Below are 57,671 nucleotides of genomic sequence, written 5' to 3' on the forward strand. Positions count from 1 at the left end.
TGGTGGCGCAACTAGTAAAGAAGGACGTGATCCCTGTGCTTTTAGGCGGTAGCCAGGATTTGGTTTATGCACAATACCGAGCTTACGATACTTTAGATCAAATGGTGAATCTTGTGAATATAGATAGCCGCTTTGATTTAGGTGATGCTGAAAACCCGATAAGCAACCGTTCTTATGTTGGTAAGATTGTTGTTAATCAGCCTTATAATTTGTTTAATTATTCCAATATTGGGTATCAAACCTATTTTAATTCGCAAGATGAAATAGAATTAATGGAGCGCCTGTTCTTTGATGCGTATCGTTTAGGAGAAGTAAGCAATAATATCAAATTGGTAGAACCGGTAATGCGGGATGCAAATATGGTAGCCATAGATTTGGCCTCTGTTAGTGCGCCTTCATCGGGTTCTCGAGATATAGCTTCTCCAAACGGATTTGACGGTAAAGAAATATGTGCACTTTCTAGATATGCCGGGATTAGCGATAAGGTAAGCTCCTTTGGAATCTATGAATATGATAATTTGAAATTCGGAAATTTGGGCGCAATGTTAATGGCTCAAATGTTGTGGTATTTTGCTGAAGGTGTGAATTACCGTACTAATGAAAATACTATTTCGGCAAAAAAAGAGTTTATAAAGTATCAGGTTCCTATAGACGATGAGGTGCTGGTGTTTTTTAAAAGTCCTGTAAGCGGGAGGTGGTGGATAGAAATTCCGTTTCTTGAACATGTAGATACTAAACTAAAAAGGAGTACGTTATTACCTTGCAGCGAGGAAGATTACCTGGAAGCATGTAACCAGGTAATTCCTGAAAGATGGTATAAAGCAAAAAGAAAAAACGAAGTTTAAAATAATTTCAGGCATTCTTGGTATTTACTGTATTTTTACCTAAAATATTGTTTTTTAAAAAATAATTAGATAGGTTTACTGCCGTAAATTGAGATGTCTTAACCTAAGAGAAACTATGAAGAAATTTATTTCGCTAATAGCTGTTCTGGCCTTGCTTTCAAGCTGTGGGCGGGGAGATCGTGGACAGCTGGTTGGTGCGAAAGGGGAGAAGTGGAATCCTGAGAAACCACTTGGGATGACATTAATTCCTGGAGGTTCATTTATAATGGGAAAGTCTGATGATGATATCGCAGGCCAACGTAATGCACCGCCTAAAACGGTGACAGTGCGTTCTTTCTATATGGATGAAACCGAAATTACCAATGCCGAATACCGTCAGTTTGTTAATGATGTTAAAGATTCTATTGTTAGAACCGAATTGGCAATTATGGCGGAGAATATGGGTGAAGCTGAAGGTTCTGGCGGGATTGGAGATTATGCTTTTATGGATGCCGATGAAGGTGATATGACGCCTTATGAAGAATATATGCTGAATACCTACGGCCAGGGTGGTCCATCTGATACCTACGAGAACCGCCGTTTAAATAAGGATATTGACATTATTTGGGATACAGAAGATTATCCAGATGTTTATTATGCTGAAGTTATGGATATGATGTATATCCCAATGGAAGAGGTGTATAACGGCCAGCGTACCATAGATGTAGAAAAATTAAAATTCACTTATACCTGGATGGATGTGCAGGGTGCTGCCAAAAAGCAGGGAAATAGAAGTGATTATATAAATAGAGAAGAGATTGAGGTTTATCCAGATACAACAGTTTGGATAAGGGACTTCAATTATTCATATAACGAGCCTATGCATAATGATTATTTCTGGCATAGTGCTTTTGACGATTATCCGGTGGTAGGAGTTACCTGGAAACAGGCAAGGGCTTTTACCCAATGGAGAACTTTATATCATAATTATTACCGAAGAGAAAAAGGAGAGCATAATGTGCCTTCTTACCGTTTGCCAACCGAGGGTGAATGGGAGTATGCCGCACGTGGTGGCTTAGAAGGAGCTACTTACCCATGGGGAGGACCTTACGCCAAAAACGATCGTGGTTGTTTTATGGCTAACTTTAAACCATTAAGAGGAGATTATGCGGCAGATCAGGCATTGTACACTGTTGAAGCTCAATCTTACGATCCAAATGATTACGGTTTGTATAATATGGCCGGGAACGTGGCAGAGTGGGTAGATTCGTCTTACGATCCTGCTTCTTACGATTATATGTCTTCAATGAACCCAACGGTAAATAATCCCGACGATATGCGGAAAGTAGTTCGGGGAGGTTCCTGGAAAGATGTAGCTTATTTCCTTCAGGTAAGTTCAAGAGATTATGAATATGCAGATTCTGCGAGAAGCTATATCGGCTTTAGAACAGTTCAGGATTATCTCGGAACAGATGTTACCCTAAATCAACCAACAAATAATTAACAACAACCTATTTAACCAGTAGAAAATCTAAATCTATTTTATTATTATGGCAAAATCGAATTCAACAAAGAGAATAACTAACATGGTGTACGGTTTAGGTGCATCAGTTGTAATATTAGGTGCACTTTTTAAAATTATGCACTGGCCATTTGCAAACCCAATGCTTATTGCAGGGCTTGTAGTAGAGGCTTTTGTATTTGCATATTCTGCATTTGAACCTACAGATGATGACCTTGACTGGTCTTTAGTTTACCCTGAATTAGCTGGTGGCCAGGGAACTCGTCGTACGGCAACCGTAATTGAGGAAGAAAAAGAAACTCAGGGACAACTATCTAAAAAGCTTGACGAAATGCTAAAAGAAGCCAAGATAGATGCTAGTTTAATGAGCAGTCTTGGAGACAGTATTCGTAATTTTGAAGGTGCGGCAAAAGGAATTGCCCCTACTGTAGATGCGATGGCATCACAGAAGAAATACAGCGAAGAGCTTACAACAGCTGCTACGCAAATGGAAACATTAAACAATATTTATAAGGCTCAGGTAGAATCAGCCTCACGTCAGGCAGAAATCAACCAGGAGGTTGCAGAGAATGCCGGTAAACTAAATCAGGAAATGGGATCTCTTGCAGCTAACCTTTCTTCTTTAAACGGAGTTTATGGTGGTATGCTTACTGCTATGAACGGTACCCGCAGTGGTGTGCCGACTAATTAGTGAATATATTGCCCCTGAAAAACCTAAATTATTAAAGAACAAAACTAATTAGCACATGGCGTCTGGAAAACAAACCCCAAGACAGAAGATGATTAACCTGATGTATCTGGTTTTCATCGCGATGATGGCACTAAATATGTCTAAGGAAGTATTGACAGCCTTTGGTCAAATGAATGAAGACCTTGAGGAATCTAATGCTACCACATCTCAACGTAACGATATGGCAATGGCCGGTTTAGCCGCTAAAGCCGAAGAACAACCTGCAAAATATGAAGAATTAAAAGCTAAAGCCGAACAAATTGGGACGCTTTCTGATAATCTTTATGCTACCGTAGGTAATCTTAAAGAAGAACTATTAGCCGATTTCGAGGCTGAAGATAGAGGTAATTATGAAGCGATGGATCGTTCTGATAAGTTAGATAACTTATTTTTTGCGAGTGGAAGAGTAACTCCAAGAGGAGAAGAATTTGTTGCAGCTATAGATAATTATAGAAATGAAGTACTTAGTATTCTGGGGGATGGTTTTCCGCAGATTAGAAGTGAAATAGCTAAAGATTTTTCTACTGAAGAGGTAACTAATAATGAAAATGTAACTAAACCCTGGTTAATGTATAACTATCAGGGATTTCCATTAATTGCTTCCCTTACAAAACTTACACAAATACAAACTGACGTTAGAAAAACTGAAAACGATATTTTGTCTTCAATGCTTGAAGGGCAATTGCAAAGTGACGTTTCTTTAACCAACTATCAGGCTATTGTAGTGCCAGATAAAACTGCCTTTTTTAGTGGTGAAAACTTTAAAGGTAAAGTTGTTTTAGGTCGAGTAGACCCTACTTTAAAGTTTGAAAATGTCACTATAAACGGGAATGAAGTAGAAAGCACCCAGGCGGGACAGGTTATGTTAGATTTCCCTGCCGGAAACGTTGGAGAAAAAGAAATTAACGGAGAGCTTCAGTTTAAAGAAGGAGACTCAATTGTAAGAATACCAATTAATAGTTCTTATGCAGTTATTCCAAAGCCTAACTCAGCTGTAATTTCAGCTGATAAAATGAATGTGCTTTACCGTGGGGTTCAAAACCCAATGACGATTTCTATTCCTGGTGTAGGGAGTATTAGTGCTCAGGCTCCGGGACTTTCGCAGGCCGGTGGTGCAGGTCAATACGTAATGAACGTTACTAGTTTACAGGCTAGAGAAGTAGCTATTAATGTTAGTGGTAAACTTCCTGGAGGAGAAACCGTTTCAGATAGTAAAACCTTTAGAATTAAAGATATTCCAAGACCAGCCGGAACGGTTAGGGGAGAAGATGGATCTGTACAAATGCAACGTAATAGTTTAGAGGTTTCTACTATTGGTGCTACCCTTCCGGACTTTGATTTCAATCTTGATTTAAACGTAACCGGATTTAGTTTTAAAGTACCGGGACAACCAACTATTCAGGTTAACGGTAGTAGATTAGATGATAGAGCAAAAGCTGCTCTAAGAAGAGCGGGACGAGGAGAATCTGTACAAATTTTTGATATTCAGGCGGGTATCTCTGGTAACTCTGGATATAAGCTGAAGAAAGTTTCTCCTGTTGTGATAGAGTTGACAAATTAATAAAATTTAGAAGATGAATTGGAGAGGATTTTTATTGAATGCTTTGGTGTTTTCTTTTACAATAGCATCTTTTGGGCAGGCGAATATTTTAAACGCTAAAGACCCTGAAGATATTGGTAAGAGAACCGAAGCCCAGATTCAAAGTGACATTAATGATAAACCACTTGAATATGGATACATTGAAGATCGTGATGTTTTATGGTCTAAAAATGTATGGGAGAAAATAGATCTTGATGAAAGAGTTAATTTTCCACTGTATTACCCAATAGACACTAATAATATTGGGAGTAACCGTAGGGCCTTATACGATGTTTTGGTTTCTGCTATCAAAAGTGGTGAAATTGAAAACATCTACGCCGATTCTTATTTTAATGAAAAGAGAACCCTTAGAGATATTGAAGCTACCTTATCTAAAGTAGATACTACAGATCTTGGTATTGAACAGTATAATGCCGGAGAACAAGTTGATGAGCAGTTTATAGATAGAAGGGATTTAAGTGCTGCTGATATTGCCCAATATCATATTCGTGGAATGTGGTATTTTGATAAACGCCAGGCCGAATTAAAATATAGAATACTCGGAATTGCTCCTGTAGCGCCCGATGTTAACTTTATAGATTCCGGCCAAACCGATCTTGTTGAATTGTTCTGGGTGTGGTTTCCAGATGCCAGGGAGGTTTTACATGAAAATAAAGCCTTTACCGGTAGTAGCTCAGCGCAAACCGTCACCTTTGATCATTTGCTGAATTCAAGAAGGTTTGATGCTATGATCTATAAAGAAGATAACGTGTATGGAGATCGGGAAGTTGATGAATACATTGTAGATAATGCTTTTATGGAGCTCTTAGAAGCCCAGCGTATAAAAGAACAAATAAGAAACTTTGAGCTGGATATGTGGAATTACTAATTCCATCTCATACTTCAAAATTTATCAGAAAAGCGTTCCTTATGGAGCGCTTTTTCATTTTTAATAAGGAGGTTAAACTATAAATTTTTAATTTTAGACTATGTTAGATTATATAATAGTTGGATTAGGATTAAGCGGGATCGCAATAAGCCAAAGACTTGAAGAAAGAAATAAAAAATTTGTAGTTTTTGAAGATAATTCACAAAAATCTTCCCTGGTGGCCGGGGGCCTTTTTAATCCTGTAATCCTTAAACGTTTTACACTTGCCTGGAACGCTAATAAACAAGTGGAGATTGCACTTCCATTTTATAGGGAAATGGAAACAAAATTACAGGCCAAGATCGTTTATCCCTTAGAAATTTACAGGAAATTCTTTTCGGCAGAAGAGCAAAACAACTGGTTTGAAGCAGCCGATAAACCTATACTTGCAGAATATTTAGATACAAAACTGGTTAAAGAGATTAATCCTAATATTTCTTCTGAATTTTCATTTGGCCGGGTTCGGCAAACCGGGGTAATTGATACCGATGTGCTCATAAAAGAATACCGAAATTATTTAAAAAATAAAGACGAAATTCAATTTAAAAGTTTTGGTTATAACGCACTTCAAATTAACAACGATTCAGTTAGTTATAATGGAATTTCAGCCAGGCAAATCATTTTTTGTGAAGGTTTTGGAATGCTGCATAATCCTTTCTTTAATTATCTTCCGCTACGCGGAAATAAAGGAGAATACATCACCATTTATTCCGAAGAATTAAGGCTTAAAGAGATCGTGAAATCTTCGGTTTTTATTATTCCGTTAGGAAATGATCTATATAAAGTTGGCGCCACTTATAATAGCCGTGAGTTAGATCCACAACCGAGTGAGACCGCTCGGGAAGACCTGGAAAATAAAATTAAAAAACTAGTTACCTGTAAATTTGAGATTGTAGACCAGTCGGCGGGAATCAGACCTGCCAGTAAAGACCGAAAACCAATGTTAGGTAGGCATCCCGAATATAAAAATCTTTATTGTTGTAATGGTTTTGGTAGTAGAGGTGTGCTTATTTCCCCAATGGTTTCAGAGCAATTAATCAACTTTATTGAAAATGATATTCAGCTTCCGCAGGAAATAGATTTACAAAGATTTAATAAGAAACATTACGAGGCTTAGCGTTTTCCCGCGCTGGGTTTATAATTAAGAAATAAATTAATCCAAATATTTCTGGAAAGTCTTATAATTATAGGCATAAATACCACAAGCGTTCCTATTATAGCCCAAAAAGAAGTCATTAATCCACCCCCAAAAAAGAAATAGGCAATCACAAAAGCAGCTACTGAAAATGCGATCCCTACCGCATAGCTTACATACATAGCTCCAAAAAAGAAAGAAGGTTCTATTTTATATTTTGTTCCGCAGTTTGAGCAGTGCTCGTGCATTTCAAAAATACGTCCTAATTTATAAGGATTGCTTTCCACATACATACTCTCTTCGTGGCACACGGGGCAGGTTCCCGTTAGTATACTGTAAAGCTTAGTTCCTTTCAAAAATTCCATAATTGATAATCAAGGGGTTATAAGTTTTGTTGAGGCTTTAGATTGGGAGTAAACATATTTTTTTCACGTTGTAAATTTAGGCATATTTGCAAAAATAAAATCAACAAATGCTTAATATTCATAATCTCTCTGTTTCCTTTGGCGGAGAATATCTTTTTGAAGAAATAACCTTTAGACTTGGAGCGGGAGATCGCGTGGGTTTAATAGGAAAGAATGGTGCCGGAAAATCTACAATGCTTAAAATTCTTGCTGGGGAGCAGGAATATGATGGGGGGCAGATTGCGCGTGATAAAGAACTGAATATTGGTTTTTTAAAACAGGATATAGATTTTGAACAGGGCCGCAGTGTTTTGGAAGAAGCACAACAGGCTTTTGTCGAAATAAAGAAACTTGAAAAACAAATTGATGAAATTAACCATCAGTTAGCCACCAGAACCGATTACGAAAGTGAATCTTATACCCAGCTTATCCAGGATTTAAGTGAGATTACACATACTTATGAAATAATTGGCGGATATAATTACGAAGGCGATACCGAAAAGGTTTTGCTGGGTCTTGGTTTTCAACGGGAGCAATTCGATAAATTAACCGAGACTTTTTCCGGAGGATGGAGAATGCGAATAGAACTCGCTAAACTCTTACTTCAAAATAACGATATTCTGCTACTGGATGAGCCTACCAACCACCTGGATATTGAAAGTATCATCTGGTTAGAGAATTTCCTTAATAACTATTCCGGTTGTGTGATAATTGTTTCGCACGATAAAATGTTCCTGGATAATGTAACCAATAGAACCATAGAAATTTCGCTTGGCCAGATTTACGATTTCAATAAGCCGTATTCAAAATATCTGGTGCTTAGGGAGGAATTAAGAGAGCAACAACTCGCTGCACAAAAGAATCAGCAACGAGAAATTGAACAGACCGAAAAGCTTATAGATAAATTTAGGGCCAAAGCTTCAAAAGCTTCTATGGCGCAGTCGCTTATCAAGAAACTTGATAAAATAGACCGAATTGAGGTAGATGAAGATGATAATGCGGTGATGAATGTGAGTTTCCCCATTTCTGTTCAACCGGGAAAAGTGGTTATAGAAGCCGAGGGAATTGGTAAAGCCTACGGGAATAATCAGGTTTTAAAAAACATTGATCTTTTAATTGAACGCGGAAGTAAAATTGCCTTTGTCGGTCAAAACGGGCAGGGTAAAACCACGCTTGCTAAAATTATTATTGATGAAATTCCTTACGAGGGAAATTTAAAACTGGGTCATAATGTTCAGTTAGGATATTTTGCGCAAAATCAAGCCGATTACCTGGATGGTGAGAAAACCGTACTGGATATTATGATTGATTCTGCCAATGAAAAAAATAGAAGCAAGGTTCGTGATATGTTGGGTTCATTTCTCTTTAGAGGGGATGAGGTATCTAAGAAAGTGAAAGTGCTATCAGGAGGCGAAAGAAACCGATTAGCGCTTTGTAAGCTAATGCTACAGCCTTTCAACGTTCTTATAATGGATGAGCCTACCAACCACCTTGATATTAAATCTAAGAACGTATTAAAGGAAGCTTTGAACAGGTTTGAAGGAACTTTAATAATTGTTTCTCACGACAGGGATTTCCTGCAGGGACTTTCTAACAAAGTTTATGAGTTTAAGGATACTAAAATCAAAGAATATCTGGGTGATATAAATTACTTTTTAGAGCAGCGTAAGCTGGAAGATATGCGTAGTGTTGAAAAAAGAGATAAAGCGGCGAAAGTTCAAAAAGATGCTGCCGGTTCTAACAACAAAAAAGCCTACAAAGATCAGAAAAAAGTAAAATCTTTAAAAAACAGGTTGAGCAATACCGAGTCTAAAATCACCAAGTTAGAAAAAGATCTTGAGGCGCGTGATATGGAATTAGCTACCAATTACGATGAAGTTGCAGCAAAACCGGGATATTTAGATAAGTATAAAACTAAGAAAAAAGAGCTAAACTCCCTGATGAAAGAATGGGAAGAAATTCAGGAAAGCCTGGATGGTTTAGCCTAAACAATCCTTATAATTTCAAGTTTAAATTAAACCAAATAGGCAAATAGGTGTCTTACACACATGGATAAACGCAAAATCATACTTTCTATACTTGGAGTATTACTTATTGTTTTAGCAGTTTTTGGCGCAAAAGCAATTATTGACAGTAATGTGAAAGAAGTACCTGAGACTACCAAAGTGGTTAAAAATGTATTTGTAGAAACTGTTGAAAACCGAAGGGTTCCAATAATAGTTCCCGCCAATGGCAATGTTACCGCTCTTAAAAAAATGGAACTTTTTTCTGAAGTAGAAGGAATTTTTCAGTACAGCAGTAAAAATTTTAGGCCCGGGCAACATTATAATAAGGGTCAGGTGCTATTAAGTATTAATTCTGAAGAATATTCAGCAAGTGTGCGTTCGGCTAAAAGTGAATTGTTCAATAATATCACTTCCATAATGCCCGATCTTAGAATGGATTATCCAGATTCCTTTCAGAAATGGCAGGATTACCTGAATAATTTTGATGTAAACAGCCCTGCCAAACCACTGCCAGAGCCGGATTCAGATAAAGAAAAATATTTTATTACCGGCCGCGGAATTCAATCGGCTTATTACGAGATAAAAAACCTGGAAGAACGACTTCGAAAATTCAATATAGTTGCGCCATTTAATGGAGTTTTAACTGAAGCTGCCGTAAACCCGGGAACCTTGATAAGACCGGGGCAAAAACTTGGCGAATTTATAGATCCTTCGGTTTATGAGTTGGAAGTAGCGGTTGGAAAAAAATTCTCAGATTTATTACAAATTGGGGAAGATGTAGCACTTCAGGATCTTGATGGTAATCAAACCTATACGGGGACAGTAAGTAGAATAAACGCCAGGGTAGACCGCGCCTCGCAAACCATACAGGTTTTTATAAGAATTGAAGATTCAGAAATTCGGGAAGGAATGTACCTGGAAGCAAAATTAGATGCCCGTGACGAGGAAAATGCCATTGAGATTGCAAGAGAGTTGCTGGTAGATCGTTCTAAAGTTTACGTGGTAAAAGATAGCGTGTTGGTTTTAGAGGAAATTAATCCTGTTTATTCTTCCAGCAATAAAGTGGTGATAAAAGGCCTTAAAGATGGAGATAAATTGGTTTCAGCCCCTGTGCCGGGCGCACATCCGGGAATGAAAGTGCAAATACAGAAACAGGAAGACACTGCTAAAGCCGAGGAATTTTGAGAAAATTAATCAGTTATTTTATAAAATATGAGGTAGCCGTTAATGTGGTCATCCTCGCTTTTGTAATTTTTGGCCTGGTAGGCGTGTTCAGTTTAAATTCTTCCTTTTTTCCTTTAGAAGAATCGCGCATCATAAATATTAATGTGAATTATCCGGGTTCAGCTCCAGAGGAGATTGAGGAAGGAATAATTCTCAAAATTGAAGATAACCTCAAAGGCTTGGTAGGGATAGAACGGGTAACTTCTACAGCACGGGAGAGTGGCGGTTCAATTACTGTAGAAATAGAGCAGGACGAAGATATAGACGTGATGCTCACCGAAGTTAAAAACGCGGTAGACCGCGTGCCTACATTTCCCGGCGGAATGGAGCCTTTGGTGGTTTCAAAAGAAGAAAGAGTCAGGCCATCTATTAGTTTTGCCATTAGTGGTGATGATGTCCCCCTGGTAACGCTGAAACGTATAAGTGAACAAATTGAAAACGATCTAAGACAGCTAGATGGAATTTCACAGATAGAAATTTCAGGATTTCCTGAAGAAGAAATTGAGATCGCGGTTAGCCAGGACGATCTTTTAGCTTATAATCTAACTTTTGAGGAAGTTGCCAGAACTGTTGGAGCAGCAAATATTCTAAGTACCGGCGGGACCATTAAAACCGAAGCCGAAGATTATTTAATTAGGGCAAACAGTAGAAGTTATTATGCCGATGCTTTAAATGATTTAGTAATAAGATCTACGGCTACCGGGCAAACCACCCGCTTAAGCGATGTGGCTGAAGTACGGGATCAATTTGGTGAGACTTCTAACTCTTCGTATTTCAACGGAAATATTGCCGTAAATGTTGCGATAAGTAATACGAATAATGAGGATCTTTTATCAGCCGCAAAAAAGGTAAAAGAATATGTAAAAGATTATAACGCGAAAAGCAGTAATATTCGCTTAGACGTAGTTTCAGATTCCTCTATTACATTAGGCCAGAGAACCCAGCTACTCCTGGAAAACGGGGCGATGGGAATATTTCTTGTTCTGCTTTTTCTCTCAATATTCTTAAATACCAGGCTAGCATTTTGGGTGGCTTTTGGGCTTCCTATTGCATTTTTGGGAATGTTTATGTTTGCGGGTCAATTTGGGGTAACTATAAACGTTCTTTCTTTATTTGGGATGATTATCGTAATCGGGATCCTGGTAGATGATGGAATTGTAATTGGGGAAAACATTTATCAGCATTACGAAATGGGGAAAACTCCCGTTCAAGCAGCTTTAGATGGCACAATGGAAGTAATTCCACCAATTATTTCGGCTATTTTAACTACGGTTTTAGCATTTTCTACATTCTTATTTTTAGACAGTAGAATTGGTGAATTCTTTGGCGAAGTCTCCACCGTCGTCATTCTTACTTTAGTAGTTTCATTAGTAGAAGCGCTTATTATTTTACCGGCCCATATTGCCCATTCAAAAGCCTTACAAGCCAGAAATATTGAAGAAGATAATAAGAAAACAGGTCTGGCAAAGTTCTTTGTTAAGATGCGGGTAGTAAACCGTACCGGCGATCGAATTATGAGTTACCTGAGGGATAAATCTTATAGTCCTGTACTAAAATTTGTACTTAAACAACAAATGCTTTCTTTAGGTATTTTGGTTGCTGTTTTAATTCTAACAATTGGAGCAATTGGCGGTAACTGGATTAGGATAACCTTATTTCCAAGTATTGCCAGTGACCGCGTTAGTATAGATCTTTTAATGGCTGAAGGTGTAAATCCTGAAAAAACAGATTCTATTATTTCTATGGTTGAGGAAGCTGCGTGGCGTGTAAATGAAGATTTTAGCAGCCGCCAAAGCGGAAATAAACAAGTTGTAGAAAATACTATAAAAAGAGTTGGCCCCGGCAATAATAAAGCTTCCTTACAGGTGAATTTACTGCCTGGAGAAGAAAGGGATATTGGTTCGCCTGAAATAACTAATGCTATTAGAGATGAAGTAGGACCTGTGTTTGGGGTGGAAAACCTCACTTTTGGTTCGGGTGGTAATTTTGGAGGAGACCCGGTTTCGGTTTCGTTACTAGGGAATAATCTTCAGGAATTGGAAGCTGCAAAAGAAGAATTAAAGGAAAATTTTGAAAATAATGCGCTTTTAAAAGATGTAAAGGATAACGATCCACAGGGAATAAAAGAAATTAATATTAACCTGAAAGAGAGCGCTTATGCGCTTGGTCTGGATCTTAGCGAGGTGATGCGCCAGGTGAGAAACGGATTTTTCGGGACTCCGGTACAACGTTTTCAGCGTGGACAGGATGAGATTAGGGTTTGGGTGCGTTACGATCTTGAAAATCGATCTTCTATAAACGATTTAGACGATATGCGATTAACCACACCAGATGGCGATCGTGTACCGTTTGATGAAATCGCAAATTATGAAATTGTACGTGGTACCGAGTCTATAAGTCATTTAGATGGGCTTCGGGAAATTAGGGTGAGTGCAGATATGGAAGATCCCAACGGAAGTTCTACCGAGATTCTCGCAGACATTAGAAGTAACGTAATGCCCGATTTACTTACAAAATATCCTAGTTTATCGGTTTCTTATGAAGGGCAAAACAGGGAAGCCAACAAATTAACCGATTCCGCTAAGGGAGTATTACCGGTGGTTTTATTCCTTATTTATGCGGTAATCGCTTTTACTTTTAGAAGTTACAGTCAGCCATTATTATTAATGATAATGATTCCTTTCAGTATAATTGGTGTTGCCTGGGGGCACTGGATTCACGATTTCCCGGTAAATGTGCTTTCAGCATTAGGAATTATTGCCCTTGTGGGAATTATGGTGAACGATGGGCTGGTGCTTATTAGTAAATTCAACGGAAACCTCCGTGACGGCATGAAGTTTAACGACGCCCTTTACGAGGCCGGCCGGGCAAGATTCAGGGCTATATTTCTAACTTCGCTTACCACTATTGCGGGAATGGCGCCTTTACTTCTGGAAAAAAGCAGACAGGCGCAATTTTTAAAACCAATGGCAATTTCTATTTCATACGGAATCGCTATCGCTACGGTGCTCACCTTACTACTTCTACCATTGCTACTTTCTATAAGTAATAATATTAAAGTGGGCGGAAAATGGCTCGCTAGCGGAAATAAAGTGACTCACGAAGAAGTGGAACGAGCTATTAAAGAACAAAAAGAAGAAAAAGCACATGGGGAGATCGGTTAATTTAATACTTGTGGTGGCTATTTTCTGTATGGGTAGCATAGTTGCCCAGGAAGAGGATGTTTTAACTAAGGAAGAAGCTATAGCACTCGCGTTAGAGCGTAACTACGGTATTGAAATGGCTAATAATGATGTGGAAATTGCCGAAAATAACCAGGGAATTCTTAATTCAGGCTATTTGCCATCGGTAACAGGGCGGGCAGGCGCCGGTTATGATCTTAATGACAGGCTTACAGAACCCGAAGAAGGTGAACCGCTAAATCAGGAAGGTATAGAAAGCAATTCTTACAATGCTTCTATAAATGTAGATTACACCTTATTTGATGGTTTGGGCAGATTTTACAATTACAAGAGTTTAAAAGAACAATACGACTTATCTAAACTGCAGGCCCGGGAAACCATAGAAAATACAATGCTTCAGTTATTAACGGTATACTATGAAATTGCACGGTTAACCGAGAATGTAGAGGTATTAAAAGATGTTCTGGAAACTTCAAAAGATCGTGTAACCAGGGCGCAATATCAGTTTGATTACGGGCAGAGCAATAACCTTGCGGTCCTTAATGCCCGGGTAGATGTAAATAATGATAGTGTGAACCTGCTACAAACCCGTCAGCAACTAGATAATACCAAACGGGATTTAAATGTCCTGGTTGATAGACAAATGACAGAAAAGGATTTTGAGGTAGATACCACGGTTAATTTTATTCCGAAGTTACAATTGGAAGCTTATATAGAGGAAGCTGAAGCCAATAATGTTTCCTTACTTCAGCTTGATAGAAATCTTGCAATTACAGAGTATGATATTAAAATTAGCAAATCAGGCTATCTGCCAACTATAGATCTTAACGGATCTTATGGGTGGAATTTCAATAGAAGTGCCGCAACAGCGTTCTTTCCCGGAAGCCGTCAAACTACTGATGGTATTTCTGGCGGCGTAAGTTTAACCTGGGACCTTTTTGATGGTGGGACTACTTCTGTACAAATTCAGAATGCTAAAATAACGCACGAGAATCAGGAATTACAAAAGAAACAGGTTGCCCTGGGAATTAAAAGGGATATAGCCAATGCTCTCGGAAATTATGAAAACAGATTATATATCTTAAGAGTTCAGGAAGAAAATGTAGCTACTAACCGGGATAATTTTGAACGTTCCCGCGAGCAATTTAACCTTGGAAGAATTACGTCTATTGAATTCAGGCAGGCCCAGGTAAATTTGCTGGATGCAAGAACCAGCCTTAATCTTGCAAAATATGATGCAAAAATTGCTGAGTTGGAGTTGCTGCAGCTTACCGGACAATTGTTGAATATAGAATTGTAGTTTATGTTTGAGCACTTTTTTCAATGCCCTTATTGCTGGGAAGAAATATCTGTCTTGCTGGATCCCTCGGTGAGTGGCCAAACCTATATTGAAGATTGTGAAAATTGCTGTAATCCTATAGAAATACGCGTTTCGTTTGAGAATGGAGAATTAACTTCTTATGAGGCGGTAAATATTGAACAGTAAGACTCTAAATTACACTTTATCACCTTCCGAATTCATTTTCTTTTTTTAACTTAGGGAAGATACTAACCATTTTATAAGCCAATGGAAAAAACTTTCGAGTTTGCCGATAATGTTGTCGGTTTTCTGATTAAGGAGGAAATTGATCAGAAAAAAATGAAGGAAATCCTTTCAAAAATAAAAGAGCGAATAGAAAAAGTAAGTCCAATATGTATATATATCGAGGATGAATCAGATGAAGGAATTTCGCTTGGAGGTTTATTGAAGGCTGTAAAGTTTCATTTTTCACATTCTGAAGATCTAAAAAAAATAGCTATTGTAACTGACGATAAGATGTTTAAGAAATCTATGGACATAAAAGATGTTATTGTTCCCGCAGACGTGAAATCATTTGAAAAAAAGGACCGGATGAAAGCAATGAATTGGGTAATGATTTAATTCAAAAAAAGCTTTGGAGAAATAAAAAATGACTGTATATTTGCAGTCGATATCGCGGGATAGAGCAGTAGGTAGCTCGTCGGGCTCATAACCCGAAGGTCACTGGTTCGAGTCCAGTTCCCGCTACTAGCAAAGACAAGGCTTCACAGAAATGTGAAGCCTTTCTTTTTTCAATGGGTACAGAATAGGTACAGAATAACTCCTTATTCAAAAGCAAATTCTTAATTGATATTAATTGCTAGCATTTACCTTTAATTCTAATGAATCTAGATTTAGAATGGGTCAAGTCTAAAGATTTTGTGCCGCGAAAGAGTCTTAGCTCCACGACTAAGACGTACTATGAAAAGAAAACTGGAATTGGGTTTTAAACTTTCTTAGGTTTAATTGCATTACATATTTATTCAAAGTTCGATTTCAAAAAGAGTTATTACAATCTCTTGATCAAGTAGCACACCCAGAGGATTGTTTTATACTGGCGAAAGCAAATCTTTCATTGCGTCACACTTTGACGTTAACTCACTGCATTTTTGTAAATATCTATAACGAAGCTGAGTGCTTCGTAGTGTTAAGGATAATCCGTTTCAGTCTGTGACTTTTCCTATAGGTAGGGGCATAGGAGAACTAAAGGGCGAAGCGGAATCTTATTTAATTAGTGAAATAAAATTACTATGAACTACAGGAATAATAAAGAACCCAAATTTTTACCAGATTTCAACCTGCAGCATGTGAATCACATGATGAACTTCTATCATGTACAGAAAATGTATCTGGCCTATTTCGGGAAAGTTCCCAGTTATTATACTTTTTCCAATCGTGACATCGAAAAGTTTCATCAAAGATTTTCAGAAACTTTCGCTACCAATATCCTGGGAAAGCATTTTAGACGGTGTTATGATAAGGATGAACACAAAGCAGAAATCATCTATATTTTAAAACAAGAAATAATGTTGGAACAGGATCCGGATGAAATTAATGTCTATTTTCAGGATGAGAACTCGGCACTTCTGGATAATCTCCTGGAGTTTATAAAAGGATTTAAAAAAGAAAAGCCTGACCAAGCCCATATAAATCTAATCATAATGCAACCTCATGGTCTCGATAATAAAAAGATAGATTTTACTAAACCGGATCTTGATCTTTCAAAAAGTTACAATGATGACTTTCCAGGATATCATGATAAAATGCTGAAAATCGTTCAGGAGAACAATAAAAGCGGGCTTCATCTTCTGTACGGAAAACCGGGAACGGGAAAAAGTACATATATTAGGTATTTGTGCGGACTTGTAAAGAAAGAAATTGTGTTTCTGCCGGGACAGATGGCCCAGAATCTAGATAATATTGCGATGACAAAATACCTTATGGATAACCCTAACTCAGTATTGGTCATAGAAGACGCTGAGGAGTTGATCGTTTCACGGGACAACCAACGGAATTCCAACCTGGCTATGATCCTAAATATTACTGATGGTATTCTAGGTGAATCCCTGGGCATCCAGATCATTGCTACCTTTAATACTGATGTTCAACACATCGATCCGGCTTTAAAACGTAAAGGTAGATTGAAATCAGCTTATGAATTCAAGGCCCTTTCCGTAGAAAAAGCAAATCATCTTCTTATAGACCAGAGCTTAAACTATTCCACACAAGATGATATGACCCTGGCCGAGATATACAACATTAGTGAAGAAGAACAATATAAGTATCCGGCTAGAAAAGCGGTAGGATTTAGGTAGTCTATGATGAAGAAATTATTTCTCGATGATTTGCGCACCGTGGATATGGTTTATGATTATATCCAGATATCAGAGTTTGAGGTGGTAAGAAGTTATGATGAGTTTGTGGCGTATATTCAGAAAAATGGCCTACCGGACTTTATAAGCTTCGACAATGATCTGGGTTTGAATGAACTCGGGGAGGTTGCGCCAGATGGCTATGCGGCAGCGAAATGGCTTGTTTACGAATCGGGTTTAGACCTTCGTGAATTGCAATTTAAAGTCCACTCCGCCAATCCGGTAGCCGCTGATCAAATAAGGGGATTGCTGAATAATTATATAAAATTTTTAAAAGAGTAGTATTTGATTTTTACTTTATAAAACTCAAAATCGTATTTTTTAGAACCATAAAATAAAACTTTTGAAATCACCACGATATCTTACCAAATCCCGGTTTAAACTCGCTTTGGATTGTCCAACAAAACTTTACTATACCCGAAAACCGGAATATGAAAACAGTGCAGATACCGATAGCTTCCTGGAGCAACTTGCTCAGGGTGGGTTTCAGGTAGAAGAACTGGCGCGGATGGAACATCCAAGAAGTATTGCACTTATTGGTGATGATTACGATTATCAGAAATTGGCTGATGAAACACGAAAACTTTTGACTCAGGATGAAGTGAAGATTTTCGAACCTGCATTTCTGTTCAACGGACTTTTTATTCGGGTAGATATCCTGGTTAAAAAAGGAAATAAAGTACGCTTGCTGGAGGTGAAGGCAAAATCTGTTTCGAGAGAGCGACATGAGTCTTACCTTAATTCAAAAGGGAATAAATTACAAGGCGGGATTGACCACTACCTGTATGATGTGGCTTTTCAGAAATATGTGATGCAGTCTTGTTATCCCGAATTGGAGATCTCCAGTTTCCTGAAGCTGGTCAATAAGGATGCTGTTACTTCTGTAGACGGACTTCACCAGTCTTTTAAAGTAGTGGCCGACTCCAATTTGCGCACTGGGATCGAGAAAAGAGAAGGGCTTACCAAGGAAGATCTGGGAGATTCTATTCTCTGTGAGGTTAATATTGATGCTGAAGTTGATCTGATTCTGAATCAGAATCCTATAGACGAAGCTTTGAGTTTTGAAGAAATGCTAAACTTGTTTAGGAGTCACTATCGGGAGGATCGGAAACTATTTATAGGAATAGGAGGCCACTGCAAAGGGTGTGAGTTTAAGTCCGAACCAGCGTCCAAAAAGAAAAGTGGTTTCCACGAATGCTGGGCCGAGGAGTTAAAACTTCCGGTTTCAGCTATAGATGAGCCAAAGATCTATGATGTTTGGTATAATCCGGCTAAAAAACTTATTGAGGAAGGGAAATACTTTATGAAAGAGATATCAGAAGAAGATTTCACGGTAAAACCTGAAGCCGGGAAACTTAGCCGATCTGAGCGTCAATGGCTGCAAATTGAGAAAACTGTTCAAGATGATAACTCTCCTTATTTTGATCTGGAAAACCTGAGAGCAGAACTGGCTTCCTGGAAATTCCCATTAAACTTCATCGATTTTGAAACCACCGCCGTTGCTCTTCCTTTCTTTAAAGATATGAGGCCCTACGAACAGCTGGCTTTCCAGTTTAGTCATCATATAGTGCACGAAGATGGTAGAGTTGAACATTTCAACGAATACTTAAATACTGAACCGGGAGAATATCCAAATTTCGATTTTATCCGTGCTTTAAAGAAGTCTCTTACGAGTAATGACGGAAATGTTTTTAGATATCACAATCACGAGAATACGATTGTAAATGTAATTTACGATCAGCTGCGAAATTCGGCTGAACCGGATAAAGAGGAGTTATTGCAATTCATAGAAACCATAAGCCATAACACAAGCAGGAATGCAAAAAGCTGGAAAGGAGAGAGGGATATGATAGACCTGCAGAAAACCGTGGTAAAATATTATTACGATCCGGGAACGGGTGGTTCAAATTCCATAAAAGCCGTTTTGCCAGCGGTGCTGCACTCCAGTAGCTATTTATTGGAGAAATATCAAAAACCCCTGTCGGAAATTGATGTGAGCAGCAAGAATTTTGACCCCGACCATATTTTTCTAAGAATGGAGAACGGAAAGGCTGTGAGTCCATACAAAGCTTTACCTCCGGTGTTTGAGAATTGGGACAGTGATAAGCTGGAAGAAATAACAGAAAGCATCCCCGAGATTGCCGATGGGGGAGCGGCCCTATTTGCATACCAGAAATTGCAGTTCCCGGATCTTTCTGCCCCTGAAAGAGAAGCCATCAATCTGGCGTTGCTCCGCTACTGCGAGCTGGATACTTTAGCGATGGTGATGATCTATGAGTATTTTAGGGAAGTGTGTTATTTTTAGAAGATATTCTTAAGGGAGTTAATAACACCTGCTGAAGGAAAGTTAACATCTGCTTTTTAAAATACTTTATACAAAGTAGTTACTAATACACCTTTAAAACCGGGAGATTTAACACATAATAACTGTTTTTCTTCCTTACCTATAAAGTTAAATGGAGGCTCTAAAAGATTTACACCACTTTGCTTTTTTAGTCTGATTCCCTGGCCGGAAATAATATCCTTATTTGGTTCAAAATCTTCTTCTGGTAAATGCTCGGTTAGAACTACATATTTAAATTCATATAATTTTCCTAAAACAGATTTTATTTCAGCATTAGATAAATGTTGTAAAACCTGTCTTAGAATAACGCAATCTGCGGCAGGCAATTCATCTTCTGCGATATCCAATGAGTGAAATTCTAAATTATCTGCTTTGAATTCTTTTTTATTATGCGCGATAAGATCTGTAACTATGTCTATTGCAATATACTTTTTGGAGTATTTCACCAATTCTTTTCCAATATTAAAATCACCGCAACCCAGATCGCAAACCACCGGAGGAGTTTCAAAATTTTTTAAAAAATCTGATATTACAGCGATATACGGGTTTACAATTTCAGGACGATGGGAGCCCAAACCGGAGTAAAATTCAGATCTCTTACCACCCCAAAGGTTTTTTTCATAGATCTGCGCCATGGCATCTTTAGTTGGCCACGGTTTTGTTATTTTTTTATTATTTGTCATTTGAAGGAGAAAATTGGTTTTTTACTTTAAAGATGTGTGTAAGACAAGGTAACCGCCACCAAAAAAGGATCTTTTAGTTTGCCGTTCCCGTACTCCTCTTTTTGGTATAGCAGAGCTTATTTAGACATTTTTAGAGCTCGTTTAAAGTGAGATTTTGTAAGGAAACATTAGGACATCTTTTAAATTAAATTATATGAACCTGTTCGCCTAAATCTTTCATAAGCTTTGCAAGTGGTCTTTTAAGAAGATCTTTATTCTCTGTATAGTTACCAATAATAAATCGATGGATTAATTCCTCATCTATATTTATACTATGAGTAGTTTTGAAAAAATTAATAATTTCCTTTTTTCGAGAAGAATTATAATAGACACTTTTGAGGAATATTTCGGCTGCGATATCTGTGAATTGCCTATACTGCGACTCTAACTTAAACTCACTTTTAAAATGGTTTAATTTTTTCTCTAATAGTTTGTTACCTAGATATTTTCCTCTTAATTCTAGTTTAATTTTAATATCATCTTCGTCAAGATTCATTAAGTAACGAGTTAGAGTTCCCTTATCCACTTTATATTTTGCAATGGTGTGCACATCTTCCTCATAAGGATGAATATTATCAGAAAGATTATATTCATTAGCTGTTTTTGACATATTACAGCTGGCACAGCACGGTATAAGATTGTAGAATGAAAGACTTAAAAAGGGATAGATTTTTTGAGGGAAATAATGGTCTATATGGAACAACAATTTGGTTTTTCCATTGTGGTCTACTGTTAGTCCATATTGTGTATTGCAATACACACAAGATTTAATATTCAATTTTTTAGACAACCATACAGCCTTCGCACTTTTACGGAAACGGTCATAACCAAAAAAGTCGTCTATCTTTTTCCCCAGAGGGGTTAAAGTCGAACCATTGGTATCATAAATATGGGTAAATAGTCCAGAACTTGTCATATGATCTTTTATTTCTTGTAGTATCTTAGGTTCCGAAATAAGGATATATTCGAGATTTTCTAGAACATATTCCATTGTTCTTTTATCCCCACCATTTGAAGCAGACTTTATCCAATTTTCCAGTTTAGTCTTTGGGGAGATGTAATTTCCCTTATCAGTAAGAATACGTCTTGCGTACTCCTTTGCTATAACAGGATCTTTACTCAGTTTGATCATTAGTCTTGTTTCTTAATTCCTTTTCTAAATTTTTAATCTTGTTTTTTAATTCATCTATTTCTGCAGTGCCTTCTTTTCTTTTAAATAATTCTTCCAGTTCCATTTTAATAATGGGCTCTCCAATTCTCGATATGATAAATTCAATTGTTTTTGATTCTTCATGAGATAAATCCTGCTCAGATTCCAGCAGAGTTAAAACCCACTCGATTTTTTTCTTTGAGAAAGCTCCTATAGTTCCATTATCCATAAAGAAAGAATCAGCAAAAAGAGAGTATATATTTCCTCCAAAAGTATGTTGAGTTTTATGCTGAACAAGTTCGGTATTTCCAAATTTATTTTTATTTAGAAAAATTACATTACTATTAGGTAATTCTGAAAGTATAAAAGGGCTATGGGTTGTGAAAATAATTTGAATAATATATTCATCAAATAATCGCGAAATGAATTCAATAGCTTTAGAAAAAAATAACCGTTGCCATTCGGGATGCATTCCTACTTCGCCTTCATCTATGAATAATACTATCCTTTTACTTTGAGTATTATAGTTATTTTTTTCCCTAAACTTAATTTCGTTCTTCGCATAAAATAATCGAGCATAAAAGTTGAGTAATTTTTGCTCACCCGAACTATAATTATTTTCAAATTGATAATGAAAGTGGAGATTATCTTTTAGAAGAGATTTTGAATTACTAATAATACGTTTGAATTGTTTCTGTTTTTTATTTAATGATAATTCAAATTTGTTAAAAATAGCCGCAAAAGTATCCTCCCATTTTTCATCATCTGTCTGATCATGAACAATTACATTACTTTTGACTGTAAACCCACTGTCTACAAGGATCTGATCTAAATTAATGACAATGGCTTTAAGTTTAGTGTCTAAATTATCATCACCAAATTCAGAATTCCCTTTTGTGAAAAAATCATCTAAAAGCTTCGCGGTTAAAGTGGATGCATGGATTTTCCAATAGGCTCTGAAAAAAGTAATATAGAATATTTTTTTGAATAATTCTTTCTTAACCTCCAGAGGAACAGTGTATAATGAAGTATATTCATTTTCTTTTTTATGGTATTCTTCTAATTGATAAGAAATGTTTTTTTCTAAATCATCAAGGAAATGATAAATTTCGTTTGAATTCTGCTTGTTTTTATCGCGAGAGGCTTCTTCACGGCCGTAGTATTCTAAGTTTAACAATTGATTATTTCTAATAGTATCAACTGAAAAAGAAATTATATCACTATGATTAGGAAGAAATTCAGCAATTTCTGAATAATTTAAAATTAAATCCGATTCTCTAAGTTTTTCGTTTCTACTATAAGCCAAAAGCCTCTCTGTTCTTTTTTGTACACGATAAGGTTGAGAATTGTTGTAGTGTTTACTCGAATTGTAAATATCACTGGTTAAAAGGTATGTTGTACTTATATCTTGAATATTATCATTTCCGCTGACCCAATCCTTAAACCTCATATCAAGGAGCGGATTATAGTAGATATATCTATTAGCTTCCATTTTAAACCAGTCTCGGTTTCCCTTTTTATCTAGCGGATTAAATTCATATCTCTCTACTTCATATCCCTCTTCTTGAAGCTTTTTTTCATTTACTAATTTTAAAGTTTCTTGAATGAATATTTTTTTTTCTAAAATTAAAATTCCCTTACCGGTTGGAAATCTAGCCAATGCTCCATTTCTGACATGGACAAGGTTATAATACAAGAACTCACTAAGGTTTGTTTTACCCGCGCCATTTTTACCTACAATGGCAGTAATACTTGATATGTTCTCCCTAAAAAAGCCCTTAGGTGTTGTATCTAGGTTTTGGGAAATCCTTAAGTTCTGTCCATCATATTCGAATTGGTCACCATTAGAATTATTAAAATTAAACCCAATATTTTTTATATTTCTGTAGTCCTGAATCCAAACAAATTTAATTTCCATTATTCATAATAGTTATAGTTTTTATGACGAATATTTTGTGTTTAATTTCTATTCTCTCTCATACTCACCATCCTCTTCATCGTATCAAAAAATGCTTGGTAAAATGCATCATCCTTGGCATACAAACGGTAAAGATCAAGTTCATTTTTTCGCTGTTTCCTCATAACGTCTTCAATAATTCTTTTTAATGCGAGGTCGCTATTCTGCTTATCGGTATTATTGGCTACCTTAGCTTGAAAATCCTGATGCTCCTGAATATGTTTGCTCAACTGAATAAATTTCATTCGTTGCTCATCAGGTGTGGCCTCCCAACCCTGGAACCATCTTTCATTGAAATTCTTGATAATATTTTCAAGGATATCTTCTTCTTTTTCTCCGTGAGCTCCACGCGGATTCGGGTTCTGCGGATCTACAGAAGTTTCTGTTGCATCCAGCCCTATAGAGTCATTGAGTTTTGTGCGCTCTAAACCGTATGTAGATAAATCTACTGACTCTAATAATTCATCAAGATTATCTGCATCCTTATCTTTTACGATCAATTTTGGTATCAGAAATTTCAGGAACCAAAAGAGCTTTTCCCAGGTCAGCATCTCATAAGGCATAATAGCCGCCATCTGGCCGTAGATTTTTACAAACTGCTTGGCTTTAATCTTAAAATCGGCTTTATCTTCATCTTCCAGTTCCAGTTCAGTATTAAAGCGATATGCTGCCTGGTCAATAATCGGACTCAACTTCTGGGCATCCTCTTTCATAAAGAACTTCTCACAGAAAAGTTCTACCTCTTGCTGTTCGTAAATCCCGGTTTCATCTAAAGTTTCTTTTATTTCGTGGAGTACATTAATATCTGTAGCTGCGCTTAAAGAAGTTGCCGTATAAAAAGGATCAAATGAATTCCTGATATCATCAGTAGAATTAAAGAAATCCAGGATAAAAATATCTTCAGTTTTCTTCCCTAGTTTATCGGCCGACCTGTTTAATCTTGATAAAGCCTGAACCGCCAATACACCCTGTAGTTTTTTGTCTACATACATTGCGGTAAGTTTTGGTTGATCAAAACCGGTAAGATACTTATTGGCGACTACCAGGATGCGGTATTCGTCTTTATCGAAATTTTCCTTGGTATCCTTTTCGCCGAAACCATTCATATCGGCTTCGGTGTATTCAATACCGTCTACAGTTTTAGATCCTGAAAAAGCGATAAGTATTTTAAAAGGACTTCCTCTTTGTTCTAGAATCCTGCTTAAGGCTTTATAATATCGAATAGCAGAAACGATACTCTGAGTGACCACCATGGCCTTCGCTTTTCCTTTGAGTTTTTTCTTATTGACAATATTCGGAATGAAGTGGTCCAGGATCACCTCGGCTTTAGTATCAATAGTTTGCTGATGACTTTCTACGTAAGCCTTTAATTTCTTCTGCGCTTTTTGAGAATCGAATAGGGGATTATCTTCTATAGATTTCTCAATCTCGTAATAACTTTTATAGGTGGTATAATTCGCCAGCACATCCAGGATGAAACCTTCTTCAATAGCCTGTTTCATAGAATACAGATGAAAAGGCTTAAAGGAACCGTCCGACTGTTTTACTCCAAATTTTTCTAAAGTATTATTCTTAGGTGTAGCCGTAAAAGCTAAGTAAGAGGCATTCCCGCGCATTTTTCTTGCCTGCATAGCTTTTATGATCTTATCCTGCACATCTTCCTCATCTTCTTCCTGTGCCTGCTGACCCATCGACTGGTTCATCTTGTCGTGAGCAGATCCACTTTGGGAACTATGAGCCTCATCAATAACCACTGCAAAACGTTTGTCGCTTAAATCTGAAATACCATCTATAATAAACGGGAATTTTTGGATGGTAGTAATGATGATCTTTTTTCCGCTTTCCAGGCTATCTCTTAATTCTTTGGAAGAATAGGCCGGAGCTACTATATTTTTAACTTCAGAAAAATCTTTAATGTTATCTCGTATCTGTTTATCCAGCAAGCGCCTATCGGTTACGACTATGACAGAATCAAATAAAGGCTTTTCCATTCCCTGACTACCGTGAATTCCTTCTAGCTCGGGATAGGTCTCAATAAGCTGAAACGCGGCCCAGGTAATGGAATTCGATTTTCCTGAACCTGCCGAGTGCTGAATAAGATAAGTTTGACCAACACCATTTTGCCCGGCGTGGTCTATGGTCTTCCTTACTACATCCATTTGGTGATACCTTGGGAAGAATAAGGTTTTGGAATGTAAAGGGTCTTTAGCTTTTCCATCAAGTCTCACAAAATGCTGAATTAGATTAGCCAGGCTTTTTTTAATAAGCACTTCCTCCCAAAGATAAGCTGTTTTATGACCGTTAGGATTTACCGGGTTTCCTTTGCCATTATCGTCTCCTTTGTTGAAGGGAAGAAAGAAGGTATTGCCGCCATTTAATTTGGTGGTCATATAAACTTCATCGGTATCTACCGCGAAATGCACCAGGCATCGACCGAAGTTTAGCAAGGTTTGTTTTATATCGCGATCATACTTATATTGCTTTTGTGCGTGGACTTTCGCATTCTGCCCAGTCCAGTGATTCTTTAATTCTGCAGTAATAACAGGCAGACCATTTATAAAAATTACGATATCGATTTCCTCCCGTGGGTTCTCTACAGAATATCTTAATTGCCGGGTAGCGCTAAACTGGTTATCCTTAAAAAGCTTTTTTACCCGGTCGCTGCTACTAGCCAAGGGAGCCTGGTAAAATAATGTAAAATGTGCATCATCTACTGCCAAACCTTTTTTAAGCAACTGTAATACGCCATATTTTTTGATCATCCTGTCCAACCGCTCCAGAATCTTTAATTTCCAGTCACCGTGCCGTTGTAGCTTTTCCAGTTCCTCCTTTTGAGTTTCTTCCAAAAAGCTCCAGAACCTTCTTTTATCGATGGCATATTTCGCATCAAAGTCATTTGGGTTACCTATATAATAACCATTCCCGAAAAGATACTGCTCAGATTTTTCTGCGATATTTGCATTGGGATCCTGCTCTTTGATCTTTTCGATGGTTATCCCGGAAAGAGTTTCCTGGATGGCGGCTTCTAAAGCTTGTTCGTTAGTTTGAGATGGCATACTCATTCAATTTTATATTAACGCGGTAATTAACCGGCTGTAATTCACCAAGAAGTATAATATTTTTGACGCAGAAGATTTTTGAATCCTTATTTACTAACCAAAGTTCAAATTGATCTTCATTATCATCAGCAAATCTTTTTTCCTCTCTGCTAATTAAAAATGAGGATCCATTATAAAATTTACATTCCACGTATTTAGTTTTCTCTTCTGCTGAATCATAGTAACTTAGATCATAATGTTCCCCCTCATTTGTTTTGGCAATATGCTCAACTTGAGTATATAAATCTGGTCTACTCAATAAATATTCCTCAACAATTTTTTCGACTTTATTCCCGAGCTTTTTCTTTTGGTTAGGACTTAATTCCTTTTTATCTCCCAACCATGGTCCATTTTTGTTTTTTATTCCTTCGGCTTGGACACCTAATTCTATTTCAAAATCGTGCACTAAATCTCCAGTTCCAGTAATATCCCAATTATAATCATCAGTTTTAGTTTGCTCATTATTTACGGTAAGTTTTCCAAGTTCAGATTTTATAAATTCCATTTGTCCATGAAAATAGCTCAAACTATTTAAAACCTCGTTTTTCCTTAACTCCAGTTCTTCATCTTCAGACAGAGGTAAGATGTTCTTTTTATGGGTTAAGTCATAATTCGGATACTGGTCACTATTCAAATCAAAATTTATTAAGGGGTATTCTTTCTTTAACTCTGAAATAATAATTTTATCAAAATTATATCTGGAAGCATTTTCAACGAATAGATGAGTATCAAATAAATGTTCAATTTTATATAACTCCTTTAGAAATTGCTTTTGAATTGCAATTTCTTTTGATGAAAGATAGTACCAGATTTGATCCTTAAGGTTTTTCTTAATGCTGTTATAATATTCCTTAAACTCCTTATTATAAATTTTATCAAACGAGATCTTATATTCGGATGAATTATTATAATCGATTAAGTCTAAGCCTAAAACATCAAAAACTTTTTTGATTCGTTGAAGATGATCCATATTATCATCCGAAACAAATAACAATTCCTTATCTAAATCCGGGAAAAATCGATATATAATTTCTTCAAGGTTATTCTCGTCTAAGTGTTCTTGAACTTCAATTTTTTTCAAAGCAAAAATGGATTTCCAAATGGATAATCGAACACTTATTTCACCAAGTAATATTTTTGATTCCTCTAATATTCCCTCAGCCAACTCATTATTTATATCATAAATATTATCTTGAGTTGATTGCAAAATCAAAGATTCAAATGTTTTTTTTTCATCTAAAGTATCAAATACCTTGAGAAATACATCCGACAAATTATCTCTGAATTTTTTGATTTGCCTAAGTTGGAATATATCAATACCAGAGGGGATGTTTATATAATACTGACTATTACTGAACACATAATCAAATGGTTCTATTTTAAATGGTTTTATCTCAAGTTCACAAATTAATTCTTCACAACATATGATCTTCAGTTTATTAAGTCTTTGGACCTGCCGCTTTTTTTCTTCCTCTTTCGTTATCTTATCTAGTCTAAAAGCTAATATAAATGGCTTAATTTCCTGTATGAACTGTTGAAAACCCTCTGAAAGTGATTCATTGATTTTTAGGCTTTTTACATCCAAATCAAGATCATTTAAATTCTTTAAACCAAACATTTCTATGGCAGTAGTACCTCCTGATCTCGATGGATAATATAAAATTGGAAAATCATTAGTTAAAGAATCCGGGAGTTGGATCCTATCACTGTAATATATCTCGGTTGAATCTTTTACAACTATATTATTCCCCTCTCTTGCATAAAGGTCTACATTCAATAATTTCTTTTGGTTTTGTTTATAATGACCAACTAAATTTTTATAAAATACCTGCGCGCCTTTAGGTTTCCTCTTGTTAGCTAATTCTTGAGTTTTTTGTTTGAGATATTCAATATCTAGCTCATTAAAATCCTTCTTAGCTCCAAAGAACGAAAGTATTCTATCTACTTCCATCTTTTCGAGGTCAGGATTGATATTATTCAAATACTCGTAATCTACTTTGAATGGGTTAAACCATTCATTTCTTTTACTTGTGATGAGATAATTTTCAATTTGGAATCGAGTTGAAATTAAAAAGTAAATAAAATTTTTAAATGGTGATAGCTTCTTTTGCCCATAATGATGATAAATTAATTTTTCTTTATCTGAAAAGATGATGCTATAATTAGAGAAAATACCTTTTATTTGCTCATCTATTGAAAGCCATGCAATTATAGAGTTTATATCTATGCCTTTATCGTTTATAATCTCTTCAAAGCTTTCCAAGTAGAATAGCTGATAAACATCAATACTTCGACCATATCGATTTCTAATATAAGAGAGATACTCATTTGGAATATTAGAGGATTCTAATTTCAAGGAAAAAAAACTATTAACACCTAACCATTTTAAAAATACCTCTATCTCATCTAAATCCTGATCTTTTAAACCTATATCTTCAATTCTGGATATAACAAATTCATCAGGATAAGTAAAATTAAAAATGGTCCTATTGGCTTTTCCTATCTCAAACTCTTCTGATAAAACAAGTTCTCTAATATCTCTGACCTGGCCTGACCTGTTCAGACAAGGGATTTTAGAATCATAATCAAGTTTAGGAATATCCGGCCTTAATTTGTAGTTATAATATAATTTCTGAAAGAATTCGATTATTACTTCAGTTGCTTTAGGATTATTCTTCTTTAAGTAATTATCTGTCTCGCTAATTATCTTTTTTATTACAGTCTGGGGTTCAAATGAATGCACATCAGATATACTCTCTAGCTTATCTTTTAATGTCCTGGATTTATTCGGTTCTGATGATAAATCCAGTTCTTCAATTAGGGCTCTATAGAGAGAAGAATGGATAAACCGAATATTTGAAAATGAGGGAACTTTAAGATCTTTATTTTCACCAGTCTTATCTGTATAGACATAATCTTCTGCTTTGATCAAATTTTCATATTCGTCTATTAACACACAAAATCTGTTATTAGGGTAACTATCTAAAAGAAGTTTTATAAAAGTTGCTCTTTGCTGAATATTCAAACCTTTCGCAATAAATTCAATTATTTCAGTATAATTTTCAGGTTTACTAACATATTGCAGAGGTCTAATAATGTTCTCAGAAGACATTATCTGAGATTTGCAATATTCTTCTAGAGAGTTTTTTTTCAGAAACTTAGAGATCTTATTCCCTAAGTTTACCACTTGACCTGAAGCTCCATATTTTCCAGACAAAGTTGGATAAACTTTGTATTCGTCCCAGAATTCATCGATCATTTCAGAATAAGGCTTATACACATCAAAATCCTTATTATTTATAGCTTGAAAGGGTAACCACGACATTGAAAGCTTTGTTTTTAAAACTTCAATAAATCTAAGATGAAGCTCGAATAATTTTTCAAGAACGAACGAGTTTACCTTTGATTCAGTACTGTGATTTCTGTTTTGGTCTAGCTCCAAACTAGCATGTACAACAAAAGGCAATTCAAAAGGTATTTGGGTTTTAAAATAATTATACATAACCTCATCCCTGAAAGATAAATCATTGTTATAAGCGATCTTCACACTATACCTCTTGGGTTCAGTTGATTCAATATCCTCTAGCAGATTTTTATCTATTTCTCCATCATTACTTAGAACGAAGTACTTGTGACCATTGTAATTTATCTCAGTGTGATGATCATCTATTGCTTTCCTTCCTATTGAAATTGTATTCTGTATAACATTGCCCTCAATACGAATAGTGTTAATATTTCTAAGGAATAATAGGGTTTTTTCACTTATTGACCTTAACTGCTTTATGACATCTTCTTCAAAAGCTTTTTTATACTTTATAGCTATGGTGGTAGTGTATTGATGTGGGAAGTCAAGATCCTTGATCTCGCAGCTATTTAGAAAAGGTAATGGCAGAACATTCTTATTGAACTTTCTTTCCTCTCTAATCCTTTGTAAGCTTTCATCTGTATATTCTAATTCGTTGATTAAAATATCTTTCTTGAAAGCCTCACTAAATACTACCTTAAAATCATTGCTAATGATACTTATTTCATCCGCCCAATTTATAATTGATCGAAAACCTAAACCTTTATTTCCAATGTAACCTGATGAAACTTTTGCCGATAGGCCAGGGTAAAAAATAGAATTATATCCTTTAATAGAAAATGGCCGATTGCCATTATTACTTATTTTCAAAACACAATTCTCAGTATCTAGAAAAATTCTAACATCTGTAGCTCCTTCATCTTCACAATTCTGAAAGAGTTCCAGTAGTTGCCTACCATTATAGCCCTGATTGGTTTGCTTTTCAATTCCATACATACTAACAAGACTTTTAGGATTTTTCAGATCATTCAATCTTGTTTCTAGTATTTCTTTTACACTGGCTTTTATGTTCATTAATTCAATCTTATAATTTTACCTCAACTTTACATTCCTAACACCGAAGTGTCTATTAGTTCTATTCCTTCGACTTTTTTGGCTTAAAATCCTAGCTGCTAACAAGCACTCTCAAACTTCTCCAGAGTCTTTCTTAAAACAATTTCTTCACATTGTTCTATTGAGGACCATTCGTTTATATTGTCAGAGAAGAAAGTATTTAGATAGCAATTAGAATAGCAGTCTATAAAACCAGACTTTTCTTGTATACTATTTGTAGTCGCATACTCCCATCCATTAATATAAGCTTTAGCTTTTGCCTTCGCGAATTCAAGACTTTCTTCGTCATCAGCAATTCCTGCTCTTCTTTTTACGTCAACCAATTCACTGGCATATTTTTCTGCGTATCGCTTAGCGTATTCTTCACTTTTACCCTTTGTAAGGGCTTGATCATAAATAAAGGCATAATCTTCACAGTATATCTCGTGGTAATAATCTTCAGCTATTAAACTTGCGTATTTGTCAGCATAGATTTCCGATTTGCCTTTTTCTAACTGCTTCCTATAAGTTCTGGAGAAATCGGCGGCTATTTCTTCAACAGGTCTTTCTGAGTAGCCATTATTGATCACATAATCAATTAAAAAATCTGTGTAGCGTTTATCTCCGTTTTTTAGTTTACAAAAAACTTGTAAATCTTTAAGAGCTTCGTGTTTATCACTTGAAGCAACCTCCTCGTAGCACCTAATAACCGTGTTATTAAGATCTCGCATTATTTTTAATTCTGCTTGCGTTTTACTCCAGACTTTGCTAAATCCGTTCTTTCTATTTTCTATATAGCAGTCTATATAATCATTTGGTATGTCGAGTAAAGTTGCTGGAGTATCATCTTCTTCAATGGCATTGTCTTCTTCTAACTCGGTAAGAAAATTGACTAAAAAGAAAGTGAAAACCTCCTCAAATTCTTTGTTTCCAGAAATTTTTTGAAACTTTTCTTCAAAAGCTTCTTTACCTATATATTTTTCTATAATTAGTTTCATATTCTTCACTTTACCTCACCCTTATCATAGCAGTCACCATTTTGTTTATTATATCTTGAATAATTGAAATGATCAATTCCAAATTGGAGCTGTTCGAGCGTTATATACGTTTACTTTACATTTGAATTTTCCTTGTATTTCTTTAATGTGATCCAAATCTTTCTCTGAATAGACTCCTATGTAAACGCTCCACAGTCTACGACCATCTTTTGGAATTCCTCCTTGTTTCGCTGCCTTATTAATTGCATCAATTATATGTTCGTCATAGTTTCCAAAATTAAATCCGAAACTTATTAATGAACCTTCCATTTTGGTGAGTTCTTCGTAACAAAATGATAAGTAACGATTGTGCCTTATATGTTTTAGCTTTTCTTCCCCGTTTCCTGCAGTTACGAAAATTGGATATTCTTTTTTGTCCAACCGCTCTTTTACATTTTGCAGTAGATAATGCTCTGAATCATATACTTCCTTTATTATTTCTATACCGGTATTAAAAATTGGGAGAGTACCGTGGACAAAAAACACAGTTTGATCATCTTTATTTTTCCCCCAATAAAGGTCTGAAAGCTCAGGCTCTTCACCTCTCTTAACTTCTTTGGGATTTAAAACTTCTTTGCCGAAACCGTCAATACCCTTCGTGGCATTGTTTCTCATCAAGACCCAATACATCAAGAGGTCATAATTCGTGGTAAAAACTTTACCATCTTTTTCTAAAAATTCATTTAAAAAAGCAGCGCATTTTTCGCTTTTCTCTTCAGCTATTTCAAATACATGTTCAGGATGTAAATCAGTAATAGCATTAATTAGACTGCTTCTGAGTTTAGAATTTGCTCCTTTTAATTTCTGAGTTAATTTTTTATCCGTATCAAAAGCTTCAGCTATTTCAATAAAATAATCAAGCTGCTGCATGACCAATTCAAAATTCTTGGTATTGATTACTTTAAAGAGCTTCGATAACACTGGATCCTCCAATTTTTCGATAAAATCATAAAGAGCATTGTAGGAAAAAATTTTATGATCATACGCCATACTAAATCCATTCCCCATTATTAAATGCTTTGGATCCTTTCTTTTATTTAATTTACCTAGGACAGAACTGTAATCTGGAAGATCTTCAAACTTTAACTCTGCCTGGATATTATCTTTTGCCATAATTTTCTATTTAACTCACCTTTATCTTCCCCGTCACCGCCGCGTCTATTAAACTGCTTTTATATTCTTTTAGTTTTTCGATTTGCTGTCTTTGAAAGTCAATCGTCTTATCAGATTTTTGGACTTGGTCATTAATATATTTCACTATCTCCTGCTGTTCATCAAAGCCTGGAATGGGTATTATTTGATGCTTGATAAAAGTAGGGTTAGCACGAGGCATTTTTGCTCCATATGTAGAAGAGTCAATTAAATCAATAAATCTATAAGAGAGCATAACTTTGTGCAAATAAGAATTATAAACCTCTTCATTTGCGTTAAATGCTAAAATCTCTCCTGAACAAATACCATCTTTTTTCGCTAACAAAACCTTTGCAAGATATGGGCGTAGTTTACCAAAAAGAACATCGCCCACTTTGAAACAATTTGCCTGTCCTTCGGTTTCCGAATCAGTTTCTATTAAATTTCCCGTCCAAGACTCAATATTTTCCAAACCTAAATAATTCATAGTTGAAAATTTGCTTACAGTTTTATCAGATCTTAATGCTGCAGAATGTTTCAGCTTTTTTACCTCCCAATGCACCGGGATCTGCCCGATCCATTCCACATCGGATTCCTTCATCTTCACATTAGGATCTAAACCTTTGGTCACCGCATTCTGGATGATGATCTGCTTGCGTTTTTTGAGCAGCTCTATAAGCTGTTGCTTTTGAGTAATGGCCGTATCGATCTTACCACATTTTTCATCCAGGAAATGGGCGATGGCGGTTTGTTCATCGAACGGAGGGAAAGCGGCTTTAATGTTTTTCAATTCATCAAAACGTGTAGTCCAAAGGTCAGCTACAATGCCGTGTCCAATCCGATAATTTTCTTCTACAAATGCAGTACTTTTTAGTAAATAATTTGAAAATGGACCATACAGATTATATGGTTTCATCACTATATTTATTAGTGATACCGAGCCATCCAAGTCTGAGATTCCGCTTGAACCCTTTCTGTCCGACCTACTGTTTATAACAAAATCTCCTTTTTTAACTAACTTTCTATTATCTCCATCATTGGATTTCGCAGCATTATCTAGCTGAGGAAAAATTCCATTCTTGGTTACAGAAAGGGGTGGGAAATCTTTGTCAGAAACTTTTGTTTTACGTTCTTCAAATCTCGATCCTAAACGCCTTAGCTCCCAATGTTCAGGCACCTCTTCCAGCCACTCCACGCCTGAATCTTTATACGCAGGATATTTCTGTAATTGTGGTTTTTCTTTTACTGCTTCCATCCTTATAGGCTTTCGTAATAAGTTTTTATTTTCTTTGACATTAATTGTCTACGTCTCCGAAGAAATTCGGTGTATGAAGTATGGTCGCAATCGTTGATCAAAAGTGGAATATCATTTTCTTTTAAATTTTCCCACAAGACTGTTTCGCTATCAAGAGTGGTTAAAGTTCTGGACCCATTATTTACTTCTGCAATAACCTTTAGCATATATTCTGTAGGAGCCGCCATTCCTATTTTTATGTTCGTAGCCTGTTCTGTATGTACATAATTAGCTACTTGATTATATGCTTTTTGAGGGAAACTATTATTCATTAAATATTTCTTTGGAAATAGATGATGCACATCTCCACGCTGCTCAATGAGACTACTTATTTTCATTGTTTTAGCTAAAAATGCAGGCGCATTAAAATAACACTGAGCGGCTAAATAAACATTGTAGGCATTATTGTTTACACTGGAAGTTTCAAGACTGTCTACTAAACCAAAATCCCAAAAACCATCACCAAGATTGCTTTGTTCCATTTGTTGAAGGTAAGCTTCAACTCCTTTTTCATTAATTTGCTTTATATCCTCATCAATCATTGATTCTGCAGAACCAGAATAACGTCCTATCAAAAGGGACATTACCAACCAGCGTTTAACAAAATGCTGGATTCTTGCCTCTGGCATTCCCTCGCTTCTAAGTTTCAAATAGAGGCTATAAGAGAAGTTTAAACTGGTTTTGGACGAAATTAATTTTTGATCAATAAAACCAGCTGATTGAATTATCATTAAGAATCGCTGATAATTAGTTTGGTTCACAAAATCAGTCAAACCTTCAGCTAATATTTTATAACTTTTTTCAGCTATCTCATCTTCATATGAACGATTTTCGAAATTTCTTCCTGACAATAAAGCTACAAGATCACTAAATTTTCCGCGACTAAATTTGTAAGTAAATGCAGTTCTTAAAACGTCAATATAATCAGGAACATAAAGATTATCATTCCCGTTAGCCATCCACTTGATCGCTCTGTAAAATTCGTGTTTGGCAAATTCTGGATCGTTATCCTGTATGTGTTTGTTAAAATCTTTATCCACTATAAGCCTACAGAAATAATCAATTAATTTCCGCATCTTATTCCCTTCATGCTGTTCATCTGCCGCAATTTTGGACATCACGAAGTCAGCATTACTTAGAACAACACCTTTTTGATTAATTCGAATAAATATTTCGGTCACTGTATCAATGTCCAGAGAATGATCTAATTCAATTATTCCAACCTGCTTATTCTTTATTTTTTTTAGATTCTCGATTCTCTCTTCAATCAAATCCTCATCTACCTCAGGGTTTTCATTTTTAAATTTTCTGATAGCTTTAGAAATTGAAATTTCGTCGTTAATTATAGGATTTATATTATTAATCCATTGGGGACTTCTTTCGTGAGCTTTATTAAGAACGTCAAATTTTTCGGTTATAGGGTTAAATGCAATTCTTATGGAAATTTCCTTGTAGTTCTTATTTAAAACCCTTTGACCTACTATAGCAGCCGTTAGCCCTGTAATGCGTTGTTGACCATCAATTAGGACTTTTTTTCCTGCAGATAACTCTCCGTTTTTCAATTTCACATCAGGATTTCTCCAGGTAATTATATATCCAACGGGATAACCTTTATATAAGGAATCAATTAGATCACGCACCTTTGTGTTTTTCCAGACAAATGGTCTTTGAATTTCTGGGATTGCTATCTCTCCAGATTTTATCCAACTTAGAAGAGTTTCTACAGGCTGTTGATGTACAGAATATTTAGCCATAACTTTTATCAATAAATTATAATGTTTTTTAGACCCTATTTAACTTTTCAGGCTTAAAGTAAAATAACAGTTCCTTTTATTTTACTTTTAAGAAATTCCTAATATATCCATAATCAAACCTTCGTTCTTTTCTTCCAGTTCCAAAATTTCTTTTGCAATGGTGTCTATTGAACGCAGCGGGGTGTGGCGGTAGAAATATTTGTTGAAGCTTATTTCATATCCAATTTTGGGGGCATCGAGGTTGATCCAGGCCTCGGGCACGTGGGGTTTTACCTCTTCTAAAAAGTAGCCGTAAATTTGCTCTTTTAGCGGCACATTCTCATAATCCCGCAGATCGCTTTCAGTCTCAAAAATGACATATTCTCCTGCCTTCCCGGTAGGAAAATAGCCAAAGTCGGGTAACTGTTCTTCGGTGCAACTCAAGTGGGCGAGAAGGGTGCTGAGTTTTTCTCCGCTCAACTTTTCCTTTTTCTTGATCACCTTCTCGGCTTTAGCATCATACCAGCTCACGGCACTTAAAATAGCATTTTTGTCACTGGAAGTTAACTCCTTTCTGTTTTTAAGAAAATCTAAAACCTCTTTTCTGAAAAGATTAAAATCATTGTATAGAGTGTCTCCAAAAAACAAACTTTCCAGCTTATAAGCATTATTCACCAGCTTCTGATGTTTTTCCCAAACCTTGGGGCTTAGCAATTTCTTTCGATTTTTGCTGCTCAGGTTCAGGTCGTTTTCTTCAGTCCAGGCAAGGATCTCTTTTTCGTGATCCTTCAGCTTCGTATAGACTTCTTTACCAAATGTTTCCCAGGCCCACTGCATCGGTTCTTTAAGCTGTTTGTCATATCTAAGTTCCTCAATTCTTTCTGGAGAAAATTGAGCTTTTAACCTCTTGGGTCGTTCAATGGTTACCTTGTAATATCCGAAGTCTTGATTATCAAAAACCTGTGCGGCTATTCCGGGAACTTCAGCATTGGTTTCTTTATCGATCTTTCGGCTTTCAGCCTGCATTTCAGCATAAACCTTAACGATCTCATCGATATGCCCAGGAGCGAATTCGCAGTTCTTGTTTCCGAGGTTCTTCCGCAGCTTTCGGAATAATTGTCCGCCATCGATAAGCTGTACCTTTCCTGTACGGTTTTTAGCTTTATTATTGCTGAGCAGCCAGATATAGGTGGTGATGCCGGTGTTGTAGAACAGGTTGTTGGGCATCTGGATAATAGCCTCCAAAAGGTCATTTTCAATGATGTAGCGCCTGATGTTGCTTTCGCCGCCGCCGGCATCGCCCGTAAACAAACTGGAGCCATTGTGCACGGAAGCGATCCTGGAACCGGAAGTGCTTTGGTGTTTGGGCTTCATTTTGTTCACCATCTCCATAAGGAACAGCAGCTGCCCATCTGAAGAGCGCGGTATGGCATCGGCATCTTCCTCCACGCCCCAGTAATTCTTCAGCGTAATCTTGAAGCGGGGATCGATCACATCTTTCCCGTCCTTAATATATTTTTGTTCGCTGCTCCAGGATTTCCCGTAAGGCGGATTGGAGAGCATAAAGTCAAAAGTAGTACCCGCAAATTCATCTGTAGACAAAGTAGAACCCACCCTGATGTTCTCGGGGTTGTTGCCCTTAATCATCATATCACTTTTACAGATGGCGTAGGTCTCGTCGTTGATCTCTTTCCCGTAGAGGTAGACATCTCCGGTTGCCCTGATAAGGCCTTCTTCATCCTTAATAAAATTCTGGGCTTCGGTAAGCATCCCTCCACTTCCGCAGGCAGGATCGTAAATGGTCATTACCGGAGGCAATTGATCTTTGATAGGATCGAAGACCAGGTGCGTCATCAGGTCGATCACCTCACGTGGGGTAAAATGTTCCCCGGCTTCCTCGTTGTTCTCTTCGTTGAATTTCCTGATGAGTTCCTCAAAAACATAACCCATTCCCAGGTTGGAAAGCGCCGGCATTTTGCGGCCTTCGGGATCCTCTTTTTCAAAAGGAGTAAGATTGATATAAGGAGAAGTGAATTTTTCCAGTACGTCCAGCAGCACATCTTTGCTGGCCATATGTCGTACCTGGCTTTTTAGCTTAAATTTTTCTATGATCTCCTTTACATTGGGACTAAAACCATTCAGATAATCTTCAAAATTCGCCTGCAGGATCTGCTGGGAATTGGTGGCGGTGTCGTGCAGTTTTTGCAGCGTCCATTTACTAGTGTTATAGAAAACATATCCGGAAGCAGCTTCTAAACCTCTTGTATCCCATTCTGTGAAATCCATTTCTTCCTTTTGGAAACGCATTTCTTCCAAAACTTCATCTTTTGTGGGTTCCAGTAAGGCATCAAGACGGCGAAGCACCACCATTGGGAGGATCACATCACGGTATTTTCCGCGTACGTAAACGTCACGCAGGCAATCATCTGCAATAGACCAGATGAAGGAAACTAATTTATTGTGGGTTTGTTGAGTCATGTATGTTCTGTGTAAGATTTATAAATGCCCGAAGCTTGCGTATAGAACTATTTCTTTTGCAGGCATTATTTCCGCGAGTAGGGATTTGCGGAGGTGGGGCATCACATTGGTAAATCTAAATATTTTCTTAAAGCTTTGAAAATGTTTTCCCGTATTATGTTGGTATATTTCTTTATTAAACCAATTTCAATAAGGTTTTTTATCAAATAAAATTCTTAGAAAAATGAGAAACAGGTTTTTATGTCCTATTCCATCTCTTTTTGCCGTTTCACAGATATCATCAACTTTTAAATCAACTTCCCTGGGAAAGTCATAATTATAAGTGTCGATCTCTAATTTTACTACTATCGGAATATATTTATCTATATTCGGGATTGCTTCTTTTATTTCATTGATTATAAATTCATTTACCTCAATGAGTAAAATAACCAGGTACTTTTCGTTAGAAAGTGTAAGGCAGTTGCCGTCTTGATTTTCAACTCTAAACCAGGAACTTCCTTCATTTTTCAAGACACATCTTAGCAAGGCTTCTTTTAAAAAACTGATCTCAAGAAGTTTTTCCAAACCTTCAATTTGAGAAAGCCCTTTAAAATAATTAACCTCATATTTCATAGTAATCTCTAAACATTAAAAGTTCTGTTTATTTAGAAAGATCCAACAAGGCCACAAGTACCCATCTATCAGGGATGCCTTCAAAATAGAAAACCGGTTCCCCGTATTTATCTTTTCGTTTTAAAACCCTGCCATCTAAATACCAGATTTTAGGTCCGTATTTATCACGATACCGTATATAATAGCCATCGAATTCATATAAACGGTCCCCGTATTTATTTTCCAGCTTTACCGTATTTCCATCTAAAAAATAGATACTACTGCCGTACTTATTCTTTAGTTTTATTTCTTGGCCATTCCAGTAGAATAGGTCTTTCCCATATTTGTTTTTTTCTTTTAATAGGTTACCATCAATTAAATAGAGTTGCTCTCCATATTTGTTCTCATCTTTAATCCCCTGAGCATTTATCGTACTATTGATTAGACAGCATAGAAAGAGAGTATTTAGAGCTTGTTTTATATTCATCTTAAAGCTTATGGGGTATTAGAAAATTGAGATAAATTTGATTCGGAAACTTATTTGTAATTTGAAATACTGCATTGCAGCTCTTTCTTGATCTGGGTCTGTAAAGCTTTTGGCTCCACTACTTTTACCTGGTCGCCGTAAGAAAGAATTTCCATTCTGAAATCGTAGGTAGGCCGAATAAAATAACTAAACCTGATCTCTTTTTCATTATTCAAAATCAACTCCTGGCTATGGTGCAGCGGCAATGATTCTACGTATCTTCCTTCACGCGGGGTGAAAGAAAGAATAACTTTTACCGGGTCTTCGTTAGTGCCGTTAATAATTCCGAAGCTATCTTTAAATTCTTCGTAGGCCTGGTATTCAATAGGTTTAAATTTCTCTTTGGTAATTTCCAGTTTCTGAATCCTGTCCAGAGAAAAGTTTTTGATGATATCATCTTTGGTATCATCAGCTATAAGGTACCAGCGGTTCCTGGCTTCTTTAAGCGCAATGGGTTTTACTTTTCGGGTACTGACAGAAGTATCCCAGAATTTGTGATATTCAAACGCAACTTCTAAAAAATTCTGACTGGCGTGTAATAAACCAGCTAAATGATGCGTACCTAAAGGTTTTCTTTCTTCAAAAATTAATTGGTTTCCGAAACTTTTTGAAAGTCGAATGGCGTTTAGAAGGTCAAAATTTTCCCGTAATCTTTGGGAATGCGTTTCTTCTACATCTTCAACAATAGCATATTTTTTAGTGCTACGGTTACACTTGATTTCTATTTTATGGATAGTTTCAATGTCTTTAATATCCCGTTGAAATGTACGCTGAGAACTGAATAAGTCTTCTTCAACGGCATCGGGATTATCGGCCATCATATCTTGAACTTCCTCATAACTCATAGGTCTTAACCTAAGTAGAGAAATGATCTTATAATGGCGTTTTATGGTTTGGCGTACAGACATAGGTTTTTTGTTGTTTAATTGGAGTTCAAAAACGTCAGGTTGAGTGATTTTTTCTTTGAAAAATTTATCGAGAACAAGTTTTTGAATTTCATTCTCTGTTCTCGATACAAAATCCTTTCAGGATTTTACTCGAAGTGACGAAATGGGTTTAAGCACAAACATCCTTAAAGAATTTCTCAACCTGAGTGGTAAAGATATCGATAGGTATACGATGTCCTAACTGTGGCAAAATCTGAATATCCAATTCAGATTGTTGCAGGTTTTTACTTAGAAAGTTCAGAGTTTCTGCCGGATTTACAATCTCATCACTTCCTCCTATTAATATCTGTTTAGTTGAAATTCCAGGTGTAAATTTATTTTTGGGTTTAAGGCTTTGGTATTTAGATAGGGGAGGGTTGAACAACAATGCCGGTCTGCCGATAATTTCTGAAACCGCGTAGGCATTAAGCGCGCCCATACTACTTCCCATTACCACATTGAACTCGGTTGTGGGGAATTGTTTTAGAATAAGTTCGGGTTGAAAATGTATTTCTGAATAATCTATGTCGGGGGCGAACACCTGGCCGTATTTTTCCAGGATTTTTCGTTTTGGTTCCTTCAGTTTACTCTTTAGTCCGTGTAAGTATAGTATATTCATATTACTTGCTTTTTTCTTTATTGCTTAGATCAGTGCGATAAGATTTGCCATCTTTTTCCCAATTCCAGCTATCCGAAATTTCTTTTATGTGCGGAAAATTCTCATCTGTAATCGCTAACTTTTCCTTTACAATTCTTCTTAATTTACGATTGGCTTTTTGTTTTTCTGCTTTTTCTGAAGTAGCTGTGCAATTGGGAAGGATTGGTGTTTTGCGTTTAGATCTACTCACTTTATTTAATTTGATATGGGGATGATGGCTTATATTAGTTTTTTAATGATTGAAAATTTTTACTGAAACTCCATTCCACTTCTCCCAGGTCGATCTTATTGATATAACTCATTTCGATATAAGTATAGATATTTGGTACGCCAACGTGAAGCGTAATTTCATATCCTCCGAAAGTCTCTTCTTCCAGCATTGTCCTACCTCCATATTTGATTTCTTCCTGGATATGTTGGTATTGCTCTTCGGTAAGTGTTATCTCTAATTTTCTCATCGCTATTATTTATATTGCAATACTAAGTTTAATAAGCGACAAATTATGTCGCCTTCGGTAAGATCGTCAATATTTTTGGAGAATAAACAGTAAATTTTTTTTATAAGGTCCGCTATCAGAATTTGATCGTCCATAATTGGCCATAATCGACCGCAATCGGGTGAATTTCGGTTTTTTTCGTTCAAAAATTAATTTGAACGAAAAACGAATGATCTCAATATTTATAAATGCAGCCATTTTTCTAGTCTAGGTCTAGGCATAGAGCAAATAATCAATTTTACGAGACTCCAGTCTCTTAAGCGATAATTACTCAGATTCAATTACAATGGTTACGTAGGATTTTAACCAATTATTGTCACTATTAAAATTAACCTCATAATTTTTCAGAATGGCTCTCCATAGTTTTTGTGCTTACTAGTATGCAAGTTGTCCCGGTTCTGGGACGGTGAATCAGACTTTAGATTTTTTTTTATTTCGTCAGCCTTTAGCATCCAACTTCGGGCACAGGCCTGCCAATTTGTAATTGGATTTTCACCATTAATTTCCAGCCTATGGATTCATAAAAATTATAGAATTTTTTAGCCTCCAGGACACTTCTTTTTTCTGCTCTGAAAAACTCAATAACCACTTGTTCATTTTCTGAACAAGTGGTTTTAAAAGAGTTTATTATATGTTTACTCTTATGTTTATTAAAAGATACCAATTTTTGGACAGGTACCTGTTCAGAAACTGGATAGGTCCTGTTCATTTTTTGATCAGGTAGGATATCAAATCTGAACATCTCAATGAGGGATCCCATTTGCGGATTAGTGGTGGGATGGTATTGAAGGTACCCCCAGGCTTTTAGATAGCAAAGTAGTTTGTGGTAGGTCGTCCCGGAACGTATTTTAGCCAGTGCCATCACCTCTTTACTATTTAGCATAATGATTTTTGGAAACGCATTTGGTTCCATAGTTCAAAAAAGGCCAGATACAAACTGCGGTGTGAGGACGAGATCTTTTCGTCATCCGCGAATTTTCGAAATATACAGTTAAGGTGACTAATGTAATTGACCGCGCCCATTTAAGGTTTCTTAAGCCTGGAAAATATTATTTTGGATCCTTACTCAACATCTTTTTGGCAACATAGCTTTCTACATAATTCCGGTTGTATTTGAACATCTTGTCAAAAGCCTTTTCAGAATTCCGAAAAAAGCGATCCCGCTCAAACCCTCGTTTTACCACTTTACCATGCATCTTAACTTCTGAAGCTTTGTATATGCTACCGGGGGAAGGCTGTAGGTATTTGAAGCATCTGGTTAATATACCAATTCCGAAAGTATCTTTATACAACTCAGTTAGAGGTACTGAAAGTTTAGTTGACAAGAATCCATCAGATTTGAACTATCATTATTTCCTACTTTCAATTTATTTGAGAGATACCAGGTATAAAGACAAGTTTAAAAAGATAAAAGACAACATACTTAAAAACTTTAAAACTGACGAAGAAGAAAGAATGAAATTTGAAGTTCTTAATTATGAAGAATAAAGCACTAAACGCTAACAAAGAAGTTTAAAAAAATTCTTGTTTCTGGTTTTGGAAAAAGGTGATTTTCATTTTTAAAAAAGTAAGGATCACGCCGACAAGTCTGCGCGGTAAGGTCATCCCTTATTTTCTTAATTGAACTTTCGCTTTACAAACCATATATCCTGTAGGCTTATATTTAAGCTTAATGTATGATAATTTTCCTGTATAAGCCCGTCACTCACTATACCTTTTTTTCCGTAAGAATACATAAGATTAAACATAGAACTACTTCTTGTGTTCAAAGGCAAGCCAAGTCCCACATTTATCGAATAATTGTGGGTTTTAATACCTGAGACTTCCAGGTTCCCGCTATCATAGTTCATACCTAAACGATATTGAATATGGTTGGTATATCGCAGGGGATTGCCCTGGGGTAAAAACTCGAGCCCCAAACCAATAAAATCCCGATCCACATAAGTTCCAAGATTGTCAGATTGGTTAGTAGCAGTCCAAAACTCCCTGGTATAGTCTGCAGAAACGGTAAGTTCCTCGCTCAGTTTAGAGCTTATACCCAAGCCAATATCCAGTGGAAGAGAAAAATCGGGTATATTATTTTCGTCACTACTACTGGCAACCTGGGTATTTTGTTGATATTGATAAACAGTTTGATTTTGGGATGCTCCAAGATTGGTAGGGGAATTTACCACGGCGCCAAAGCTTATATTTTCCGAAGCATCATATTGAACCCCGAATACTGCTTTGAATCCCGAGTAATAGTTTTGTTCAATCAGCTCCAAGGTATTATTACCGATATAATTGGTTTCGTATTCAGTAATTTTTCCAAATAGAACCTCACCTGAAATACCTAATCTTAATTTTTTACCCAGGGATATCCCATAGTTTATAGCTAACTCATTAATACCACCATAACCATCGATTGACGTATAATAGGCTTCTGATGAGCCTTCAATATTGTTTTGGAGGCTAGTGAAATTATAACCTACATCCGTATATGGTAGTAGGCTAAGACCCACCCCGGATTTCTCGTTTATAGGCAAAGCGAAGGCAATGTTAGAGAAATTCCCGTTGGTTTTACGATCCTCATTACCTGCCTCACTAAGATTATTTATCTGATAGTTAATACCAACATCAAAGAAAAAATGGTTTTGAGGTATTGCGCCGTAAGAAGCCGGATTCAAATTATTCATCATAGTGGAAGAGGGGAGCGCAATGCCCGTACCACCAAGACCATTGGTTTTCCCGGTATTTAATAAATTTTTCTCTCCAAGGCCATACAGAGAATATGGGGAATTCGTCAGGGTGTTGGATTGCGAGAAGCTTTTAACAAACACAAAAGAGAAGACAATTATATATAAGTATTTATTCATCGTATAAAGCATAGGTTAACTCAAGTTTCATTCTACGATCTCCGGGTGCCTTCTCACCATAAAAAATATAGCTGTCTACAGAAGAACTGAAATCCTGCCCATACATAATTAGATACCAATTATTACCGTTTGGGTCGCTTGCTTTGGAATCCAGGTAGTATTTAAGAGGGACACTATAACTTATGATATTGAATTCCTGACTCTCCTGATGGATCTCCCCGGTAACAGTAGCCTGGTTATAATCATAAAGGTTTCCTATTATATCCGAATGCTGGTTTATTATATAGAATTGAAGGGAGTTGCTTGGAGAACTCAGCTTATTGTCCCGGGTTTTTAGATAGATTTTTAAATTGGCATCCATTATGGTTCCTTCTCCCTGGATATTATTTAAAGCTTCCATATTCGGAAAATCAATTCTCGTGGCGATACCTGTTCCACCCTGGATAAACGTTTGATTGTCACTATCCAGACTGGATAGATAACTGTTTTGGGAAAGACTGTCCAGCAAACTCCCCGCGTTATTAGAAGAAATATGGTTAAAGCTGTCGGATTCGTTAAAATTCAAATCCAAGGTCTTTTCTTCAGAATCAACTTCTGCGCTAATAGAATAATATAATCTTAAGGAACTTTCTCTGGAAAATCCTAAAACACCAGTATTCTCACGATCGGGGACTATATTAATCCCTCTATATTCTCTCATAAAATCCTCAGTATTGGTGAGGTCCTTGTTCTTTATTTTTTCAAAGATCCCCTCCCCAAAATTATAATCTATAGTAATATGCAAGGAGTCATTTAAAGTTGGATAGGGTTTAAAATTTTTGACTCCAATTGCGTTTTCCGCCACTTTGAAACTGGTTGTATTGTAAAAGTCTTCTCCATCATTATCCACTTTCTCCAAAATTTCATAAACATTAAAAACCTGGTTTTGTAAGGTGTCGTTATAGGCGTAGCCATCATAATTAAGTATGAGTGCTACCGAATCCAGTTCTGCTTCACTATCTATAGTATATGTAGATGGGTAAATCGGGGCAAATACCTTGCTCTCAATATAGCCGAAATCTTCATCCGTATAAGCTCCTATCAATAGCCTGTTGGATCCTGAAACGGATAGCGAATCGAATTTGAAAGTAGAAGAATTTACGGTCAGGGTATCTATGAAATACACTTTGGTATTACTATTAATCCAGTTATCGGCGACTTCGCTTATGTCACTATCTTCTGAACAGGAGAATAATAAAAAAGCACTGATGAAGAGTATGCTAATTATTATAGGGTTTCTTTGAATATGAAATTTCATGTAGTAATAAAGTTTCGGCGAAACTATTCAGACGGGTTGTTTAAACAAAAGATTATATATAAATGAGAAGGAATCAGGGTTAAAGGAAAGTTTTTTATCTATAAACATCAGACATATGTTTAATGTGAGCAAATAGCAAATTTGTCGATTGAAAGATGCTGTTTGTATATCGTTTTTTTTTAAAGACTGGTTAAAAAGTAGGTTTGACAAAAATTATGGATAATGCTTAAAAGATTAGTAATGATGCTTATACTAATTAAAGGAACAACCTTTTACTCCCAAATATTTGAAAACAAGATTGTAGCGAATTACACGCTTGTTCCTTCAGGGGAGGAAATGGGATCGTCCAGAAGCAATATTTCCTACATACTGGGATTGAATGCCGGTAATTTTAATATTAATAACAAGTTGGGGATTGGAGTTAATAACTTATCCTATCCTATGGATGCTTCATTTAATACAACAGGACTGGAAACCTTCTATCGTTTTCATAATTATACAGCGATAGGTTACCGGTTTTCCCGGTATTGGAAATTAGAAGTTGATAGTGATATTTCTCTTGCTTCAAATTTAAAAGGTGAGTTAACCAGTGAAAAATTTCTGCTAAATGGGGGCTTTGCTATTACTCGTGATTTTGGTACGGTAGAATTACCCGCTTATGTAAAGTTTGGCCTTGGTTATTATACATTTCTAGGCGTGCCTAAAATATTACCCCGGGTTTTATTCTATAAGAAATTTAATAAAACCCTGGCCTTAGGCCTTGGTTTTCCTAAAACAGAAATTACCTACCAACTGGATAGAAACAATTCCCTTCAAGGGAATCTTGAATTTAAAGGGATGTATGCAAACGTTCATCATTCTTCCAGGCTAACATCCAGTATTTCCAACATGGTCTGGTCTTCCAATACGACGAGTCTTAAATTTCAGCATAGAATAGACAATACCTGGTCTTTTGATTTAAACTTAGGCTATGGGTTTTCAGATGAATATAAGTTTATAGATCACTTGGGAAATGAAACCTATACCATTAATAATGAATCATTCTTCCTGGGAACTGGTATTATACTTAATCTAAATAATAAATAAATATGATAAAAATGCAGCGTAAAATAAAATATTTGATTACGGCCGCCTTACTAGGCCTCATCCTTACCGGTTGTTCCGATGATGATGATGATTTTGAAAGAGGAAACTGGGTGTCTCGTTCAGTTTTTGATGGCGTACCACGGAGCAATGCGATAGGATTTACTATAGATCAAAAAGGATATATGGGAACCGGGTACGATGGCGATGATTATATGAATGATTTCTGGGAGTACAATATTGATGGTAATTATTGGGTTCAAAAAGCGGATTTCCCGGGAACTCCCAGGACAGCAGCAGTTGGGTTTGCCACAGCAGGAAAAGGATACCTGGGTGTAGGGTATGACGGAATAGATGAACTGGATGATTTCTGGCAATACGATCCCGCAACAAATACGTGGAACCAAAAAGCTGATTTTATGGGTGGTTCGCGTAGGGAGGCCATAGGGTTTGGTGCTGAAGGAACGGGATATGTAGGAACCGGATATGACGGTAAGAACGATCGTAAGGATTTTTACAAATATGATCCTGGGACCGACAAGTGGAGTGAAGTGGTAGGTTTCGGCGGCGATAAAAGAAGAGGAGCCACATCCTTCTCTATAGACGGACTGGTTTATTTGGGGACAGGAGAAAGCAATGGAATCTACCAAACAGATTTTTGGGTTTTCGATCCTTCCACGGAGGTTTTTAGTCCTCTTAATGACCTGGATGAAGAAGATGATTATTATGTGACGCGTTCTTATGCGGTAGGGTTTGAAATGGAGGGGCTTGGCTATATTGCAACAGGTTATAGCGGGGGTGCGCTTTCTACGATTTGGGAATATGATCCCTTGGATGACACGTGGGAAGAAATTACGCAATTAGAAGGAACCGCACGTCAGGATGCTACTTATTTCTCTACCGGTGATCGCGCTTATATTTCTATGGGAAGATCCGGTAGTCTATACCTGGATGATATTTATGAATTATATCCCCAACAGGAATATGATGACGAAGATTAGTTTTATGTTGTTTTTGGTTTTTTAAATGGTTGTTAAATTTTCTCTAGGTTGAGTCGGAAAAACTCAAAGCACAAATACCACGCGCCCCCGGTTAGTTGCTTTGGGTTTTTCTTTAATTTTTTATATATGAAATTAGATAAAATAAGTACGGTGTTTGCTAGTATCTGTATGGTTGGTCTATCCGTTTATTTTCTTAATTCCGGCAACTTAACGGATCTGACTTCAAATAATTTTAGTATCGCGGTACACCGGGTTAATTCCGGCTACGGGTATACCATTTCAGAAGGAGCCCATCTTTTAATTAAACAAGATTTCATCCCCGCAATACAAAATGAGATACCATTTCCCAATTATGATATTGCGAGATCATCTGCAAGGCTGGTGGTTAAAAAAATTACTCGAGGCCAACAACCAGCCCTTACCCTTGAAGAATTACAGGAAATTGGCTTGGATTTAAATCGGAATGAGACTGGTATTACATCAGGCCTTCCAATCCAATCTTTATGTCCGTAAAGCCTATGAGGACCGCGGTGTAAAATACGCCAAATTCAAGTGAAGGTTTTAAAAACCTGAGGCATTTAGTGTACTACTCAGCTTAGGATTTTGGTAAGCGCCCTTATATTTGTGCATCCAGATTTTTTCCGCTGGTGTTAAGTATAATTTCCATTCTCTGGATTTTATTTCTTTAAAAGCATCCGAAGGTTCATTTTCAACTAACCAGTTCTTAAATTTTTCTTCCTGTTTATTTCCCCAAAAGCCACTCTGTAACGAATTGTATTGACGCTCTTTTCCCCCGGTAGTTTAAAGACAAACCCATAATTACAATTAAGTTGTACTGTATCCGGTGGACATTCTTCCAGGTGATATCCCCGTTGATCTTTTCGAAAATTGTGTAAGTAGGTGTTCAACAATATAAATTCAAACTTTCTTCTATATCGCTATTACTCCCTAATATTGCGATCTATAAGGAAGTATTGAGGTTCCTTCCGGCCGGTACGCATCAGTATTTCAGGTAATGGCTTATCCAGATCTTTTGATTTTATTTTCCATACCACACTTTTCCGGGCCATAAGAATCACGGTAATTTCGATTTTCGGACTTTGGGTGTGATTATAACCTGGATGCCTAAGGGTTGCCTTCGCGCTTTTAATTCATATAACGCAGAACGTTTATCCGGTTTTTAAAAAATTCGTTGAGGTCATCACCGTTTATATCCTACTTTAACGTGTAAATAGTCTTAATTTATAATAGGCATTACTAATGTGGGTAGGATAATTAAATGTGGAATAAGCGGAGGAGCTATATTTTTTTCACAAGTCAAAAATTCTTAAATGAAATAGGCTGCCTCATAAGACAGCCTATTTCTGGCTAACTAAACATATTCAAAATAAGTGAGATATGTAAAGCAATAATTATTCATAGCGCAGGGCTACAATGGGGTCTAGCCCGGAGGCTTTTTTTGCCGGGTACCAACCAAAGAATATTCCGGTAAAGGCGCACACGGTAAATGATATTATTATAGAAGTAGCCGTTATAGAAGTCGGCCAGTTGAGGAAATGTTCAATTAGTAGGGTAGCGGTTATCCCCAGGCTCACCCCGATTAAGCCGCCGGTAACACTTATTAGAATAGCTTCGATTAAAAATTGAACCAGGATATCCATACTTTGTCCACCAACTGCTAACCGCAAGCCAATTTCCCGGGTACGTTCTTTTACAGAAACATACATGATATTCATAATACCAATTCCTCCAATAAGCAGGGCGATCCCGGCAATAGCAACCAGTAATGCCGTCATGATTTCACTGGTAGAATTGAACATGGAGATCAATTCATCCATAGAAAATACATTAAAATCATCTTCCTCCCCGGTTAATATATTATGTTCTTTCCTCAGAATGGAGTAGGTTTCATTTACCGCTTCAGGAGCTTTTTCTTCGCTTATAGCAGAGGCAACTATAGACTGTACATAATTTATCCCAAGTATTCTTTTCTGCACGGTGGTATAGGGGGCCAAAATGACATCATCCTGATCCTGGCCAAAGGTATTTTCTCCTTTTGGCGACAATACTCCAATTATTCTAAAAGGAATTTTATTAAAGCGAATCATCTTTCCTATGGGGTCCTCTTCTGTGGAAAATAAATTTTCCCGGACGGTTTGGCCTATAACTGCAACTTTACTGGAAGCCTTAACTTCAGCATCAGTAAACATACTGCCGTCCTCAAGTTCTAACACCCTAATATTTAGATACTCTGGGGTGACCCCGTATATACTTGTCGGCCAATTTTCAGCACCGTTTATTGCCTGCCCATTTCCACTGACTTGTGGCGAAATATGTGTGATTAGACTGGATTTTTCTTTAATCGCGTGGTAGTCAGATAGCTTTAAGGATTGCATTTGACCAGGGTCAGTTCTTACTCCTCCCTGCATCCCGGCCCCGGGACTGATAGTGATCATATTAGAACCCATACCGGAGATTTCTTCTTTTATACTCTGGGTAGATCCTTCACCAATAGCGAGCATGGTTATAACCGCTGCTACCCCAATTATTACTCCTAACATAGTAAGGAAAGTGCGCATTTTATTCAGGATTATAGCTTTCCAGGCTATGCGTAATAAGTTTAAAATTTTCATATATTTTCCTTTGGTAAACTTTCTAATTCTTCAGCAGCAAGCATTATATCGTGGTTCTGTACATTTCTGATAATATTGCCGTCTTTTAATTCAATAGTCCGGGCGCTAAAATTGGCTATATCTTGCTCGTGCGTTACAAACACAATGGTTTTACCACTAATATTTAGTTCCTGAAAAAGAGCCATAATTTCATACGAGGTACGGGTGTCCAGGTTTCCTGTGGCTTCATCAGCCAGGATTACTACGGGATCATTGACCAGAGAACGTGCAATAGCCACGCGCTGTTGTTGCCCACCGGATAGTTGTGCCGGGGTGTGGTGAAGTCGCTCCTCCAGGCCCACACGTATTAGGGCATCTATGGCACGCCTCCTGCGAATATCCTTGGAAATCGCACTGTTGTACAACAGTGGTAGTTCTACGTTTTCAATGGCCGAAGTTCTTGGAAGAAGGTTATAGGATTGGAATATAAACCCGATTTTTTCATTTCTTATTTTTGCAAGACCATTAGGTTTTTGATCTTTTACATTTAGCCCGTCAATTTCATAGGAGCCGGAGGTAGGTTGGTCTAGACAGCCAAGAATGTTCAAAAGGGTGCTTTTCCCTGACCCGCTGGATCCCATAATAGTAACGAACTCACCTTCCGCGATGGAAAAAGAAACATCCCTGAGAGCTTCTACGGTTTCTTGTCCCATCCTGAATCTCTTTTTAATATTTTCAATGCTGATAATGTCTCTATTCATCTTCACCTGGTTTATTTTTATTGTTCCCCGGGGGGGTAGGCATAAATGGGCTTGAACTTTCTTTTCGGACCCCTCGATTAGCATTGGTTTTTAAATTATATACAAGCTTGTCTCCTTCCGATAACCCGCTGACCACCTCTGTGTTAATGCCATCACTTGCTCCTACTTCAATCTTTTCCGGAAGAATCCTGTTATCTTCAGTATGTTTCCACACAATCACCATGTCTTCTTGCGAAGTTTCGGGAATTTCTCGTGGTTGTTTTTCCCCTGTTAGGTATTGTTCATTATATTTAATTAATTGGTTGGGGTTTGGTTTAAAGTTTAGGGCTTTGGCTTCTATGGTGAGAACCTCATCAAGTTCCAGAGTATAAATGACCACCGTGGCGGTTAATCCAGGTTTTAATTTAAGGTCTGGGTTTTGTGCTTTAATGACTACTGTATAAGTGATCACACTTTCCTGTTCAATGGGAGATAGCCTTACCTGGGTTACTATACCTTCAAAAGTTTCTCCCTGATACGCATCCACAGTAAAGGTAACCCGTTGTCCTTCTTTTACATTCCCTATATCAGCTTCATCTACACTAGCTTCAACCTGCATTTGCCTGAGGTCTTTAGCAATGGTAAATAGGGTAGGGGTCTCAAAGCTTGCCGCAACGGTCTGGCCCTCGTCTACTTCTTTAGATAGCACCACACCATCTATGGGAGAATATATATCGGCGAAACCAAGGTTGGTTTTCGCCTCTTGTAGATTAGATAAAGATTGAGTCACCTGGGTTTTTGCAAGGTTATAATTATAGGTTGCTTCCTCGAAATCAGCCCGGCTGATCACCTCTTCTTCATAGAGTCCTTGTTGTCTTTTAAAAATATTACCATAATATTCTTTTTCGTTTAAAGCGTTTTCATAAGAGGCCTGCGCTTGCCCCAGGGCTGCTTTTAAGTTAGTTTTATCGAGCTCTGCAAGCAATTGCCCTTTTTTAACTTCACTATTATAATCAGCATAAATCTTTTCTACTTCTCCTGAAACCTGGGTCCCGACCGCAACTTTGGTTAAGGGCTCTATAGTACCCGTAGCAGTAACCAGGGTGTTTATTTCACCTCTCTTTACAGGGACGGTTTCTACACTAAACGAGGACTCATTATCTGTATTCAAAATATAATATGCAGAGATCAACAGTATGATAATAAGAGAGACACTCAGAAGAATTTTTGCTTTTTTTGTTTTCATTGGTTTAGATTTTTATTTTATTTCCCTGGTAGAATTGTAATAATTGGGAATAGAGAATACTTAAGTACTTGGCCTGGATATAATTTTGTTCAGCATTGCTATAGGAGTTTTTACTTACGAGTAAATCCATAGTGTTTATGCTGCCCACTTCGTATTGCTTCTGTGCCAGTTGATAAGAATCCGAAGCTGCATCTCTTGCCGCTTCAGCCGCAATTATTTGATTTTGAGCCGCAATAGCGTTTCGCCAGGCTGTTTCTACTTTTTCATAGACTTCCTTTTCCGTGGATTTTAAATTTATCCTGGCTTTTTCAATATCAATACGTGCATTTTGTTCCTGGGCCCTGTTTTGTCCTCGACTAAAAATTGGAACGTTCAGCGATAGGGATACTCGTGGATTAAAATTCAGGTTTAATTGGTCATAAAATCCAATGTCCTGGACACTGGTGTAACCCGTACCCAGGTTTCCAGATAGTGAAAGGGAGGGTAAATAGCCCCCCTGAGCTATATCAAGTTCTTTTTCATTAATTGCAATATTTAACTCCCCGGCCTTTATCTCTGGTAAGGATTCTAAAGCACGCTCGTAAATATTTAATTTATTATCGATTATTGTAACTCCATTGTAATTGGTGTCAGGTTCCTCGATACTGAAATTTGTTTCCGGCCCTAATTCCAATAACTGTTTCAGGATTAAAATTTGTGAGTTATAATTATTCCTGGCTTCAATTAAGAGGTACCTGTCAGAAGCTGCTTGTGATAACGCATCAGAATAATCTTTTTTAGCTATGGCACCCGCTTCAAATCGGGCAGTAGCTATATCTAAAGCAATTTCAGAATTGTCCAGAGTATTCTCTGTTACATATATTTCTTCACGGTAATATAGTGCCTGCAGGTATGCATTGGTAATATTCAGGCTGATGTTATTTTCGGCTTCCTGGACAAAAAATGAATTCTGGTCTACCAGGAGTTTACTTTTTTTAATTTCATTATTAAGCTGGAATCCATTGAACACGACAATTTCAGAATTAAGGTTAGCACTGGTCGCGAAAATTTGTTCGTTTACATAAGCACTGGTAATAGGGTCTATGCTATAGCCGTTGGTAAAACTTTCTGAAGCATTTGCGGATAAATTTGGTAATCTTTCCAATTCAGACTGCCTGTAATTTACCTCGGCACTACTTTTATCCAGGTGAGCATTTAAAACGGTCAGGTTTCGTGTACGGGCATATTCTAAACACTCTTCTAAAGACCATATTTTTTTTTGGGGTGGAGCTTCTGTCATTGTTTTTTGGATCCATTCCAAATCTTGCTGCCCCATAGCAACCAGATTGGAAACCAAAACACAGATAGTTAAATACCATTTCATTTTTTTATACTTTGATAGGACAAATTACCTACGGGATTTTGGCCCTAAAAAATGAAATAGAAGTAGCTGGTTTTTTTGTAGGTTAACAGGTCTTTTTTCCCTACCAAATAATTTACCGGAATTCCGAAATACTAAAGTTTAAGACGCTTGAGCACTTCTTTTCTATAAGTATTACCTATAGGTATTTTAGTGTTATTTAGAATGAGGCGAGATTTTTGAAGTGCGGTGATATATTCTATGTTAACCACGTAGGATCTATGAACTCTTAAAAATTTTCCAGAGGGAAGTTTGTCCAAAATTCCTTTAAAATTCGAAAGTGTAAGAAGGGGTTTGGAACCTGTATTTAAATGGATTTTAATATAATCTTTTAAACCTTCTATATAGCAAATATCCTTAAGGTAGACTTTTACATTTTCATAGTCGGCTTTAATAAAAATAAAATCCTCTTCGTAAACCGGGGGGTGATTATTACTTACAGATCCGGGTTGAGTCTCGGGTTGAGTGCGTTTGTTTTCATGGCGTTCGTTCGCACGGGAAATAGCTTTTAAAAACCTATGGAAAGGTATAGGTTTGACAAGATAGTCCGTAGCATTTAGATCAAAACCCTGTAAAGCATATTGGGGGTAGGCCGTTGTAAATATAAACTGGGGTAGCTTATCTATACTTTTAACCAGTTCTATCCCCGTTAAATTGGGCATTTCGATATCTAGAAAAACCAGGTCCACCTCTTCTTTATTAATGATATTTATAGCTTCAATGGGATTTGTACATTTAGAAACAATCTCGAGGCTCCCAATTTTTTCTATGTAAGACTCCAGGACATCAATTGCCAGGGGTTCATCATCTATTATTATACACTTCATACACTAAGATCTAATTTTAGATTAACTTTATATTGGTTGGAATGATTGCTAACTTCTAAATGGTGTTTGCCCGGGTATAACAGATTTAGCCTACTTCTCGTATTTTTTAAGCCAATGCCCGTATTATTACCGGTTTTAATTTTGTTCTGCGTAATATTGGTACACATAAACTCAAGGGTTTTTTGGCCAACAATAATATTTATGACTACCCTTGTTTTTCCCTGGGCATCCGTACCATATTTAAAGGCATTTTCTATAAAACTAATCAATAACAAGGGCCTTATTTTCTGATTAGTGATGGTGCCCCTAATTTCAAAGCTCACAAACTCATCGTTAGCAAGTCTTAGGCGCTGCAGTTTTAAGTAATTTTCTATATATTCTAATTCTTCCTTTAAGGCTACATAGTCATTATCTGTTTGGTAGAGCATATATCGCATCAATTCCGATAAAGTTATAATAGCTTCAGGGGCAGCATCGGATTTTTTTACACTTAACGAATATAAACTGTTCAAAGAATTAAAAAGGAAATGTGGGCTTAACTGGTTTTTTAAAAAATTTAGTTCTGCTTTACTTTTCTGGGTCTCAATTTCTTTCTTTTTTATTTCATTCTTATTCCATTCTATATAAATTTTGATAGAAGAGCCTATTACCAAAAAGCAGACATTAATTAAAATGGGGCCAAGGAAGAAAAAGGGTTCGGGCAGGGAAGGTTCTCTCCCAAATTGTTCTATAATCGCTCTTGAGGGCCGTGGTGGTGGTTCAAAAAATAGCGATTGTAAAAGGGGAACAAATACTAATATGCCGGAATAAATTAAATATTGAGAGGTCTTTTTTTGCAAGAGGAACTTAGGAACCAAATACAGGTAATTGATGTAAAAAACAACGATGGAAAAGATATGAAAAAGTAAAAACCGGTTATCAATTTTCCCGTTGTTGTTGTATGCCTGGTACAGCAAAATCACCATAAGGATAAGCCAGACAATCACATGAATTAAAAGCGGTTTCTTTCTAGTGATATAAGCACTTATTCCTGGCATTCCCGGGTTTTTAGTTTTTAGTATACTCATGGATTGAAAGGGACGGTTATTCAAATTCAACTCTTCTTCATAAAAATACTTGTCTTAAGCGATTTTTTGAAAATAGGAGTGCTCAATTTTACGCAAAGTTAATAAGCTAAGGAGTTCTTTTAACTCTATAATGGATAAACACTGGAATTCTACCTATTAAGATTGCTTTTTTGACTATCAAATTCGTGTTTTTAATACATAGTTATAATTTCCGTGCTCGTCCGTGGAAAAGATAGCTTGATATAACTTATTCGTTTGACGGCTTCTCCGCTCCTAAATTTACTCACTTTAAACAATTAAGAAGCTATTAGTCAAGAATAGGGGTTGTGGTTTTAAAGCAGTAATAACGAAAATATTCCATCATTATCAGAAACGGGATAAGGTTAAGACGAAGAAAATTGATGATAAAATATGGGCTGGTAGTCTTGGGGCTTTTACTAAGTTTTAGCGCCTATTCCCAGGAAAAAATTATGATGGAAGGAAAGCTTCAAGGTGAATTCTTTGACAAGACTTCCATTCATATCATTAACCAAAGAAATGAAAATGGTGTTAATAGTGATTTTGAAGGGAATTTTAATATAGAAGTTATGTTGGGTGATACGCTAATTGTTTCTTCTGTTCAATTTGAAAAGGTAAATAGGGTCATTACCCCCGAAATATTTAAATTAGAAAAAATCATAATTGATTTAAAACCTCAGGTAAACGAATTAGACGAAGTACGGTTAAGTAATATTTCTTTATCCGGTAGTTTGATGTTAGACTTCAAGGATATTGAAGTTATAGATAAATCTGAATTTGGATTATCATACGTGGAAGAAAGAACCAGGACTGAAAAAAAATTGCAAGCAGCAAATAGAAATTTATTTGCTACTATTTTTAATTCTTTTAGTGGGAAAACAAACCAACTGGAATCGATTAAGAATATTGAAGATAAAAGAAATCTTATAGACAGGGCAATACATGCAGTGCCAAAGGCGCTATTTAAAGATTTAAACCTTCCTGACAATCTTATTAAAGATTTTATTTATTTCTGTGCGGAAAACCCGAATTTTCATTTGTTAGTGGCCAAAGAAAGACATTTGGAATTAGTAGAATATTATCAGATGAAAGCCCCTAAGTTTTTAGCAAGAAGGAAATAATTAATGCAATAGCATTTAATAACCAACTGTCTTTGGTGACAACCATATCAGGCGCAATCATTTAATAAAAAAAGCAATATTATATCCATATATACGCCTGGTTCTACTAAGGTTTATAATAAGAGATTACCGGTATCTCATGCGAAGGAAGGTTCGGTCTGTTTTGCTACTAATTATATAATACCGGTTTGTGGAAGAATAAAGGCTTGGAATAATATTATTTTCCGAAACACGTACATTTCTTTCATTCCCATTTTTTTGGAAACTTCCGCTTTCGGGAAAATATAAAATAGTATAATTTTTTGGTTTTCATAGTTCCCTCAAAAATTCCATCTATAAATAAGACCTCTCTGTATATAAAATTAGATCGTACTTCCATTTCCTTTTTTTAATGTATGAAAGTATGTGAGATTTGGTGCGGAAGGTACCGCCTGATGAAAACATCCATGAATTTAATCATAGCGTGGCTTTTTCTTAAGGAAGCCAAAGGAATTGTTTCCCAGGCTACGGATGTTAAATACCAATAAGATAACAAGCTTGTAGCAATTAAAAAACATGGAGGAGCAAAAAGGAATTGGAAAAAAAGGGAGTGTTGCCGTAGCAAATTCTTATTTTAAAAATA

The 57,671-nt window shown here is 36.6% G+C and carries 46 protein-coding genes, 1 tRNA gene and 1 pseudogene (2 of these 48 cut by a window edge); 21 read left to right on the forward strand and 27 right to left on the reverse strand.

The features are described from left to right. The 6 genes from B5X53_RS05165 to B5X53_RS05190 form a co-directional block, all read left to right on the forward strand. Positions 1-845: the 3' portion of a formimidoylglutamase gene (locus B5X53_RS05165; RefSeq protein ID WP_079712179.1), read on the forward strand. The gene continues 316 nt to the left of window position 1, outside the view; the window shows 845 of its 1,161 coding nt (coding positions 317-1,161); the start codon falls outside the window, past its left edge; the stop codon is at positions 843-845. Between the two features lie 115 nt (positions 846-960). Then, on the forward strand, positions 961-2,328 hold the full coding sequence (gene porK, locus B5X53_RS05170) for a T9SS ring complex lipoprotein PorK/GldK (RefSeq protein ID WP_079712180.1): 1,368 nt from the start codon (positions 961-963) through the stop codon (positions 2,326-2,328). Between the two features lie 46 nt (positions 2,329-2,374). Next, entirely contained in the window at positions 2,375-3,037 is a 663-nt protein-coding gene (gene porL / locus B5X53_RS05175; protein ID WP_079712181.1) for a type IX secretion system motor protein PorL/GldL, read from the forward strand. Between the two features lie 55 nt (positions 3,038-3,092). Continuing rightward, complete coding sequence (porM, locus tag B5X53_RS05180; RefSeq protein WP_079712182.1) at positions 3,093-4,637, forward strand: type IX secretion system motor protein PorM/GldM; 1,545 nt, start codon at positions 3,093-3,095, stop codon at positions 4,635-4,637. A 13-nt stretch (positions 4,638-4,650) separates the two neighbouring features. Continuing rightward, complete coding sequence (gene porN / locus B5X53_RS05185; protein WP_079712183.1) at positions 4,651-5,544, forward strand: type IX secretion system ring subunit PorN/GldN; 894 nt, start codon at positions 4,651-4,653, stop codon at positions 5,542-5,544. 100 nt (positions 5,545-5,644) lie between these two features. Continuing rightward, complete coding sequence (locus tag B5X53_RS05190) at positions 5,645-6,700, forward strand: NAD(P)/FAD-dependent oxidoreductase (protein WP_079712184.1); 1,056 nt, start codon at positions 5,645-5,647, stop codon at positions 6,698-6,700. On the opposite strand, the gene B5X53_RS05195 is transcribed toward B5X53_RS05190, so the two are convergent. Further along, positions 6,697-7,083 (reverse strand): DUF983 domain-containing protein, encoded by a 387-nt coding sequence (locus tag B5X53_RS05195; protein ID WP_079712185.1) that lies wholly within the window; start codon positions 7,081-7,083, stop codon positions 6,697-6,699. The genes B5X53_RS05190 and B5X53_RS05195 overlap by 4 nt on opposite strands. A 107-nt stretch (positions 7,084-7,190) precedes the next feature. On the opposite strand from B5X53_RS05195, the gene B5X53_RS05200 reads away from it, so the two are divergent. The 10 genes from B5X53_RS05200 to B5X53_RS05245 all read left to right on the forward strand — a co-directional run bounded on the left by B5X53_RS05200 (position 7,191) and on the right by B5X53_RS05245 (position 19,550). After that, on the forward strand, positions 7,191-9,110 hold the full coding sequence (locus tag B5X53_RS05200; RefSeq protein ID WP_079712186.1) for an ABC-F family ATP-binding cassette domain-containing protein: 1,920 nt from the start codon (positions 7,191-7,193) through the stop codon (positions 9,108-9,110). 60 nt (positions 9,111-9,170) lie between these two features. After that, positions 9,171-10,313 carry an efflux RND transporter periplasmic adaptor subunit gene (locus B5X53_RS05205; RefSeq protein WP_079712187.1) on the forward strand — a complete coding sequence of 381 codons (1,143 nt, stop codon included), beginning with the start codon at positions 9,171-9,173 and terminating at the stop codon, positions 10,311-10,313. Next, complete coding sequence (locus B5X53_RS05210) at positions 10,310-13,516, forward strand: efflux RND transporter permease subunit (protein WP_079712188.1); 3,207 nt, start codon at positions 10,310-10,312, stop codon at positions 13,514-13,516. The genes B5X53_RS05205 and B5X53_RS05210 overlap by 4 nt, the downstream gene beginning before the upstream one ends. Then, the gene (locus tag B5X53_RS05215) at positions 13,500-14,834 is read left to right on the forward strand and encodes a TolC family protein (protein WP_079712189.1); all 1,335 of its coding nucleotides are present in this window, start codon (positions 13,500-13,502) and stop codon (positions 14,832-14,834) included. The genes B5X53_RS05210 and B5X53_RS05215 overlap by 17 nt, the downstream gene beginning before the upstream one ends. A 3-nt stretch (positions 14,835-14,837) precedes the next feature. Further along, positions 14,838-15,020, forward strand: coding sequence for a CPXCG motif-containing cysteine-rich protein (locus tag B5X53_RS05220; protein ID WP_079712190.1), 183 nt, complete (start codon positions 14,838-14,840; stop codon positions 15,018-15,020). Between the two features lie 81 nt (positions 15,021-15,101). Continuing rightward, on the forward strand, positions 15,102-15,455 hold the full coding sequence (locus tag B5X53_RS05225; RefSeq protein ID WP_079712191.1) for a SpoIIAA family protein: 354 nt from the start codon (positions 15,102-15,104) through the stop codon (positions 15,453-15,455). Between the two features lie 53 nt (positions 15,456-15,508). Beyond that, positions 15,509-15,581 (forward strand) — tRNA-Met (locus B5X53_RS05230). 542 nt (positions 15,582-16,123) lie between these two features. Then, positions 16,124-17,188, forward strand: a complete 1,065-nt coding sequence (locus B5X53_RS05235; protein ID WP_079712192.1) for an AAA family ATPase — start codon at positions 16,124-16,126, stop codon at positions 17,186-17,188. A gap of 6 nt (positions 17,189-17,194) precedes the next feature. Beyond that, positions 17,195-17,527, forward strand: coding sequence for a cyclic-phosphate processing receiver domain-containing protein (locus B5X53_RS05240; protein ID WP_079712193.1), 333 nt, complete (start codon positions 17,195-17,197; stop codon positions 17,525-17,527). Between the two features lie 61 nt (positions 17,528-17,588). Further along, positions 17,589-19,550, forward strand: coding sequence for a DUF2779 domain-containing protein (locus B5X53_RS05245; RefSeq protein ID WP_232764126.1), 1,962 nt, complete (start codon positions 17,589-17,591; stop codon positions 19,548-19,550). A 56-nt stretch (positions 19,551-19,606) separates the two neighbouring features. Here the strand turns inward: B5X53_RS05245 and B5X53_RS05250 are convergent, their stop codons facing one another. The 20 genes and pseudogenes from B5X53_RS05250 to B5X53_RS05350 all read right to left on the reverse strand — a co-directional run bounded on the left by B5X53_RS05250 (position 19,607) and on the right by B5X53_RS05350 (position 45,935). Further along, positions 19,607-20,272: a class I SAM-dependent methyltransferase gene (locus B5X53_RS05250; RefSeq protein WP_079712194.1), complete on the reverse strand. Its 666-nt coding sequence runs from the start codon at positions 20,270-20,272 to the stop codon at positions 19,607-19,609. Between the two features lie 184 nt (positions 20,273-20,456). Next, the gene (locus B5X53_RS05255; protein WP_079712195.1) at positions 20,457-21,443 is read right to left on the reverse strand and encodes an HNH endonuclease family protein; all 987 of its coding nucleotides are present in this window, start codon (positions 21,441-21,443) and stop codon (positions 20,457-20,459) included. Continuing rightward, entirely contained in the window at positions 21,427-23,379 is a 1,953-nt protein-coding gene (locus B5X53_RS05260; RefSeq protein ID WP_079712196.1) for an AAA family ATPase, read from the reverse strand. The genes B5X53_RS05255 and B5X53_RS05260 overlap by 17 nt, the downstream gene beginning before the upstream one ends. Before the next feature lie 41 nt (positions 23,380-23,420). Next, complete coding sequence (locus tag B5X53_RS05265) at positions 23,421-26,474, reverse strand: type I restriction endonuclease subunit R (protein WP_079712197.1); 3,054 nt, start codon at positions 26,472-26,474, stop codon at positions 23,421-23,423. Beyond that, the gene (locus tag B5X53_RS05270; protein ID WP_079712198.1) at positions 26,458-30,894 is read right to left on the reverse strand and encodes a sacsin N-terminal ATP-binding-like domain-containing protein; all 4,437 of its coding nucleotides are present in this window, start codon (positions 30,892-30,894) and stop codon (positions 26,458-26,460) included. Before B5X53_RS05270 ends, B5X53_RS05265 begins: the two co-directional genes overlap by 17 nt. A gap of 98 nt (positions 30,895-30,992) precedes the next feature. Beyond that, entirely contained in the window at positions 30,993-31,910 is a 918-nt protein-coding gene (locus tag B5X53_RS05275; RefSeq protein WP_079712199.1) for a hypothetical protein, read from the reverse strand. Between the two features lie 72 nt (positions 31,911-31,982). Continuing rightward, entirely contained in the window at positions 31,983-33,062 is a 1,080-nt protein-coding gene (locus B5X53_RS05280; RefSeq protein ID WP_079712200.1) for a DUF4917 family protein, read from the reverse strand. A gap of 10 nt (positions 33,063-33,072) precedes the next feature. Beyond that, complete coding sequence (locus tag B5X53_RS05285; RefSeq protein ID WP_079712201.1) at positions 33,073-34,335, reverse strand: restriction endonuclease subunit S; 1,263 nt, start codon at positions 34,333-34,335, stop codon at positions 33,073-33,075. Positions 34,336-34,337: 2 nt separating this feature from the next. Next, the gene (locus B5X53_RS05290; protein ID WP_232764127.1) at positions 34,338-36,140 is read right to left on the reverse strand and encodes a GmrSD restriction endonuclease domain-containing protein; all 1,803 of its coding nucleotides are present in this window, start codon (positions 36,138-36,140) and stop codon (positions 34,338-34,340) included. Between the two features lie 75 nt (positions 36,141-36,215). Next, positions 36,216-38,585 (reverse strand): type I restriction-modification system subunit M, encoded by a 2,370-nt coding sequence (locus B5X53_RS05295; protein ID WP_079712203.1) that lies wholly within the window; start codon positions 38,583-38,585, stop codon positions 36,216-36,218. A 186-nt stretch (positions 38,586-38,771) separates the two neighbouring features. Further along, positions 38,772-39,197, reverse strand: a complete 426-nt coding sequence (locus tag B5X53_RS05300; protein WP_079712204.1) for a hypothetical protein — start codon at positions 39,195-39,197, stop codon at positions 38,772-38,774. A 28-nt stretch (positions 39,198-39,225) separates the two neighbouring features. Continuing rightward, positions 39,226-39,663, reverse strand: coding sequence for a hypothetical protein (locus B5X53_RS05305; protein ID WP_079712205.1), 438 nt, complete (start codon positions 39,661-39,663; stop codon positions 39,226-39,228). Between the two features lie 50 nt (positions 39,664-39,713). Beyond that, positions 39,714-40,610 carry a helix-turn-helix transcriptional regulator gene (locus B5X53_RS05310; RefSeq protein WP_079712206.1) on the reverse strand — a complete coding sequence of 299 codons (897 nt, stop codon included), beginning with the start codon at positions 40,608-40,610 and terminating at the stop codon, positions 39,714-39,716. Positions 40,611-40,758: 148 nt separating this feature from the next. After that, on the reverse strand, positions 40,759-41,247 hold the full coding sequence (locus B5X53_RS05315; protein WP_079712207.1) for a YqiA/YcfP family alpha/beta fold hydrolase: 489 nt from the start codon (positions 41,245-41,247) through the stop codon (positions 40,759-40,761). A gap of 1 nt (position 41,248) precedes the next feature. Further along, positions 41,249-41,476, reverse strand: a complete 228-nt coding sequence (locus B5X53_RS05320) for a hypothetical protein (RefSeq protein WP_079712208.1) — start codon at positions 41,474-41,476, stop codon at positions 41,249-41,251. Between the two features lie 34 nt (positions 41,477-41,510). Continuing rightward, positions 41,511-41,744: a hypothetical protein gene (locus B5X53_RS05325; protein WP_079712209.1), complete on the reverse strand. Its 234-nt coding sequence runs from the start codon at positions 41,742-41,744 to the stop codon at positions 41,511-41,513. Positions 41,745-42,228: 484 nt separating this feature from the next. Further along, entirely contained in the window at positions 42,229-42,666 is a 438-nt protein-coding gene (locus B5X53_RS05330) for a hypothetical protein (protein ID WP_143533241.1), read from the reverse strand. A 169-nt stretch (positions 42,667-42,835) separates the two neighbouring features. Continuing rightward, positions 42,836-43,038, reverse strand: a pseudogene (locus tag B5X53_RS19285) (DUF5712 family protein); the annotation flags it as partial. A gap of 361 nt (positions 43,039-43,399) precedes the next feature. Beyond that, a complete protein-coding gene (locus tag B5X53_RS05345) occupies positions 43,400-44,638 on the reverse strand; it encodes a BamG family beta-barrel-assembly machinery protein (protein WP_079712212.1) in 1,239 nt (412 codons plus the stop codon). After that, positions 44,631-45,935 carry a DUF4270 family protein gene (locus tag B5X53_RS05350; protein ID WP_079712213.1) on the reverse strand — a complete coding sequence of 435 codons (1,305 nt, stop codon included), beginning with the start codon at positions 45,933-45,935 and terminating at the stop codon, positions 44,631-44,633. Before B5X53_RS05350 ends, B5X53_RS05345 begins: the two co-directional genes overlap by 8 nt. Positions 45,936-46,157: 222 nt before the next feature. Here B5X53_RS05350 and B5X53_RS05355 point away from each other — a divergent pair, with 222 nt between their 5' ends. The 3 genes from B5X53_RS05355 (at position 46,158) to B5X53_RS05365 (ending at position 48,532) form a co-directional block, all read left to right on the forward strand. Continuing rightward, on the forward strand, positions 46,158-47,021 hold the full coding sequence (locus tag B5X53_RS05355; RefSeq protein WP_079712214.1) for a DUF6268 family outer membrane beta-barrel protein: 864 nt from the start codon (positions 46,158-46,160) through the stop codon (positions 47,019-47,021). An 11-nt stretch (positions 47,022-47,032) separates the two neighbouring features. After that, positions 47,033-48,019, forward strand: coding sequence for a Kelch repeat-containing protein (locus B5X53_RS05360; protein WP_101023107.1), 987 nt, complete (start codon positions 47,033-47,035; stop codon positions 48,017-48,019). A gap of 126 nt (positions 48,020-48,145) precedes the next feature. Then, complete coding sequence (locus B5X53_RS05365) at positions 48,146-48,532, forward strand: DUF4907 domain-containing protein (RefSeq protein ID WP_079712216.1); 387 nt, start codon at positions 48,146-48,148, stop codon at positions 48,530-48,532. Between the two features lie 899 nt (positions 48,533-49,431). Here B5X53_RS05365 and B5X53_RS05370 read toward each other — a convergent pair. The 6 genes from B5X53_RS05370 to B5X53_RS05395 form a co-directional block, all read right to left on the reverse strand. Beyond that, positions 49,432-50,652: an ABC transporter permease gene (locus B5X53_RS05370; RefSeq protein ID WP_079712217.1), complete on the reverse strand. Its 1,221-nt coding sequence runs from the start codon at positions 50,650-50,652 to the stop codon at positions 49,432-49,434. Next, on the reverse strand, positions 50,649-51,392 hold the full coding sequence (locus B5X53_RS05375) for an ABC transporter ATP-binding protein (protein ID WP_079712218.1): 744 nt from the start codon (positions 51,390-51,392) through the stop codon (positions 50,649-50,651). The genes B5X53_RS05370 and B5X53_RS05375 overlap by 4 nt, the downstream gene beginning before the upstream one ends. After that, complete coding sequence (locus B5X53_RS05380; RefSeq protein WP_079712219.1) at positions 51,385-52,617, reverse strand: efflux RND transporter periplasmic adaptor subunit; 1,233 nt, start codon at positions 52,615-52,617, stop codon at positions 51,385-51,387. The genes B5X53_RS05375 and B5X53_RS05380 overlap by 8 nt, the downstream gene beginning before the upstream one ends. 4 nt (positions 52,618-52,621) lie before the next feature. Continuing rightward, positions 52,622-53,980, reverse strand: a complete 1,359-nt coding sequence (locus B5X53_RS05385) for a TolC family protein (RefSeq protein ID WP_079712220.1) — start codon at positions 53,978-53,980, stop codon at positions 52,622-52,624. 131 nt (positions 53,981-54,111) lie between these two features. Next, complete coding sequence (locus B5X53_RS05390; protein WP_079712221.1) at positions 54,112-54,843, reverse strand: LytR/AlgR family response regulator transcription factor; 732 nt, start codon at positions 54,841-54,843, stop codon at positions 54,112-54,114. Then, entirely contained in the window at positions 54,840-55,910 is a 1,071-nt protein-coding gene (locus tag B5X53_RS05395; protein WP_079712222.1) for a sensor histidine kinase, read from the reverse strand. Before B5X53_RS05395 ends, B5X53_RS05390 begins: the two co-directional genes overlap by 4 nt. A gap of 398 nt (positions 55,911-56,308) precedes the next feature. Here B5X53_RS05395 and B5X53_RS05400 point away from each other — a divergent pair, with 398 nt between their 5' ends. Then, complete coding sequence (locus tag B5X53_RS05400) at positions 56,309-57,049, forward strand: hypothetical protein (protein ID WP_143533242.1); 741 nt, start codon at positions 56,309-56,311, stop codon at positions 57,047-57,049. Positions 57,050-57,604: 555 nt separating this feature from the next. Continuing rightward, a protein-coding gene (locus B5X53_RS05405) for a hypothetical protein (protein ID WP_079712224.1) crosses the window boundary here: on the forward strand, positions 57,605-57,671 show its start. The gene runs 179 nt beyond the window's last position; 67 of the gene's 246 nt are visible here — the first part of the coding sequence; it begins with the start codon at positions 57,605-57,607; the stop codon falls past the right edge of the window.

Origin of the sequence: Salegentibacter salinarum (genome assembly GCF_900168115.1) — a bacterium.
Classification (GTDB): Bacteria; Bacteroidota; Bacteroidia; order Flavobacteriales; family Flavobacteriaceae; genus Salegentibacter; species Salegentibacter salinarum.

What these genes read in the sequence shown, in the direction of transcription:
- porK (WP_079712180.1), top strand. Translation starts at nt 961, where the DNA reads ATGAAGAAATTTATTTCGCTAATAGCTGTTCTGGCCTTGCTTTCAAGC.
- B5X53_RS05265 (WP_079712197.1), bottom strand. Translation starts at nt 26,474, where the DNA reads ATGCCATCTCAAACTAACGAACAAGCTTTAGAAGCCGCCATCCAGGAA.
- B5X53_RS05355 (WP_079712214.1), top strand. Translation starts at nt 46,158, where the DNA reads ATGCTTAAAAGATTAGTAATGATGCTTATACTAATTAAAGGAACAACC.
- B5X53_RS05330 (WP_143533241.1), bottom strand. Translation starts at nt 42,666, where the DNA reads ATGCTAAATAGTAAAGAGGTGATGGCACTGGCTAAAATACGTTCCGGG.
- porM (WP_079712182.1), top strand. Translation starts at nt 3,093, where the DNA reads ATGGCGTCTGGAAAACAAACCCCAAGACAGAAGATGATTAACCTGATG.
- B5X53_RS05365 (WP_079712216.1), top strand. Translation starts at nt 48,146, where the DNA reads ATGAAATTAGATAAAATAAGTACGGTGTTTGCTAGTATCTGTATGGTT.
- B5X53_RS05305 (WP_079712205.1), bottom strand. Translation starts at nt 39,663, where the DNA reads ATGAATATAAAACAAGCTCTAAATACTCTCTTTCTATGCTGTCTAATC.
- B5X53_RS05285 (WP_079712201.1), bottom strand. Translation starts at nt 34,335, where the DNA reads ATGGAAGCAGTAAAAGAAAAACCACAATTACAGAAATATCCTGCGTAT.
- B5X53_RS05190 (WP_079712184.1), top strand. Translation starts at nt 5,645, where the DNA reads ATGTTAGATTATATAATAGTTGGATTAGGATTAAGCGGGATCGCAATA.
- B5X53_RS05200 (WP_079712186.1), top strand. Translation starts at nt 7,191, where the DNA reads ATGCTTAATATTCATAATCTCTCTGTTTCCTTTGGCGGAGAATATCTT.
- B5X53_RS05225 (WP_079712191.1), top strand. Translation starts at nt 15,102, where the DNA reads ATGGAAAAAACTTTCGAGTTTGCCGATAATGTTGTCGGTTTTCTGATT.
- B5X53_RS05280 (WP_079712200.1), bottom strand. Translation starts at nt 33,062, where the DNA reads ATGGCAAAAGATAATATCCAGGCAGAGTTAAAGTTTGAAGATCTTCCA.
- B5X53_RS05250 (WP_079712194.1), bottom strand. Translation starts at nt 20,272, where the DNA reads ATGACAAATAATAAAAAAATAACAAAACCGTGGCCAACTAAAGATGCC.
- porL (WP_079712181.1), top strand. Translation starts at nt 2,375, where the DNA reads ATGGCAAAATCGAATTCAACAAAGAGAATAACTAACATGGTGTACGGT.
- porN (WP_079712183.1), top strand. Translation starts at nt 4,651, where the DNA reads ATGAATTGGAGAGGATTTTTATTGAATGCTTTGGTGTTTTCTTTTACA.
- B5X53_RS05310 (WP_079712206.1), bottom strand. Translation starts at nt 40,610, where the DNA reads ATGTCTGTACGCCAAACCATAAAACGCCATTATAAGATCATTTCTCTA.
- B5X53_RS05380 (WP_079712219.1), bottom strand. Translation starts at nt 52,617, where the DNA reads ATGAAAACAAAAAAAGCAAAAATTCTTCTGAGTGTCTCTCTTATTATC.
- B5X53_RS05205 (WP_079712187.1), top strand. Translation starts at nt 9,171, where the DNA reads ATGGATAAACGCAAAATCATACTTTCTATACTTGGAGTATTACTTATT.
- B5X53_RS05255 (WP_079712195.1), bottom strand. Translation starts at nt 21,443, where the DNA reads ATGATCAAACTGAGTAAAGATCCTGTTATAGCAAAGGAGTACGCAAGA.
- B5X53_RS05385 (WP_079712220.1), bottom strand. Translation starts at nt 53,980, where the DNA reads ATGAAATGGTATTTAACTATCTGTGTTTTGGTTTCCAATCTGGTTGCT.
- B5X53_RS05370 (WP_079712217.1), bottom strand. Translation starts at nt 50,652, where the DNA reads ATGAAAATTTTAAACTTATTACGCATAGCCTGGAAAGCTATAATCCTG.
- B5X53_RS05215 (WP_079712189.1), top strand. Translation starts at nt 13,500, where the DNA reads ATGGGGAGATCGGTTAATTTAATACTTGTGGTGGCTATTTTCTGTATG.
- B5X53_RS05260 (WP_079712196.1), bottom strand. Translation starts at nt 23,379, where the DNA reads ATGGAAATTAAATTTGTTTGGATTCAGGACTACAGAAATATAAAAAAT.
- B5X53_RS05350 (WP_079712213.1), bottom strand. Translation starts at nt 45,935, where the DNA reads ATGAAATTTCATATTCAAAGAAACCCTATAATAATTAGCATACTCTTC.
- B5X53_RS05390 (WP_079712221.1), bottom strand. Translation starts at nt 54,843, where the DNA reads ATGAAGTGTATAATAATAGATGATGAACCCCTGGCAATTGATGTCCTG.
- B5X53_RS05275 (WP_079712199.1), bottom strand. Translation starts at nt 31,910, where the DNA reads ATGAAACTAATTATAGAAAAATATATAGGTAAAGAAGCTTTTGAAGAA.
- B5X53_RS05360 (WP_101023107.1), top strand. Translation starts at nt 47,033, where the DNA reads ATGCAGCGTAAAATAAAATATTTGATTACGGCCGCCTTACTAGGCCTC.
- B5X53_RS05295 (WP_079712203.1), bottom strand. Translation starts at nt 38,585, where the DNA reads ATGACTCAACAAACCCACAATAAATTAGTTTCCTTCATCTGGTCTATT.
- B5X53_RS05325 (WP_079712209.1), bottom strand. Translation starts at nt 41,744, where the DNA reads ATGAGAAAATTAGAGATAACACTTACCGAAGAGCAATACCAACATATC.
- B5X53_RS05375 (WP_079712218.1), bottom strand. Translation starts at nt 51,392, where the DNA reads ATGAATAGAGACATTATCAGCATTGAAAATATTAAAAAGAGATTCAGG.
- B5X53_RS05395 (WP_079712222.1), bottom strand. Translation starts at nt 55,910, where the DNA reads ATGAGTATACTAAAAACTAAAAACCCGGGAATGCCAGGAATAAGTGCT.
- B5X53_RS05345 (WP_079712212.1), bottom strand. Translation starts at nt 44,638, where the DNA reads ATGAATAAATACTTATATATAATTGTCTTCTCTTTTGTGTTTGTTAAA.
- B5X53_RS05315 (WP_079712207.1), bottom strand. Translation starts at nt 41,247, where the DNA reads ATGAATATACTATACTTACACGGACTAAAGAGTAAACTGAAGGAACCA.
- B5X53_RS05220 (WP_079712190.1), top strand. Translation starts at nt 14,838, where the DNA reads ATGTTTGAGCACTTTTTTCAATGCCCTTATTGCTGGGAAGAAATATCT.
- B5X53_RS05240 (WP_079712193.1), top strand. Translation starts at nt 17,195, where the DNA reads ATGAAGAAATTATTTCTCGATGATTTGCGCACCGTGGATATGGTTTAT.
- B5X53_RS05270 (WP_079712198.1), bottom strand. Translation starts at nt 30,894, where the DNA reads ATGAACATAAAAGCCAGTGTAAAAGAAATACTAGAAACAAGATTGAAT.
- B5X53_RS05300 (WP_079712204.1), bottom strand. Translation starts at nt 39,197, where the DNA reads ATGAAATATGAGGTTAATTATTTTAAAGGGCTTTCTCAAATTGAAGGT.
- B5X53_RS05195 (WP_079712185.1), bottom strand. Translation starts at nt 7,083, where the DNA reads ATGGAATTTTTGAAAGGAACTAAGCTTTACAGTATACTAACGGGAACC.
- B5X53_RS05235 (WP_079712192.1), top strand. Translation starts at nt 16,124, where the DNA reads ATGAACTACAGGAATAATAAAGAACCCAAATTTTTACCAGATTTCAAC.